We start from the raw sequence: 57,671 nt of genomic DNA, 5'->3' as shown, positions 1-57,671 counted from the left end.
ATATATAGACACTCCTGCCTAATTTATATTTTTATATTGATACTTATTTTAATAACTTCGCTATATGCAACGTACAATGGAAAAGTTTAAAAAATACTTTCCATTTATAATCATATAGATAGAAACACTGAAATTACTGCCTTATTAAATATTTGTTGGCTTGAAACTTGTACATTTTTTCAATGATGAACAAAACAATGCATGTCCATAAGTATTTTTAACTGAGTGAGGCAAGATATGAAGTGTTTGAAACACTCCCTGCTAGTTAGTTCGCTGGCTTTGTTCGCAAGTCCAGCTTACAGCATCATTCCCCACCCTTTTACAGATGATGGGGGGTGTCCACAAGAAGCCATCTTATTCCAAGGCGATCCAAGTGTCGTTCACAAACTTGATTTGTCGACAGGCTTCTATCAAAACTCTGATCCAATGACAGCGACTATCACTGCATCTGGTTATAACGAATCCGATGACTATGTTTACGGTCATGATAAAACTTCACAGACAGTAGTTAGAATTAATCAACTTTATCAACATGAAAGTTTAGCTGTAACAGGCTTACCAGCGACAACTTACATTACAGGTGATGTGATTAACAACAAATTGTACTTGTACAAAAATGGGGCTGGATTATATGAAATTGATTTAGTCACTTTAGCAGCGACAAATATCATGGCCTCATCGACGGCAACGCTTGGTTTGACTGACATGGCTTTCCACCCAGGTGGGCGTCTGTTTGCTGTGAATAATAGTAACCAACATTTATATGAAATTGTTGACCTCAACACAGGCAACGCAACCTTCAATGATCTCGGTGATATAGGCTTACCATCTGGTACTTATGGAGCTCAATATTTTGATTCAGCTGGCTTTCTCTATCTAAGCACCAACGGAAACGGACATGTTTATCAAATTGATTTGACTGATTTATCCTCTATCAGCCCAACAGCAGTGTTCTACTCTAACGGTCCTTCTACTAATATAAACGATGGTGCACGATGTGTTAGTGCAGCTATTACCTCGGAAAATACAGACTTTGGTGATGCACCGGACACCTATAAAACCTTACTCACTAGTAATGGTGCTCGACACTATAATGTATCAAGTGTTAATTACTTCTTTGGCCCTACTGTAGATACAGAGCCAGATGCCATTCTTTCCCCTAACTCTGATGATGCCGATAACATTGCGGATGAAGACGGTATCTCATTCCCTGCGAACTTTAAGCAAGGATCTGATGGTTTAGTCAATGTAACTATCGGTGGTTCTGCTTCAGGTTTCGTAAATGCATGGTTTGACTGGAATAATAATGGTGTGTTTGACGAAGCAACTGAGCATGCTGTTACTGATGAGGTGCTTATCGGTGGTGATGGTACAACACCTGCCAGCCATGTTCTTAAAGTGAGAGTTCCTGATGATGCTGCGACTGGTCAGATATGGGCTCGTTTCCGTATTTCACGAGATTCGGGAGTTCTCTCATACGGCGGTGCTTCCTATGGTGAAGTAGAGGATCATCAAGTTACTGTCGATTCACAAACTGTTACTCACAATTGGTACCCTTCAGCAGGTTCATGGGTAACACTGGCATTTGAGGATGATTGGCCGCAAGAAGGTGACTTTGACTTCAACGATATAGTAATGTATTACCGTGTAGACAAAGTGACTAATTCGTCTGGCGACATTCTTCGCTATGATATCTACGGAAACCTACGTTCTTACGGTGCAGACTTTGCTAATGGCTTCGCTGTTAAGCTTGATGGTATTGCAGCCACAGCAGTCGATTCAGACAGAACCAAACTTGTCATTAATGGCGCTACTCAACATGCGACACAAGTTCTAGAGTCTGGTACAACAGATGCTGTCGCTATTGCTACGAATAATCTTAAAACGGAAATTCCAGGTCCTACTTGTTCTGGTCCATTAGGGACTTATTATCGAGTATGGGCAGGTTGTACGGATGACGCTGCAGATTTATTCGAATTTGAAATGAGTATTCCGTTCTCGTCACCTATTGCAGCCTCTAGTGCCCCTAGCATGCCACTAAATCCATTCTTATTCGGTACCCCTGGTATTGATCATGGTGACGGTACTCGTGCAACCGACGGTCGTGCAATCGAAATTCATTTGAAAAATGCTGATGTAACAAGTAAGGCAAGTACTGCTTACTTTGCTACAGAACAAGATGCATCGGTTTATGTTGATGCAGATTGCCCTGGACCTAGCTGTAACACTTACCAAACTTCAAACGGTATACCTTGGGCTATTTTAGTTGATGGCACTTGGGATCACCCAAGTGAAGGTATTAATGTACTAACCGCATATCCAGATCTACAAGCATTTTCAACATCAGGTGGTGCAACTAATACAGATTGGTACCTTCGTGCTAACGCTGATGTAACTCAGCTCTTTGAATAATGGTAGGGAGTATTTAACGATGAAAAATTTATATGTGACTCTTTTTACTGCTGCTCTACTATTTGGTTGTGGTGGCGGTGGTGGTGATGATGGCGGCTCAACAAGTGCTGCATCACCAGAAGCATCACCAGAAGCATCTCCAGCAGCACCTGAAGTAAGCGATTCTGTTAGTGGTGCAGCACCAGTAACTGTTTCGAAGTTTGAGGATCTTGTTATTCCAGATAATTATGATTTGATTACTACCTATGATATGCCAATTAAGATAGACCTAAACACTTCTGAACCAATGAGTTTGAGTGTTTACTGTGATTATAATGTTGCTGACGATGGAACACTGACTCCAATTGCAAGTAGTCGCATTATTTCAGGTCAAATCGAAAATGGTGATTTTAATGGCGTTATTGCTGCAACGAGTTCAGTAAAATCTCTACTTATTGAGGCTTGGTATCAAGATACGACTAAAGCACCATTCCAAACTGTAGTTAATGCAGATGTTAACGGAGTTACCATCTCTAATTAATTCAAATAAGGCCAACTTTTACAACGGAGGAAAGTTGGCCATTTTTTTCAAAATGAACGTAAGAAAAACAGCTTTATTATTATTCCTATTTATATTTCTCGCTTGTAAAGGTGATAATGACCAACAAGCTACCACATCGTCATCTGAAAATACTTCAAATCTAATTGAAAGTTCATCAATTCAAGATGAAGTCGTAAATGATATTTATCTTGAAGGCGTCGTAACCGATAATTTTCTCCCTCAAAACACCTCACCATTAAACGATGACGAGATTTTTGAATCTATCGATAATAGTCAAGAAAATGAGATGAATTCGCAAGAAATAGTAAATAATCAAAACACTGAAACATCAACAAATAGTTCAGAAGAAATCCATTCTGTAAATAATATCGTTACATTCAGTACCCATTTTAAACAAGGTTCTGATGCTCTCATTGAAATTCAAACTCAAAAAGATATTAACTTTTTTCTTAATGCTTGGTTTGACTGGAATAACAATGGAATTTATGAAAATAATAATGAATATGTCTTAGTGAATGAACAATTAATATATGAAAAAGATAAGCCTTTTCATAAATTAAAAATTAGAGTACCAGAAAAATCATCTACAGGTCAGATATGGACAAAATTTCAATTATCTGAGCTTCAAAATAACAGCACTATAGATAAAAACACCCCCTCTATAACGGACATAGAAGAAGAGCATAACGTTACTATTGAAGCTCAAAACTTAATACATAATGTTTATCCATCTGAAAATAAATGGGTTACTTTAGCCTTTGAAGATAGTTGGCCATTTATTGGTGATTTCGACTTTAATGATGTCGCTTTACTTTACCGTGTAGACAAAATCACTAATAATCAAGGTGATATTGTACGCTATGATATTTACGGCAGCCTTAAAGCTTATGGCGCTAACTTAGCCAATGGCTTTGCAGTAAAACTTGACGGCATTCCTTCAGAAAAAGTAGATGGCTTGTTAACAAAACTTGTTGTTAATAATACAACCTTACATAATGTCCAAACGTTAGAACAAGGAACCATTGATGCGGTTATTATTATCAGCAATAACCTTAAAGATGAGATAGAACAGCCTACCTGTACAGGAGAACTTGGTGCTTTTTATCGAGTCTGGAAAGGATGTTTTGATGACGCTCCTAACCAATATATTTTCATTGCCAGCATTCCATTTATCACGCCTATTCCCCCTTCTGATGTTCCAAAAATGCCACTTAATCCATTTATTTTCGGTACTCCTGATATAAATCATGGCTCAAATATAAGAGGTATAAACGGTAGAGAAATTGAAATTCATTTAAAAAATCATGATGTCTCATCAAAAGCAAATATATCTTATTTTTCAACGCAAGATGACACATCTATTTTTATTAAAAATAGATGTCCAGGTATTGGTTGCGATACCTATCACAATTCAAGTGGATTACCTTGGGCAATACTCGTTGAATCGATTTGGAATCATCCTAGTGAAGGTTCCAATATATTACAGGCATATCCAGAGCTTACAAACTTCGCAATTTCGGGAGGCGGTGAAAATACTGACTGGTATATAAGAAGTAACGCTAACTTAGAGAAGATTTATGAATAATTCAATATTTTTTGGCACCTAACTTGCGTTAACAAATAACTGAACATATCTCTCTATAATTTTTTGATAATTATTTAAGTCTAATAAATGAAATTATTAATTCTATTAGTTGTAACTTTTCTTTTTGGTTGTAGAAGTGACACTTCTCCTGAAGCTGAGGAAAATATTAGTTACAATGAAGCTTCAGATTTGAGTGTTCAACAAAATATCGATGAACCCAGTGCCCCTCAGAATAATTCATCTATAGACACACAAGTAATTGATAATAGTCCCCCCCAAGATATTCTAAATGACTCTTCAACAACTGGGGCAACTGAGCAAAGTAATCATCAATTGTTAACTCCTTCTTTACCTGATGAAATAAAAGTTGAAAGTGAGCAGCACAGCGAAGAAGCGCCTTCATCGCAAAATGATAGCGGTAATAGTTCAGAGCCTATCTTATTAGGAGAGAATATTTCAGATTTAGAACCAGCAGAACCAGCAGAACCAGCAGAACCAGCAGAACCAGCAGAACCAGCAGAACCAGCAGAACCAGCATCAAATAATGAAAATGATGTAACAGCAAGTGACTTTAGCGAACTTTTCTTTCCTAATGATTTCAATTTAAACAGATCTTATGATATGACAATAAAACTCGATTTCAATACGGTAAAAACGTTAAGAATTAGCATTTACCAAGACTTTAATGTTATGACGAGTGGATCAGTATTGCCAATCTCATCGAGTCTGCTTACTTCCGGTACAATTGTGAATGGTGATTTTAATGGCACAATCCGTGTTACTCATTCTATGGAATTTATACTCATTCAACTTTACGACAGTAATGCCAACCAGCTCTTCTATCAGGCAGTAAAAGAAACATCACCAAGCGGCATTACTATTGTTGAATAGCCATGTATATAAACCAATGTATATAGATACTATGAGTCACCCTCTATTACTTAATATCAATTGTTCGACTGGCTTTTTTATATTGCACTCGCCACCCTTGCCATCGTGGTAATTCCCATCGTTTTGGATCTGGTTTACGGTTGCCAGACTGATAATTTGCAACAACAAGTTTACGATGAATATCATATTCTATAGCCATCACAAGATCAGTGAGTTTAACTTCACGCGGGTAACGCTCATCAAACTCTTGCCGTTCCCATTCAGGGATCCCCTCAAAGGTGAAGTCTGAAGGTTCAAAGAGTTCAAGATCATCAATATGTTCAATCCCTAAATCTTCAATTTGTTGCGATAGCCATTCAATAGCATCAACCTGCTCAGGTGCACGTTTAACAAAATCTGCATTATATAAACCCAATGCGAGATATAAATTCCACTGCGAGATATCTGAGATAATTCGAGGTGCAAGATCTGGCATTACTTCACCTGCAAGTAGCATATCGACAATAGCAGAGCGTGCTGATTGCCCTTCAGGTTCAATCCATTGAGTATCAATAACCCGTCCAGCATAAATCCGCTGGACAGCCGTTTTAAAACTGCCATCCTGTTGCTCGATGGTATCACCTTGAACCAACTCACCTAACTCAGCATTATTTATTTGTGACAAGGTAACGGGAGAGCTACACGTTGCCAAAATGCGGTTTTGTTTAACCCCTCTTCCTGGTAAGGCAAATTGATCAAATACGATCACTGCTTGAGATAATGATCCATCTATCGGCGGGTTATCAATTAATGAATCTTTCGCACTACTGACTTCAATAATACCGTTACTCATTGCCTGCTGACGTTTTTCTCGACGAAGAAAAACCAATTCAGGTACCGCCTTGATTACAGCATCTTGCCATAACTCTCGTTTAAATCGGCTAGCAACAGACAGCTCTGGAAGTTCAAGTAACTCTCGTATTTGAACTGACAACAAACGCGCTTCTGCTAGCATATTGTCATCTACCACAAGCCATTCTGGACACTCATCCATACGCACCATTTTTATTAATGCCGTCGCATCACAAAATACGTTACCCAGCCATCGATACAATTGTTCAATATTTTCTTCTGATCGCGGTGGCTGCCATAACCGTTGCGGAATAGACAATGCAGCAGCAAGATCGACCATTGCTTCTTTATTTGCTCGGGTATCCATCGCTGTTATTAAGTGGGCAAATAAAGTATCGATAGGTAGTTGATATAAACAACGGCCATAATCAGTAATAACTTCATTTTCAGTCATAGCTCCCATCGACAACAAAGCCTGCTGCGCTGCAACAAAGGTTTTTTCAGGTAGAGGATCAATAAACGAAAGTTGGCTGAGTTTTGCGTTACAACATAAAGCAGCCAAATAGGCTTCTACCAATTCTTCGCGTTGCAACTCTGGCGGTGTTAATAACTCTAGCGCTGCGGCTTTACCATACAAGCGAATACAAACACCATCTGTTACGCGCCCTGCACGCCCTTTCCGCTGCTCTGAGCTTGCTTTGGAAATAGCGTGTAATGATAATACTGTTCGACCGTTTCGCTGGTGGGTACGACGTTCTAAACCAGAATCAATGATCAACGTAATCCCTGGGATAGTTACCGAGGTTTCAGCCACATTTGTCGCAACAATAATGCGTTGCTTATCACTTTGTGTTAGAGCCCGCTTTCTTTCATCATCGGTAACTGAAGCGTGTAATGGAATAATATCCATTAATCCTGCTTGTATTTGCTCACTAAACTGTTGCGTTAGTGCATTTTGCGTTGACGCTATCTCTTTTCTTCCGGGTAAAAAGATCAAAATGTCTTGGTGGCTATCAATATGCGTTTGAACCAAGCTAGTTATCCGCTTATCGATATTCATCACATCGGGCATATCTCGACTATCAGAGGTATGATGCAACACATTCACCGCAAAATTACGCCCTTTAGCTTGTAAGTGCTGTGCGGATAAATAGTTAACTAATCGTTGGCTATCAATCGTTGCAGAAGTAATAACTAAACGATGAGATTGTTGCTGTTTGAGTAACGCAAGTAGAAGATCAGTATCCCAACGTCTTTCATGAAATTCATCAATAATAATTGTTGAGAACTGATCTAAATTACCTTCACTTAACCAACGTAATGCAACACCGGGAGTCGCATAAATAATATCCGTATTTTCATCAAAGTGATGCTCAAAACGGATCGCATAACCAACGGATAACTGATCTGGGTTTGCGTCTTCTGTTAATAAATATTCAGCTAGCGATGTACAAGCAACCCGTCGAGGCTCAACCACCAGCACTTTCCCATAAATAGCAGCCCATAGTGGTAGACGGGTTGATTTACCCGACCCCGTTTCTGCTTCAACAACAATATGTTCATCACGTAACAAGGCTTTAAATTGTTGCTCAATGCTATCTATAGGTAAATTGTTCTGCATATCCAATATATCTTTAATGAATTCAAAGCTATTTTCGCAATTATTACCTACATTGTCAGTGAGAATCATAATATTCATTAAACTTGCTATTCGTATCAACCTAATTGTTTATTCCATCATCAATTACGTTTCATTATTTTATGTAAGTACTACTAATTTCATCGAAAAATTGACTTTTTTTTGTAACTCCCTAGCCTTACAGCATCAACTTATGGAGGCAACGCCACATGACAACGAAAACCATATTTAATCCTGAGCTTTGGAACAAAGTTGAAGGCTTTGATTTTGAAGATATTACTTATCATCGCGCCAAAGATCAGGGTACTGTTCGTATCGCAATTAATCGTCCTGATTGCCTGAATGCATTTCGTCCCAAAACAGTTGATGAGCTTTTCACCGCACTCGATCACGCTCGTCAATGGTCTGATGTAGGCTGTGTATTACTAACGGGTAATGGCCCATCTCATAAAGGCCAGTGGTCATTCTCATCGGGTGGCGATCAACGTATTCGTGGTAAAGATGGCTATAAATATGAAGGCGAAGAAGCGGGTACTGCTGACGTTGCGCGTATGGGTCGACTTCATATTCTAGAAGTACAACGCATGATCCGCTTTATGCCAAAAGTCGTTATCGCGGTTGTTCCCGGTTGGGCTGTTGGCGGCGGTCATAGCTTACACGTTGTTTGTGATTTAACGCTGGCATCTAAAGAACATGCCATATTCAAGCAAACCGATCCTGATGTTGCGTCGTTCGATTCTGGTTACGGCTCTGCGTATCTGGCTAAAATGATCGGTCAAAAACGTGCCCGTGAAATCTTCTTCTGTGGTTTTAATTACAGCGCACAAGAAGCCTATGAAATGGGCATGGTGAACAAGGTTGTTGATCACTTTGAACTAGAAGAAGAAGCGCTTCGTTGGGGTAAAGAAATCACAAGTAAATCACCAACAGCAATGCGTATGCTAAAATACGGTTTCAACCTTCCAGATGATGGTTTAGTCGGTCAGCAACTGTTTGCTGGTGAAGCAACGCGTCTTGCTTACGGTACAGAAGAAGCACAAGAAGGTCGTGATGCGTTCCTAGAAAAACGCGATCAAGATTTTAGCCGCTTCCCTTGGCATTACTGATCGACTCAATTTCTAGATAAATAAAAGCCACTTACTGATTATCAATAAGTGGCTATACTGCTTTACTCATTTATTTTGCTATGAATCCTAACGTAGAATAATCAATCGAAACAACACTGAAGCCTTCGCTAAATAGTGATTTATGACACATCTCCTTGCGTAAATGTCTTGTTAATCTCCCCCCATCGTTGGTCAATATTTTAAAATTGAGTATACCGTTGTGACGAGACGATATTGTTCAAAAAAATGATTTATAAAATATGGCACGCGTTCACGCATATAAACTAATTACATCATTAACTCGCCAAAAAACGTCACTAAAACAAAGTATCAATTTAAAAAACAGCATTTTCACAAATAATATGGCTCAACTTTCAAAATAAGTGATCATACCCTTTGTATTCTTATCTTTGACGTTCTAGCATTAGTGACCAACTGAAAACTTGCACTTGTTTTCAATTTTAATCTTCTAGCTACAGAGTCTATTTGCATGAACAACGATAAAAGACCTTTATATATCCCCTATGCAGGTCCTGCACTACTTGAAACACCTCTTCTTAACAAAGGTAGTGCATTCTCTGTCGAAGAACGTATGTTCTTTAACCTTGAAGGGCTTCTTCCTGAAGCTATTGAATCTATTGAAGAACAAACAGAACGTGCTTATCAGCAATACCTAAAGTTTGATAACGATATGGATAAGCACATTTATCTGCGAAATATCCAAGACACCAATGAAACCTTGTTTTACCGTTTGGTAGAAAATCACGTAACAGAAATGATGCCAATCATCTATACCCCTACAGTGGGATCTGCGTGTGAGGATTTCTCAAATATTTACCGTCGTGGTCGTGGTCTATTCATTTCATACCCAAACCGTGATCGTATTGAAGACATGCTGAACAACGCGTCTCGTCAGAACGTTAAAGTGATTGTTGTAACCGATGGTGAGCGTATCCTTGGTTTAGGTGATCAAGGTATCGGTGGTATGGGCATTCCAATTGGTAAGCTTTCTTTATATACCGCATGTGGTGGTATCAGCCCAGCTTATACTTTACCTGTTGTTCTTGATGTTGGTACCAATAACCCACAACGTTTATCTGATCCCATGTACATGGGTTGGCGCCATACCCGCATTACCGGAAAAGAGTACGATGCGTTTGTTGATGAATTTATCCAAGCCGTAAAACAACGTTGGCCTGAAGCATTAATTCAATTTGAAGATTTCGCACAAAAAAATGCAATGCCTTTACTTGAGCGTTACAAAGATAAAGTTTGTTGCTTTAACGATGATATTCAAGGCACAGCAGCGGTAACTGTTGGCTCTCTACTTGCGGCATGTAAAGCAGCAGGCAATAAACTGTCTGAGCAGCGTGTAACCTTCCTTGGTGCGGGCTCGGCAGGTTGTGGGATTGCAGAAGCGATTATTGCACAAATGGTGTCTGAAGGTATTTCTGATGCACAAGCGCGCAGTCAAGTATTCATGGTTGACCGTTGGGGCCTACTCATTGATGGCATGCCAAATCTACTCAACTTCCAACAAGCTCTTGTTCAGAAAAATGCACAATTAGCAGATTGGGATGTGGCAGATAATAACATCTCACTCCTTGATGTTATGCGTAATGCAAAACCAACGATTTTAATCGGTGTATCTGGTGTTCCGGGACTGTTTAGTGAAGACGTGATCCGTGAAATGTACGCGCACTGCGAACGCCCTATCATTTTCCCACTTTCCAACCCAACCAGCCGCGTTGAAGCAACACCGTTTGATTTGATCCGTTGGACGGATGGTAATGCACTTGTTGCAACAGGTTCACCATTTGAGCCTGTGATTTATGAAGGTAAAACTTATCCAATCGCACAATGTAATAACAGTTACATTTTCCCAGGTATTGGTTTAGGGGTATTAGCCATTAATGCTCGCCGTGTTACCAATGAAATGCTAATGGAAAGTAGTCAGGCCTTAGCGGAGTGTTCTCCACTTGCTATTCATGGACATGGCCCACTATTACCGCCATTAGAAGATATTCAGAAAGTCTCACGTAAAATTGCTTTTGCCGTTGCGAAGAAAGCGGTAGAACAACATAAAGCACCGAAAAACTCCGATGAACGTATCCGTGAAAAAATCGATGCTAACTTCTGGAAATCAGAATATCGTCGTTACAAACGAACTTCGTTCTAAACCTCAGTTTAAAAAAGGTGCCAATCTGGCACCTTTTTTTGATGTAAGTAATACTGCGCCTTTACTTGTTATTGAATATTATTTCAGCAGTCATAAGCTAAAATGACAATACGCAGACATTTACCTCTTAATTAATAAACATTTTATTAAATGATTAGGGTAAGATATAAGATAAGAACTTTGTACTTTCGTGGATAATTATGAAACTGCTCAACTTCATCCGTATTTCTGCAGTTATCTGTATCTTATTTGTTTCAACATTATTGTTATTTGATCGTTGGGTTTCAGCTCGTACATCTGATCGCATTTATCATGATATCTCTACAGTACCCAAACATTCTGTGGGATTAGTTCTTGGAACAAGTAAATATATAGCTAAGACACTAAACCCATATTATGAATATCGTATTACAGCAGCATTAGATTTATTTAAACAAGGTAAAATAGATTATTTTTTACTCAGTGGTGACAATGCACACCGCTCATATAATGAACCTTGGACGATGAAACGAGATTTATTAAAAGCAGGTGTTCCTGATGACAAAATTGTTTTAGATTATGCTGGGTTTCGAACGCTTGATTCTATCGTCCGCGCAAAAGAAGTGTTTGAAACGGATAACTTTACAATTATTACCCAACAATTCCACTGCGAGCGCGCCCTATTTATTGCTGACAGTTATAACATAAAAGCTACATGTTTGGCGGTACATGAGCCAAATGGTACGGCACAACTTAAAATCCGTATTCGAGAAGTACTTGCTCGTGTTAAAGCATTGAGTGATCTGTTTATACTGAATGTTCAGCCTAAGTTTCTAGGCCCTAAAGAACCTATTATAAAACCCGCACCTTCCACTGTTATCAGTGATGATACAGCACCATCTTCAGCTATTAATAGTCAAAAGCAGTTAGATAATTTAGCAGTGACAAAAAGTAACACTTCAAAGTAAAACATAAAGCCAGTGATTTCACTGGCTTATATTTTTAACCTGTCTTTAGCTTTTATCTCTCATCATCTTCATAAACCTATGCTTTACATCTTTCATATGATGAAAAACGTCGGTTTTCATCTTCTTTTTTAACTCTGTACGTTTAGTCTGTCTCTGCATCCCTGCCATTTTACTGCCCATCTTTGCGTCAATAATTTGTCGGAAAACATATTAGCACAGGCTACAAAAGTTATAGCGGCGATTCTTTGTGATCAACACCTAAATTATTAGTCATTGATAGAATGATATTGCTCTATTTTCTTAACCTTCGAATAAACAATAAAATATCTTTTTATTTCAATCGTCTAGAAATAACAAAATCACTTAATTATCACCAAAAATTAACCGATTATATACATAAGTCTCAAATTCTTTCGTTAACAAGCCTTATATTAGCAGCGCAACTAGATGCATTAACTACTGGCCTTGCTATTGGAGAAACGCTATGACAGCGCTCACACTCACGATTAAACAATGGATATTGAATCGTAATAGTCTAATTATCATTGCAGATATACTTTTGTTTTTAACGCTACTAAACACGCTACCATTTGAAGCTAATATCACATTAGGGCTTAGTATATTAAGCTTTATCGCTGTGCTCTGGTTAACTGAAGCATTACATGTCAGTGTCACTGCCATTCTCGTTCCCTTACTCGCCGTATTCTTTGGTGTTTTTCAAACTCAGCAAGCATTAGCAAACTTCTCTAATCCAATTATATTTCTCTTTCTTGGAGGCTTCGCGTTAGCTGCAGCATTGCATAAACAGCAACTCGATCAAGTCATTGCAGATAAAGTGCTAGTAGCTGCAAAAGGTAAGATGTCCGTCGCGGTATTGATGCTATTTGGTGTAACAGCAGGGCTATCAATGTGGATAAGTAACACAGCCACTACCGCAATGATGCTGCCATTAGTACTAGGGGTATTAAATAAGGTTAATAGTAAAACAGGTCATAACACTTATGTATTTACCCTACTTGGTATTGCTTATTGTGCCAGTATTGGCGGCATTGCCACGATTGTCGGCAGCCCTCCTAATGCCATTGCAGCCGCAGAAGCCGGATTAAACTTTACCGAGTGGATGTACTTTGGCATACCTGTGAGTCTTTTTTTGTTACCGCTAACCGTTGGTCTGTTATATATTCTTCTAAAACCAAATTTAAATCACACCTTTGAGATTGACCACACTCCTGTCACTTGGACAAAAGGAAAGTTTCTTACTCTAGCTATTTTCCTTCTCACTGTTAGCTGTTGGATTTTCAGCAAACCCATTAACGCATTTTTAGGTGGGTTCGCTAAATTTGATACGCTGGTTGCCTTAAGCGCCATCGTATTATTATGTGTGTCACGCGTGGTTAGCTGGAAAGATATTCAAAAATCAACAGACTGGGGTGTACTTATTCTATTTGGTGGCGGTATCTGTTTGAGCAATATATTAAAAGCCACGGGAACAAGTGTCTTCTTAGCACAAGAGTTAAGTACGTTTTTAAACCAAGCGGGTTTATTCCTTACTATTTTAGTTGTTGCTATCTTTGTTGTTTTTCTCACCGAGTTTGCAAGTAATACTGCTAGCGCAGCGCTGTTAATCCCTGTATTTGCAACCGTTGCAGAAGCATTAGGTGTATCGCCTGTTGTGTTATCAGCTCTTATTGCTATCGCGGCTTCTTGTGCCTTTATGCTGCCTGTTGCGACACCACCTAATGCGATCGTATTTAGTACAGGCTATATAAAACAACAAGAAATGATGCGTGTTGGTATTTATCTCAATATCTTATGTATTGCATTTCTAACAATATTTACTTGGCTATTCTGGTAATTTTAATAAAAAATACATATAAAGAAGGTGCCTGCCAACACCTTCTTTATCTATTATTTCATAATAAGGTTATGAGTAACCTTTCATTGTTTCCATTTTCTTTTTCTAATTTACACTTTCCTTTTTTTTCTATTTTTTTTAATTGCTCTTCTTCTAAAGCAAAAGGTAATAATAATAAAATACTTTTTATACCTTCATTTCGTGATAATAATAATAATCGAATAATATTCTGCGTATCACTGGCACTGCTTGATAATACTTTTAACGCCTGTTGATGTAACTTTTCTGCGGGGCTTATTTGTGAATATGTGCCTGTTTTAATATTTAATTCAAAAGATGAAATGATGTTTTTTACAACATCAATAAATGTCCATTTTTGATTACAAAGAAGCGAGAGGAAATGCGTGTAATCAAATATGATTTGCTCTTTTTCTGATGTGTTCAACATTGTTTCCATAACTATCCTTAGGTAGAAACATAACATCTTCTAGCATTAACTTAATGTCCTTATCACTATACGACTAGTAGAATAACAAACTAAATCACCCAACCTTGATTTGTGATTATCGTCACATAAAACATTTGATTTAACATTACAAAAAACACTTTTAAAACAAAGATTTAACAACAAGAAACCTTTTATTATCACTACTCATTTATGATTAAGCATGTTACGTGACCATATATTCTGTGGTAGCAATACCCCAAGATCTCCTTTAATACACAAAAAAAAATGCTTAACCATTCGATCAGGTTATTGAGAATAACAATCAATCGATATATTTAAGCGCGTAATTTTACCTTTAAAAACGCTGTGCCATTATATAACTGCTTTATATGGTAATCATTTTGAAAAACGACTGGAAAATTTGTCAATACAAGACTAAAATCGCCTTGTTTTGGGGAGTAGTCACAATTGTTCGTCTGTCGTCATCTCGAAGTTTACACTTCCGGCAGCCGTGAATGGATTTGCATTATTATTCATGCACCATTTTGACGAGACCAATGCCATTATCGCTTGCACATTGGTGCAGTCATACTCAAACACTCAGAGGTTTGAGTTTTTAATGCGCGTAAGGTTGATTGTGAAACACCCTTTTACCCTGCCTTCCGCGTTTTTAATCTTTATGCGATAACATATTGTTGCCAAACTATATTGCCTTTTTATAGGCATATAACTTTATACTTATAAAAAACTAATATTTATTATTTAGTTTATAAAATAACAATACGTTATCGCTTTAAGGTCGATTTTTAGGAGAGACTCTATGAGCCTTTTTAGCTATGAAGGGTTCGCTGTATTAACAGTGTTAATGTTTGCGTTGGATTTGTATCAAACACGTGGTGGTAAGATTTCCATCAAGAAAGCAGCTATCTGGAGTGTATTCTGGGTTTTTCTCGCTTTCTTATTTGCGGTGTTTATCTACTTCAATTGGCAGTTGATGGCACCAGAAAGTACCTACAGTAATTCAAAAGCAGCAACTGCTTTTGTCACGGGCTACTTATTAGAAAAATCATTAAGTGTTGATAACTTATTTGTTTTCGCCCTAATTTTTGGCCAATTTATGGTACCTGAGCGTTTACGCCCGCGCGTATTAATGCTCGGCATTGTCGGTGCGCTTTTTTTACGTGGTGGTATGATCGCAGTCGGTGCTCAACTCTTGGATGACTTCCATTGGGTTATGTACATCTTTGCCGTTTTCCTTCTTTACACTGGCTTCAAACTCTGGAAAGAAGATGAAGAAGAACAAGAAGACTTCTCAGATGCGTTACCGGTACGTATTGTAAAACGCTTCTTTAAAGTTACAGATGATTATCACGACCATAAAATGTTCGTTAAAGGAGAGCATGGTTGGTTAGCGACACCATTACTTGTTGTGGTTGCAGTGATCGCGCTTACCGATGTCATGTTTGCACTCGATTCTATTCCTGCGATCTTTGCGGTAACACGTGAACCGTTCTTGGTGCTTACTGCTAACGTATTTGCATTACTAGGCTTACGCTCACTGTATTTCGTACTTGAGGGTATGTTAACGCGTTTCTGCTACCTACGTGTCGCACTGGCATTTATTCTAAGCTTCATTGGCTTGAAGATGCTTTTAGTCGGTACCGCTTGGGCTATCCCAACAGCGGTATCACTGTGTGTCATTGTTCTTACTATTTCCATCGCCATTGGCGCATCGCTATGGAAAACACGTAACGACGAACAAACGCCTATCAATCATGAATAAAAAGTAAAAAAAACGCCACAGGTGTCTGTGGCGTTTTTTATCTTTATTGTCTAAGCCAATTTAGCAACAATAGTTTGAATATCAACAGGGTTAGTAACAATATAGTCAGGTTTAATCAGCGCTAATTGCTGATGATCGCTGTCTTTTTGGGTATCAACCCATACGCTCTTAATACCTGCATTTTTAGCACCTATAATATCTGCCGCCAATGAATCCCCCATATGGATGACTTCTTCAGGTTTACAGTTCACCAAGTTTAGTGCTTTTTCAAAAATACTTACTGCCGGTTTTTCCTCAGGCTCTTCCCCACCCACAATAATATGATCAACATATTGCTGCATTTCTGTTGCGGCCAACTTTGGATGTTGTGAAAAAACCGGACCATTGGTAATAACAACCAATTGATATGATTTGCGCAATGCCAACAGCGTTTCTTTCATCTGAGGAAAAAAATCAAAGCTAGCCATACGAGATTGATCAAAGCATGCTTGAATAGCGACTGCAGCATCAAAAGATAACTCAATGCCCTGCTCTTTAAATAAAACTAAAATAAGGTTTTGGCGGAAGAGAAGCTCATCGGATATTAGTGGCACTAGCTCAGGTAATTCATCATTGAGTTTTTTATATACACCTGCAATATAGCGTTCTAAAAACATGTCTACATTTAATTGTGGGTACAAATTACTGACATATAATTTCAGCTCGTTCGCGGCATGTTTGTCAGCTAAAGACGTTGCACACAAGGTTTCGTCCATATCGAGAAAAATAGCTTTTAACACGTTAACCTTCTTTATTAGTGATTACAGGCACACTTATAGTAACGAGTATGGTGCGCTTAACCTAGTATTTATCATGATTTCATTACCCAAACTGATGAGTATCACGTATTTTAAGTATAAAAAAACCAGCAACCTAGTGCTGGTTTTTATCTTTAATTACGACTTAATTTTTAACAAAATCTTTCATCGTAATAAATTTATTTTTAATCTTATTTGCACTTGGCGAGTCATAACCGTAGATATCTTCACGCATTTGTACTTTACCATTATTATCAACCCATGCCGTGAGATAGACAAAATCGACACCAATCCGCTTAGATAAACTCACGGTTTTTTGCTTTTTCGCATCTAACATTTGTTTAAATTCTGGAATGTTGCCACGATTTTGGTACTCAATTACATAATTAGCAAGATCATAAGCACGTTCAACACGTACACAACCAGAGCTTAAATCACGCTTAGTTTTGCTAAACAATCCGCGTGAAGGAGTATCGTGCAAGAAAATAGCGTAATCATTTGGCATAAGGAACTTAACACGACCAAGTGAATTACGAGGACCAGGACCTTGCTGAAACTCATGCGGAAATGTTTTTGGATTCACCGTCGCCCAGTCAATACTCGTTGGTGAAATCACAGTACGATCACGCCAACTATTTAAAATCTGCATATTATGCTGCTTTAAATAATCAATATTGTGCTTCACTTTTGGGATAACATCATGCTGCTTGATTGTAATCGGTACGTTCCAGTATGGGTTTACAACCATAGTCGTAATAGCCGATGAGAATAAGTTTGTAGGACGGCTATCACGACCGACAATGACTTTAGATTCAAATACGATGTTACCTTTATCAAACACTTCTAACTTATAGTTAGGAATGTTAACCCAAATATGAGGACGATTTTCATTATACTTATTTAAGGTAGCCACACGTAGCGTATTCAATGCTAAACGACGCGCAATATCCGCATAAGGCATAACAAGTTGCTGAACAGTTGCCTCACCAATAATACCATCACTTGCTAAACCATGACGTTTTTGGAATGCTTTTAAGCTTTCAAAAACAGCACCAGAATTGGTGATCTGATGTTCAAGTGATAAACGGTCGTAATCTGTCTGATCCATATCACCAAGGGTATACAATACTTTAATCAACTCATGCCCGTTAGGCAGTGTTGCCCCTTTGCGATAAACCTGCTTAAAGTTCGATGATGTTAAAGTATGCGCGGGTAAATTCAGGTATTTGGCAATCGCATCCATTGTTGGTTTAAATGCAATATAACCAGGACGTAATTGCTCAAGTCTCGCAAGTGTCATCGGATAAACATTAACGCCATCGGCATATTTGCTCATCGACTTACTCATGTTAATAGGCTTAGACAAGAACAGTACATCACGGTGAGTTGCAATGTAGTTTTGGAATGCGCGATACACATAATAGGTATCAGTCGCTAATAAGTCATAAGCTTGCTCGTTATTTTCACTCTTAAGCTTATTCAGTTCGGAAAGACGTTGGGATAAACCCGGTAGCATTTTTGTATCTACAACGGCTTTTAACTGTAGTTCAAACTCATCTCGCAGTGCTTTATTTTGCCAAAAAGGATAAAACTTATTCTCAGTATACGCTTGTTCTATTTGAGACTTAAAACAAACCTTATTCACCGAATCAGCACAAAGTGTTTTGGTGCTAAACACTGTTTGATTGTTTAAAGAAGACCAATCCACACTACCTGTACTCGTTGCAGGAGCTTCTCTATCATTTACAGGAGGAAACACAACAGTCTCTTTATCCGGCCCTGTAATGTTCACATAGTTATGTGGTGCAATGTGTGCTAATTCAATAGCAAAAGCACTACTCGGAAGAATCAAAGATAAAACAAGAAGCTTGCTGAAACACTGAGTGACAACACGCTGAGAATTAAACATCTTCAAAGCGATCCTTATCAAATAAAAGAAGAAAGATATCCGTATTAAAATAACTAAACGTTCATTTACAACCATGTAACGCTTATATACGGCACACAAACAAAATAACCTGTATAAAGGCCAATATCAGTATATTTAGACAAATTTTTAATCACGATACAATTCAAATAACGTAACTTTAAACGTTAAATATACCCTAACAGGATTTTTTATACTGAGTATCACACATTTAATACAAATATCACCTTGATTTAAAAGATAAAAAAACACTATTTGAAATGGTGTTCATAAAAACACCATTTATCTAAAATATCTATTAGCGCAAGTTAATCGGCATTTTATAGTGAGTTCGTCTCAATTATGCTCAAAAATAAAGCTACTTATTGTTTTCGCGATAGAAAGTCCACTCTTCTACAACTTTACCATCCGCTAAGTGACAATATCCCACTTCACCTTTTTCTTCTTTTTTAATTTCAAGTTTCCCACCCTGCTCCTCACAGTAAACAGAAGCTGGATTCGCCATACCAACCGCTTCTTTTTTGGGTTGTTCTGGTTGTTTTTGCTCTTCTTTATTACACCCAACTAATGCGATACCCAAACCGATAACAGCGAATAAAACTGTCCACTTTTTCATATTCATCCCTTATGTCATTCGCTTTTCCATTTTGGAAAACATACGTTAATTCTTTTTCACTTCTGGAAATTGTTAATCTCATCTAAAGTGCCACTAAATTATAACAATACACGGTACTTGCAATGTCATTACATTCCAAAATAAAACAGATTATTTCTTCTTCTACATTAAGCCCGAAACAAAAAACATTGTTTCTCTCTCTCGAAGCTGAAGCAATTGTAGACTATATGCCAGTAAGTGACGAAATTTTAGAAGCAAAAAATGAAGGAATTATCTGTGATATGTTCGAAGGTAATGCGCCTTTTAAGCCTCGCTACATACTGCCCGACTATGCTAAATACTTACAGAATGGTTCAAGCTATTTAGAGCTAGAGCCCGCAAAAAATCTGGATGACGCGCTCAATGCGCTCACCATTATTTATCATCACGTACCATCTGTAACTAACTACCCTGTTTATATCGGTCAACTTGATGATTTATTGTTACCGTTTGTAAATAGTGAATCTGAAACTGATATTTACAACAAGCTAAAGCGTTTTTGGATTATGCTCGACCGCACCCTACCCGATGCGTTTATGCATGCCAATATTGGTCCAACTGATAACATTATTTGCCGTACTATTTTAAAAATTGATGCAGAGCTTAAGCAAGTCGCGCCTAATCTCACTTTTATGTACGACGCTGAAGTATCACCAATATCTTTACTCGAACAAGCTTGCCAAAATATTTGTGAATGCAGTAAACCCCATATTGCCAACTACCCAATGTTTAAAGATACATTTGGTAAACAAGGCTTTGGTATTGTTAGTTGCTACAACTCACTACCGTTAGCAGGCGGCGCAAATACACTTGTACGCTTAAACTTAAAAGCGGCGGCAGAAAAAGCAACAGATGTAGATAACTTCATCAACCAAGTGCTACCGCATTATTGCCAAATGACTTTCGGACTTATTGAAGCGCGTTCAGCATTTCTTCATGAAGAATCAAACTTCTTTACTAGCTTTTTAGTACAAGAACAATTGATTGATGAAAACCGTTTTGCCCCAATGTTTGGTATCTACGGTATGGCAGAAGCAGTCAATTTATTATTGGAGAAATCAGGCTCAACAGAAAAATATGGCCACAGTGATTCAGCCAATGCATTAGCATTATCTATCACTCAACTATTAAGTGACATTGTCACGAATACACCAGTGAAATATGGTTATAACCAGCGAGCACTATTGCACTCGCAAGGTGGTATTAGCAGCGATCAAAACGTAACACCAGGGATCCGTATTCCTTATGGTACAGAGCCTGATCCTGTTTTGCACATTAAAGCGCTGGCTGCACATCATCAGTATTACCTATCAGGTATCAGCGATATTTTAACCATTGATGAAACAATCAAACAAAATCCACTCGCCATGGTTACCTTATGTAAAGGCGCATTAAATATGGGGTTTCGTGAGTTTACCGTAAACGTTCACTCAAACGATCTTGTTCGAGTAACGGGCTATATGATTAAGCTATCTGATGTTGCTAAATTCAAAGAGGCCGGTTCACGTACCAATACAACGTGGTTAGGCTCAGAAGCCAGCGAACAAACCGACATTTTAAAACGTATACCTCGTGTGTTAAGTCACGAGCAAACACCTCATTATTCACATCTCTCTATTGAGAATTAAGAGTTAACAAGTAAATGATTTCAGCCACTATTAGTAAGATACTTAATTTTTCGTGCGTTGATGGACCCGGCAACCGAATGGTGATTTTTTTTCAAGGATGTAACTACAACTGCAAAAATTGCCATAACCCACAAACCATCGGTTTTTGTAACCATTGTGCAGACTGTGTTAAGCAATGCCCAACACAAGCATTACAAGCTATTCATACGGAAAATGAAAAAACTAAAGTGGCATGGAATCAAGCATTATGCACTGAATGTGATAAGTGTATTGAGGCTTGCCCTCGACAAGCGAGCCCTAAAACCATAACGATGTCTGTTTCTGAATTAATTGAAAAAATTCATGAAAATAGGTTATTTATTAATGGTATTACCGTTTCTGGTGGCGAGGCATCACTTAATTTACCTTTTATTATTTCGCTATTTCGTTTAATAAAAACGACGGCTTCACTGAAACATTTAACATGCATGATAGACAGTAATGGCAGTTTAAGCGTAACGGGTTGGAAACACCTTACCCCCTACCTTGATGGTGCGATGATTGACTTAAAAGCATGGCACGATGAAACGCATAAATGGTTAACCAACAGAAGTAACCACCGCGTTTTTGAAACGATGAACTTTCTTCATGCTCAAAACAAATTACACGAAATAAGACTTCTGCATATTCCTAATAATACCGATTTTATGGAGCAGATAGAAAAAGTAGCGTATTACTTACGTCCCTTTTCAAGCAGTGTGAAAATAAAGCTCAATGCTTTCAGGCATCATGGTGTGGTAGGTGATGCACTCAACTGGGATGAGTGTAACCAAGAAGAGATTAATCAATTAGCTAACGAACTATCAGAGCGTGGCGTGAAAAACTTACTGACTCCTGCTATTTATTAAATCAAAAATTTAGATATTCCGTCTGCTGATCATAGCGACATAATTAATTAAGTCGCTCAGCAGTCGGAGTTACGTTTTCTTTAGAACCTCACTTCCTAACGTATCTTTTGAAGTGAGACTTTATAAATCAATCTCTGCTGTCTTATCTTCAACGCCACAAAGAATTAAAATTTGCTGATGTAACCAACGAAGAGCAGGATCATTCATGCTCGGTTGATGCCACACCAAACTATAAGCAACCTTGCCATAATTAAACGGTAACGGCTTTTCAACAAGTGCTTTAGACTGTAATGCAGTACTTGCCCAACGTTTAGAGCAGGTAAATAACAAATTACTGTTATGACACATCGTCGCTGCACCACCAAAGTCTGCGACATTCACCACCACTTTTCTTTTATGATGCTGTTGCGTTAATTGCATCTCAAAAAATGGCACACTTAAATCACTATCCAAAATACCAATATGACCACAATTTAAATAATTTTCTATTGTCAGCTCTTTATCGGCAAGAGGATGATCATGCGCCATTAAGCAAACCATCTCATCGGTAAACAAGGTCTGCCATACTAAGTTATTTTGCATCAATGGTGGCTGGCTAAGATCGTGTGGCAAAATCACAAAATCCAATATGCCTTTGGTTAAACCATCAAAACCAATGCTGTCTTTCGACCAAATATCAAAACGGACATTCGGCGCTTTTTTTAGAACATGGGCATAAAGACCACCGGCGATTAATTCAAAAGTACTTTCCCGCATCGCAAGTGAAAAACTCCCTTCATACTCTTCTGGCTGAAACGCTTCTTTGGTCATGATCTGATTCATATCACTGATCATTTGGTGAACCGTAGGGCCTAGCCTACGAGCTAAAGGAGTAGAAATTAGCTTATTACCATGACGATAAAAGAGTTCGTCATTGAGATTGTCACGTAATTGGCTGAGTGTTTTACTAACGGAAGAAGGGCTTACACATAATCGCTCTGCACATGCCGTAACACTTAGCGTATCTAGCATTACGTGCAAGGTAATTAAGTGTTTCATACTTATACGAGAAAGTTTAATTAAATCCATCTGCGACCTTTAATATATAAGCCAGAAAATCGATAATTCAGCAGTATGAGATAAAAAAAATGCTAGTCAATAAAGGACTAGCATTTCTGTTCATTTATTAATAGCGCACGTTGTTTTTGTTTTAAATTTCAACAATAGCGTAAACTATTATTTATCGAATACCGTTTAAGAACTCTGCACGTGTCGCTGAATTTTTCTTAAAAATACCACCAAGCGCTGTGGTTGTGGTTACACTGGTTGCATCCATAACACCACGCGCTTTTACGCAATAATGCGTTGCATCAATCGTAACTGCGACATCATCACTTTCTAATAATGTTTGAAGTGCGACTAACACTTGTTGTGTTAAACGCTCTTGAACTTGTGGGCGCTGAGCAAAGAAACGAACAATACGGTTAATTTTGGATAAACCAATAATTTTTCCACGAGGAATATAAGCAACCGTCGCTTTACCATCAATCGTTACTAAATGGTGCTCACATGTACTGGTTAACGTGATGTCTTTAACTCGCACCATTTCATCACACTTCATTTTATTTTCAATGACGGTGATTTTAGGGAAATTGGCATAGTCTAAACCTGAAAACACTTCATCAACGTACATTTTCGCAATGCGGTGTGGGGTTTCAACCAAGCTATCATCAGTCAGATCTAGCGCGAGTAACGATAAGATCTCACGCATGTGGTATTCAATCTTTTCTTTTTTCTCTTCGCGGCTAACATCTTGTTCAACCATTGGGGTTTCAAGACCACGGGCTGCTAATGCATCACGAACTAGTACTGCAGATTCACTTAATGCTGTCATTCTTTTCCTCCAACTGGCACAGACTGAAATGCAATAAAACGAGCCTGTTTTTGCTTGCCAGCGCTAAAAACATACGAAGAATACCTCCAAATGAAAATAATTACACCTCCCATTTATTAGGGATTAGTCCAATTGGCCTAATTTTGGCATAATCAATCCCTTACAGCCCTTAATAATAAAGGGTAAAATCAAAATTAAGCGATTTACTACGTGGTTTTAAGGGCTATTGATATTTATCATTGTTACTAATGCTCTTGCTTCAAAGCCACTATGATTCAAATTAAACAATTACGAGATGGATACCATTATGGGATGCTGCGACGTACCAGGCCTTATGCCCGTTGAAACTGCAATTGAAAATATTCTTGAGCAAGTTTCCTCTACAACTACAACATCAACGGTAGCATTAGCCGATGCAATGGGATTAGTGCTAGCGCAAGATATTCTTTCGCCTATCAACGTACCACCATTTGCGAACTCGGCAATGGATGGTTACGCGCTTCGTGCTGAAGACTTAGCAAATACAGATACATTGATTTTAGCGGGTAAATCTTTCGCTGGCGTTCCATTTGAAGGTGAATGTCAACAAGGTCAATGTATCCGTATTATGACAGGCGCTGAAATGCCTGCTGGTACTGATACCGTGATTATGCAAGAAGAAACGTCTGTTGATGGTGAGAACATCACTTTTAATATCAAGCCAAAAGCGAACGATAACGTGCGCCCAATTGGTGATGACGTAAGCCTTGGTGAAACTGTGCTAGTAACAGGTACACGTTTAACTGCGCGTGAAATGCCTTTACTTGCATCACTTGGTATTGCAGAGCTTGAAACGTACCACCGCCCGAAAGTGGCTTTCTTTTCTACTGGTGACGAATTACGTCCAGTAGGCGAAACACTAGAAGCGGGTCAAATCTACGACAGCAATCGCTACGGTATTCGCGCTCTACTAGAAAAATTTGGTTGTGAAGTGTTAGATTTAGGCATTATTCCGGACTGCCCTGAAAAACTGCGTGACGCATTTTTAAAAGGCTCAACAGAAGCCGACGTATTAATCACATCAGGTGGCGTTAGTGTCGGTGAAGCGGATTACACCAAAGATATTTTGGATCAAGAAGGCCAAATCGGTTTTTGGAAAATCGCCATGAAACCGGGTAAACCTTTCGCGTTTGGTAAAATCAATAATGCTTGGTTCTGTGGCCTACCGGGCAACCCAGTATCAGCAATGCTGACTTTATACCAACTAGTACAACCTATGCTGGCGAAACTAGCAGGTAACAGCCAATACCAACCGCCTGTTCGTGTAAAAGCAAAAGCGACAACAATGTTTAAAAAACGCCCTGGTCGTACCGATTTCCAACGTGGTATTTACAGCATTAACGTTGAAGGTCAATTAGAAGTAGCAACAACAGGCAATCAAGGCTCTGGTGCCTTTAGTTCAATGCACCTTGCTAACTGCTTTGTGGTACTAGAGCAAGATCGTGGTCGTGTTCAAGCGGGTGAAGATGTGACTATCGAAATCTTCAACCACACCTTGTACTAAGCAAACGGTATTTCTAATGACAACAGAAAACACAAATAACGTTGAACTGACAGATGATGAAATGCTGCGGTATAACCGCCAAATCATTTTGCGTCAGTTTGATTTTGAAGGGCAAGAAGCATTAAAGTCTTCTTCTATGCTTATCCTTGGTGCTGGAGGCTTAGGCTGTGCTTCTACGCAATATTTAGCCGCTGCTGGTGTGGGTAAACTAACCCTGATTGATGATGATAAGGTTGAAGTTTCTAACCTTCAGCGTCAAGTGTTACACCATGATGCTACGGTTGGCCTATTAAAGGTCGATTCTGCAAAAGAAGCGTTATGTCGTATTAACCCATATCTTACGGTAGAGACCATAGCCAAACGCTTAACCGATGAAGCGTTACTACCACTCATAGAAAGCCACGACATTGTTTTAGATTGTAGCGATAACGTTGATACTCGTAATCAACTTAACCGCCTATGCTTTAGAACCAAAACGCCGCTTATCTCCGGCGCAGCAATTCGTATGGAAGGTCAGCTCAGTGTTTACACGTACCAAGATAACGAGCCGTGTTATCAGTGTTTAAGCGCCCTATTTGGTCAACAAACATTAAGCTGTGTTGAAGCAGGCATTATGTCGCCCGTTGTCGGCATCGTTGGTGCAGTTCAAGCGATGGAAGCAATCAAAGTGGTTGCCAACATGGGGACACCATTAACAGGTAAACTGCTCATGCTAGATGCGCTCACAATGAGCTGGCGAGAAATGAAGTTAATGAAACAACCCACTTGCTCAGTTTGCGCTAATTGATCATATCCGCTGTATATGCCATCCATGAAATATACAGCGGTAATTCCTTTCACCCATCACTGCTTTACTAACGACTACCTCTAAATCCCCTAGCCGATCGGTTTCACACAACTCAAGCTCAAATTTATATATCGAGCATTTTTTTGCTAAAACACCTTAATACAAAAAATAAATTACGGGATAAACATGTTTAGTAAAAAGATCTTAGCAGCAGCCTTGCTTGCGTTGTCATTTAATGTCTCTGCAGCCACTGGTGACATTCCAGTCTCAAAAAAACTACTGATAGATAAACTATTAGCGCAAACGGGGCAATCTGCCGTTGCTGTCGGTAGGCAATATTCAGATTTATTCACCCAGCAAATGACATTGATCTTAAAGCAATCTAAGCCCGATATTAATCCCAAAGCGTTTGACATTGTAGAAGAAGAGATCAGTGCCATCATGGATGAAGAGTTTGTGATCAACGACAGCTTCAAAACCATGATGTACCCAATCTACAATAAGCATTTCACTGAAGATGAACTGCGTAAAATGATTGAAATTAACGATACCGAATTTGGCAAAAAGTTAATTCGAGTAATGCCGCTTATCAATCAAGAAGGCATGTTAGTTGGACAAGAATTTGGACAGAAATTAGGTCCGAAAATTCAAAAACGTATAACCAAGCGTTTTAAAGAAGAAGGGATAAAGTAAACCGTTTACTCTTCAGGTATTAAAAAGCCGACTGTGACTATTTTTCTAATACTCAGTCGGCTCTCTTATCCAATACTATTTTTCACTCTGCTACTAGAGCAATAAAATAATACTCACAATCGCTGCACTCATTAAGTTTGCCAGTACACCAGCTGCAACTGCGCGGATACCGTATTTCGCAATAAATGGACGGCGCTCAGGAATTAAGCTTCCCATACCACCAATCAAAATAGCCAGCGTTGTAATATTGGCAAAACCACATAATGCAAAAGTAACAACAGCAAGGCTGTGTGGCGATAAGGTATCCTGCACTTTAATCATATCAATGAAAGCAACAAACTCGTTCATCACTACTTTTTGACCAATTAACGAACCCGCAGTTACCGCCTCGCTCATTGGAATACCCAGTAAAAGTGCAACTGGCGCAAACAGGTAACCAATCAACATTTGGAACGTTAAGCCATGAATACCAAAGAACTCACCAATATCGCCTAACAGGCCATTAAATAATGCGATTACACTGATAAAAGCAATCAATGTTGCACCAATAGTCACCGCCATACGCAAGCCAGACATTGCACCATCAGCCAACGCTTCAACTACATTGGTTGCTTTAGGAATTTCAACACTGGTAATTTCATTCGCTGATAGCTTATTCTCGCTTGGCGGCATAATGATTTTTGACATTAATAAACCAGCAGGCGCAGACATAAACGCAGCGGCAATCAAGTAATTTAAATCAACACCAACAGCGGCATAACCCACCATCGTAGAACCTGCAACAGAAGCCAAACCACATGTCATCACCGCAAAAAGTTGTGAATCATCCATAGATTTTAAGTACGGTTTAATAACCAGTGGGACTTCAGACATGCCGACAAAAATGTTGGCACCAGCAGATAATGATTCAGCACGACCCGTACCTAAAATACGTTGCAGTGCGCCACCAAAAATATTAACGACTTTCTGCATAATGCCTACGTGATACAGCATAGAAATCAGTGCAGAAAAGAAAATAATAATACCAAGTACATTAACGGCAAATACAAAACCGATACTACCTGTTGCCAAACCACCAAATAAAAATGACAAACCATCTTTACCATAATCGGTGACGTACGTTACGCCATTGCTGACAGCTTGTAGTGCTGTTTTACCTGCTGGGATATATAAAACAATTAAAGCAAACAGTACTTGTAACGCAAACGCGATAGACACCATTTTTACAGGAATACGCTTTTTATCCGTTGAGATAAGAAACGCGAGTAAAAGTAGAACGAATATACCTAATAAAGCAATCATGAGATCTTTGTTGTTACCCAAAAGAGGGTTGCATTGTATTTACACTAAAAATACAAGCAACATCACATTGTTATTTGGTTGTTACACCAAGAGTGATACACCTAAACTTATTGAGCCAAAAACAAAAGCTAACCCATAAAAATCAAAACATTAGCTGTAAATGCTGCTTTATTATTTCCATATAAAAAAAATAATTTGCTTTAACGCAATAAAATCGAAAATATCAGCGTATTTAACAAGCATGTATGTGCTGATATTTTCAACAAAATAAAATACGTATTTGCAAAGCAATCTATAAGTTACAGCGTTATCACCTATGCCTTTACCGTATCACTTCTTTATTACTGATAGGAAAAAGTAAACAGGCTTAAAAACTTGTTTGATTTAGACCACTTGTAACTACTGTTCTGTCATTACTATCTTTCATTTCATTTATGTTAGAGTTACAGCAAATATTAAAATAAAAGAAACATCCCAATGAAACGTATTGTCTTATTTAGCCAGAAAAACTGCTCAAACTGTAAAGATGCACAACAATACATGACGAGCAAAAAATACAGTTATCGTTTGGTTGATATCAGCTCACCAAAAGGAAGAAAGGAATTTAATAGTACTGGCGCTAGATCTGTCCCTGTTTTAAAAGTGGGTGATCAGGTGTTAATTGGCTGGAATATTACCAAGTTTGAAAAAGCATTAAAGTCAAAAGACTAAGAAAGCATTTCATACTACTTTTCAGTGAGTTATTATTTTTTAGATATAAAAAAACCGACAGCATGTGTCGGTTTTCTTTTACTCGATTTATCGAGCAAGTTGTTAGTTGTTGTCGTTTAAGCGGATACCTTCACGCTCAATAACAATTAACCCTTTCTTGTATAAGCCACCAATCGTTTTCTTAAAGGTCGCTTTACTTGTACGGAAAACTTGGAAGATTTCATCAGGAGTTGATTTATCACTTACTGGGATAAAGCCACCTTTACGCTCTAACGAGGTTAAGATTTTATCCGCTAGATCGTCAACACGATCTTTACCCATTTTCTGTAGTGATAGGTTTAACTTACCATCTGGACGAATTTCTTTAATGTAGGCTTTTAATGCTTTACCAATAAATAGCTTACCAAATGATTCTGTTTTAAAGAAAAGTCCCCAATGTTTACCTTCAACCACGGCTTTAAAACCAAGATCTGTTACTTCAGCAATAATTACCTGCACTTCTTGACCGATCTGGTAAGTTGCTGGTGTCTTATCTAAGTAACGGTTAAATTTAGTAGTACCCACAATACGACCAGACGCTTTGTCTGTGTATACGTGAATAACCACTTCTTGACCTTCTTCTAAACGACGGCGTTGCTCACTAAATGGAATAAGCAAATCTTTCGTTAAACCCCAATCAACAAACGCACCAATGTTGGTTACACCCACTACACGTAGTTTTGCGAAATCGCCAACTTGTGCATAAGGTTCCGTTGTTGTAGCAATGACTTCGTCATTCGAGTCGAAGTAAATAAATACTTTTAACTTATCGCCTAGCTCGGTACCTGCTGGAACTGAGTTCTTAGGTAACAGGATATTACCGAAGTCTTCACCACCATCAAGAAATACGCCAAAATCTACTAGTTTGACGACTTCTAGTGTGTTGTATTTTCCAATTCTAATCATGTATCAGGTACTCTCTGCGTAGGCAACGACACGCGTTTGGTGATGTTGCTTCAATATCTTTATCAATCAATTTATTAGCTGCATGATGAATTAGCTATATCTCGCTAATCAATCGGCTATAATGCACGTGTTGTGCTTAGATTGCTGCATTATACGTGATGTTGGTTCGCAACGCCTGACCTATCTGCATTTATTTGATGATTTTTCATGCTATCAGCGCAAACTTATATAGTTAACAGTAATATTTAAAACCAACTTATTCTAAAATTAATAGAGTAAGTTATTGTTGTAGATCTTGGAGGATATCAATAAGTGATCACTGTCGATAAAAAAGATGGGCATAAATTAAAAATATCCCATGTTATTCAAGAAACAACCAATCGGCAGCTCGATATGTACATCTTCATTCCCGGTGAGCTTGGTTTAAATGCCAATATCATTTCTGAAGAAGAGTTCTATCATAACGCTATCCACGGTAAACGTACTTATTTCAGTGATATTAATCACCTTCCTCTTGTTCATAGTCGCCTTGCCAGCCGTGGAAAATTATCTATCGAACAATACCGTTTAAGCTTAAGCCTTTACGCTTATCAGTATGCACTCGCGCTAGAAAAAGCCACCAATGATTTATTAAATCAAAATGATAACCCGACATTTGAAGATGTTGAGGAATCTGCCAATATCTCGGTGCGTATTTTAAAGCGCTTACGTCGAAATATTCCAACCGACAAAAAGCTGCTTAAGTATTACGAGAATATTGATAACTATCTGTCTTGGTTTACTGAGCAGCGCTTCCTTCAGTTAATTTCTCATCTTCCGCGTGGCAACGATTACAACGCCATCAAAACAACGTTACTTGAAATCTGTGAATCTGAAACACAACACCGAATAAAGCATAATTATAACTCGGCTAAAGCGATGGAAGATCCAACCCGTATGTCGAATAAAATGCGGCTATTACGACGTTTGATTGAATACCCTGTTACGATGAGTGAGAAAACCATTGAGCTGGGTGCAAGCACAAAAAAAGTGGTGACAGGCGCAGCTGCCGGCATTGTGATGATTTTTGTCACCATGATGCTGATAAAAGCACGCGGTATGCTCGGTGATATTACCGCGTCATTCATTTTGGTGTTATCGCTAATTTATGCCGCACGTGAAGTGTTTAAAGATGACTTAAAAACCATGCTTTGGCGTTGGTTACGGAAAGGTAAAGCTCGTTGGCGGAAGCAGTTCTTTGATGCTAATACCACTCATTTAATTGGTCGACAGCTCGAATGGCTTGAATATATTAGCTATGACAGTTTACCAACCGATATTCGTAAAACGCGTAAACATAAAGTGTCTCACCGGGAAGAAACCATTCTTCACTATAAAAGTACCACCCGTATGTCACCAACAAAGTTTTTAAGTGGTTATGAGCAAACGCGAGAATCGATCATTTTAGATTTACGTACTGTTGCAGCATTAATGGAAAAAGGCTCTCAGCGTTTATACCAACTGAATGATGGCCAGGTAACAAAAGAGTCTGTGGAAAAACGTCACCTGATTAACTTAATAACCAAAGAAACAGACGAAGATAAAACAGTGCGTATTCAGCGTTGGAAAATTATTATGAGTCGTTCCAAAATTGTGGATATTGAGCCTATTCTCCCTCCAGAGAAAAAGCCAGTTGCGGAAGCTCAAGCTGCGAAGGAAAGCGAAAAAGCGCAAACGGCCTAACACTCAAAAAGCTCACTGTTGACGATAACAATCGTGCAATAGTGAGCTTTTTACTGTGGCATTGAAAATTATGCTGCACGAACAGAAACTGGTAATTCTGCACCTTTTTTGGTTAAACCAAATTGCCACACATTTAAATCACGACAACGGAATGCCCCAGCGCAAGACAGCAAGTAATAACGCCACATACGGTAGAAACGCTCACCATACTTCTCTGCTAATGTCGGCCAAGCGGCTTCAAAGTTATCATTCCAAGCGACGAGTGTTGTATCGTAATCAGGACCAATGTTCTGTACATCTTCAATATTGAAATAATCTTCAGCTGACGCACCAATTTGCATCATTGATGGGATCACACCGTTAGGGAAAATGTACTTATTGATCCATGGGTCAACTGACGTTTTCGATTTCGGACTACCAATGGTGTGAAGTAAGAAAATACCGTCTTCAGCAAGAAAACTGTACGCAGATTTAAAGTAGTCTTCATAGTTTTCATAGTTTTCAGGGCCAACGTGCTCCATCATGCCAATAGAGACAACGCGATCATAAGGCTGCTCTGGTTGATATAAGCGGTAATCTTGAAGAATAAAGTTAACGGGTAAGCCTTTCTCGTCTGCTCTCGCCTGACCAAGTGCTGCTTGTTCTTTTGATAAGGTTAAACCATCACAAATAACACCATACTTTTCAGCAGCAAAGATCATAAAGCTGCCCCATCCACAACCAATATCAAGTAAACGCATGCCCGGTTGTAAACCCATTTTGCGGCAGACTAAATCTAGCTTTGCTTCTTGCGCTGCTTTCAGGTTGTCGCTGTCTTTCCAATAAGCACACGTATAAGTCATACGAGGATCGAGCATAGCTTCAAATAAATCATTGCCTAAGTCATAATGAAAAGGCACATCCTGAGTTACACGCTCAACACTTTGAGGGTTAAATAATTGCTTAAGTTTAGACGCGCCAGCTTTTAACCCTAATTGTATTTTTGTTGTGGTGGTTAGCCTATCTTCGATACCAGCATGTAATACACGAGAAATCATTTCATCAATAGCATCACAGTCCCACATGCCATCCATATAGCTTTCACCAAAGCCTAAAGAACCATCTTTTAATACGCGATCAAAAACACCTTCATCATGAATTTTAATATCCCAAGGACGATTACCATTAATTTTCACATCAGCAAAATCTAAAATGTCTTGAAAAAATTGATTATTTGTCATTCTGTATACCACTACTTTTTATTTGTATGACAAATTGCCTTTTTGTATTTATATTCACAATATAAAAATTCAAAAACTAATTTTTAGTTAATAATATCAATAAGTAAAATAATAATATTGCAGAAAAACAGTTTAACAATTTTCTAATTAAGAATTGAATGATATTTCTTTTCAATTAACGCTCATCAACGTATATTTAGCTCAAATTTTTTCCATTATTTCGACATAATCATGTCAAGCTAACAAAGCATAAAGGAGCATGCAATGCGTCTACCAATGACGTCTTTACTTATCATTGATCCTCAATATGACTTTTATGATGTTCCCGTTAATGAACAATTCACATTAGGTTCAGCATCTCAGAAGATTACTATTTCGCCAGCACTTCCCGTTCCTGGTGCATGGGAAGACGCTAACAAACTTGCTGCATTTATTACAAAGCAACAAAAGAATATTAATCAGATTATTGTGACACTTGATAGCCATCATGAATACGATATTGCTCATGCGCCCTATTGGAAAAATGAAGCAGGCGAACACCCTGCCCCATTTACTCTAATTAGCCATCAAGACATTGTGGATGGTATCTGGCTGACTACTGATCCAACACTTTTAAATCATGTCCTTAATTACACCCAGTCATTAGAAAAAGAGGGAAAATATAGCCTTCTTATCTGGCCGACCCATTGTGTGATTGGCTCTGTTGGACACAATATCGTTAAGCCTATTCATACAGCAATTCATGCTTGGGAGCAGCAAGCGAATACACAACATATCAGTATTGCTAAAGGCGAGAACCCACATACAGAGCATTACGGTGGTTGCGAAGCTGAATATCCGTTAGAAGATGATAAAAAGACCCAATTTGATCCTCAACTAGTCGAGCTCGTTAAGCAAAATGATCAGGTTTATATTTCAGGCCAAGCTCTTTCCCACTGTGTTGCCAGTACGGTTGAACAAATAGTCGAAAAGCTCACAAACGAAGAGATCAAAAAGCTAACAATTTTAATCGATACCACCAGCCCTGTTGCTGGATTTGAACAACAAGCAAAAGATTTTATGAATAGAATGTCATCTATTGGTGTGAATTTTGTAACCTCATCGAATTTATAAGACTATTATTGGTCTGATAAGTATATGAGTTCTAATTATTTAGGGTGCAAAATGAATAATTTACTGTGTTTATCTCTTATGATTGGCTGTATCTCCCCTGCGTTTGCGGCTAAACATAACAATGATGACATTTATGTCTGCACCCTTTCTCCGTTTACCGACACGTTTGCAGATGCCGCTAGAACTGAAGATGCAGCCCGCTATAAAGTTGCACAGCGCTGCTTAAAGTCACAAAGTGATATGTTTTGCCGAGCACAAGAAGCTAATTGCTTTACAACTTCGCTATCAGCTCAATGAAGATTTTGAAAAAGTAATATTAATAAAAATATAAGCCCTATAATCATTGGTTTATTACTAGTGACTATTATGGGGCTTTATTCACATAATTGACGAAACACCTCCGGATATTTAAATACGTTAACGGTGTCATTAACATTAACGAAAATCCAGTCACTGCCTTTTATTAATGGGATATACCATTTTGCATCATTTTTAATAATGACTAATGCAGGCAATGTTTTTATCTTCATAATAAAAGCATCACTTTCTTGATACATAGCCTTTAATGGCAGCAACTCTCTTCTTTCAATTTGTAGATAGAATTGAGCAATCTTTTTATCTACTGCTTCTAAATCACAACCATTATTATCTTTATGTTGATATAAGACTTTACCTAAATCTTTTGATTGATAAACCACATCGGATTTAACATTACAACCATAAGTCAGCATCAATAAAAATAATAATGGTGCGCACGAAGAAAACATTTTCAGCATATGCGCACCTCTCTAATTATTTAACTTCTATGTTATCAATCAATATCGCACTATCGTATTCTGTATCACCTTTATCGATAGCCTCTATTGTTAGCTTCACGCGTTTGTTGGCCAAAGCAGAGACATCTAACTGCTCTTTTATCCAAGGGGTGTTATACACACCTCCTTGATCAAACGATACATCAGACTCCACCAGTACTTCTTGATTCTCGCAAAGTTTATTAACACTGGTTTCAAACGATGCGCAATTTGTTGTGCCTTCCTCGCACACGTTTAAAGTAAATGAATCATCAAAACCGGTACCACAATATTCTAAAAATTCCTCTGAATAGAACTTCCAGTCAAAATTTAATGTTGTTACGTTTTTATCTAAACAAGCAGATTGTTCGATACTACCTAGCTCATTGGTATAGCCTAATCCCGTTGATACAACACCAACAAATTGACCATCTAACGGTTTAGTTCCACCAAGATTTGTAATGATGCGACCATCACCCTTTTTCGCCCAAGCATTCAATTCGCCTTGTTCAAAACTGAGATTATCAAATGAGCCACTAGATAGTTTTAAATCTTCTTCGCCTCTCATACGTATAAATGCTTCATCACTGCTGTTATCACTGATACCATGTTTATTAACAGCAACATCAAAGGCTTCCTTCAATGTCGAATCATTTTCAAGCATGTCACTAATAATGGCATTCGTCGTATCTTGAGCATAAGAAGAAAGGACATAGTCATCATAACCAATCACCGCCCCTGCACCTTTTGATAAAAAGACATTGGCAAGTGAATTATTGTAAACAGACCGACACGCTGACAGTACGACTAAGCTCTTAGGCATAGTGGAAAGATAATGATCAAAGAACGAAGGAAGAATAATCAACGCGCCACCAGCACCAATGGCTAGGCGCTTCATATAAAGATCGCTTTCATAACCTTCAAGGTTATAAGTGCCATCCTCATTTTTAGGTAAAACTATGCCTGTATATAAACCAGAAACCGATAAATACCCTTTTAAGAAGTCACTTGGCCCCCACTTCTCATCCCAGATTTTAAATAATCCATTGAAATAGTTATTACCGTGGGTAGAAAAATGAATATATCCAAAAGTAGTAAAGTCTTTAAAGCTATCAAGCGAAACACCCACAGTTTCGTTATTCACAAACTCACTATCAGGGAATAATTTACATGATTGACTATCTTTAATCGTTTTCCAAACACCATAGTAATCATCCGCTTTGAAGAAGTTACTAAACTCAGACACATCAGGATTATTAATATACGGGCTGATCATCACAGCTTTAGAGCTTTGAATCCGGTTTGCCGGCGCTACTGATGAATAGGTTGTGGCCTGTTTTTTAAATACATCATCATAATAACGCGTTTCACGTGCCGCTTTCACAACAGGTGTTGGCGCAACAGTCCCACTACGAGCCGCTGACTTTGAATTTTCAACGAGAGGGTTATGAAGCCCTAAAATACCATCTTCATTTACCCACCAAATACCACCTTCATAGGTATACCCAGCAGCACCTACATCCTTATGGGTGTTAAGTTGATCAACCACCGCCTTGGCTGAAGCATGAACATCTTTTCCTTTATCTAATTCTGAGGTTAACCATGTTTCAACACTGTCAGCAATATCAACAGACTTAGTGACTTGATCTGAGGTGTATTTTTCAGCTACCCAAATACAGGCAGGCTCTGATTGGTATACATTCTTTTCGCTATCAGATACTTGTGCTTGATAACAAAATTTACCTTTCTTAGTTGGATTAAAAGAGAAAGAGGTCGCATAAATACCATCATCATCGATTCCATCAGCACCTTCATCAAAACTAATGCTACCGCCAGAGCCGATCAAGTTAACTTCAGGATTCTTATTATTTGATGTACCAATATTAGCGTAAATCGTTACTGCATCTTCATTTAACACAAAAGAGCGCTGGCTTAATGTTAACGGGGTAGTGAAATCCATCGCTGGGTGATAGTTAATCGTAGAAACAATCTCAACCTGCGCTTCATCAGCGGTTAACGCCATTACGGTGATTTGATTTTTACCTTTTACCAAATCAATTGTTGCTGACCACATTTCATCGACTTCAGCATTCACAGAAAGCTTGGTGGTACTGTTAGTCACTAAGATCTGTTTAATATCATGATCAGAAACAACATATCCTTTTAAAGTCACCTTTGCTTCATTGGTTACTTTCTTGATATCACCTAAGCCAACAAAAGAAAGAGATAAGGATTTTTCCGCTGGTTTTGCATATACACTGATGTCATCAGTTGCTGTGTCACCGTCGTTATCAGTGACCGTAACGGTAAAATTAAACACTTCATTGTCTTGAATATCAGGAACAGTAAACGTAGCGCTATTGTTTACTTTTATCAGTTCGACTTTTGTAGCATCTGCGTCTGATTGCGTCCAAGAAACATCCACAATTGTCCCGTTTGGATCAATATTGTTAGATGAAATCACCACACTTTTATTAGCATAGGTATAAATATCATCACCAGCTTTAGCTTGTGGTGTTGACTCACCACTTCCACCGCCACCACAACCCAATAGCGCTAAGGCGGTGCTGGCAAAAAGTATGTTCCTTGTTAAGTTCATTGTATTCCCTTCAATAACAAACCAATAGAAATGAACAAAGGATCATATTGCTAAGCTAAATACTATTCTATTAAGCGATACCCCTACTCGATACACTTCATGATTAGAAATGTAATGGATGTAAGTACTTAACTATAATATATGGTTAGATCTATAATCCTTGTTAAACCCACCGAATACCTTTGTTATGAAATCATTACAACAGCTTGTTTTTAATAATACTTACAGCCAACTCCCTTCACTTTTCGGCACTTTCGTTAGTCCGCAACCGCTGAGTAACCCTTACTTAATCAGTGTGAATCCACACATTGCGAAATTATTAGAACTCGATATAAACGCCATTCAATCTGATGATTTTATTAATATATTCAGTGGTAACGACACCTTAGCTGGATTTGATTCCATAGCAATGAAATACACTGGCCACCAATTCGGGCAATACAACCCCGATCTGGGTGATGGTCGGGGTTTATTATTGGGGGAAGTACAAACAAGTCATGGTAAAAAGTGGGATATTCACTTAAAAGGCTCCGGACTTACACCTTATTCGCGTATGGGCGATGGCCGTGCCGTTATTCGTTCAAGCATTCGAGAATATTTAGCCAGCGCCGCGATGGCAGGCCTTGGTATTCCGACCTCACATGCACTCGCGGTTATTGGTAGTGATACCCATGTGTACCGTGAAAAACAAGAATTTGGCGCAACCCTGATCCGAATCTCAGAAAGCCACATCCGATTTGGCCATTTTGAATATCTGTTTTATACCCAACAACACGATCAATTACGTTTATTAGCAGATTACGTTATTCAGCATCATTTCCCTGAGTGCCAACAAGTCGAAAAACCATACGCCGCCCTGTTTGAGCAAGTTTGTGAAAATACAGCTAAAATGATCGCCCATTGGCAAGCAGTAGGCTTTGCTCATGGCGTTATGAATACCGACAACATGTCGATTTTAGGCTTAACGTTTGATTATGGACCTTATGGTTTTCTGGACGATTATAATCCGGGTTATATTTGTAATCATTCTGATTATTCTGGTCGTTATGCCTTCAATCAACAGCCATCCATTGGGTTATGGAACTTATCAGCACTCGGTTATGCCTTAGCACCTATCATTGATAAATCAGACATAGAACATGCATTAGAAATTTATCAGCACCAACTACAAATGCATTACAGCAAACTGATGCGTCAAAAATTAGGCTTATTCGATAACCAAGAACAAGACACTGAGTTATTTCAGCAGTTATTTAATTTACTCAAACAACAATCGATCGATTACACCCAGTTCTTCCACACGCTTTCGACGCTTTCCCAAGACGAACTCGATAACACCAGTTCTCATTTTTCATCTCTCACTGAAAATACAACCGCAATCGATGAATGGTTAGCTGATTACAAAAAACGTATTTCAAATATCGATGATCAACAACGTTTAGCATTAATGCTTAACAGCAACCCGAAATATATTCTTCGTAACTATTTGGCACAGCTTGCTATCGATGCTGCCGAGCAAGGAAATTTCACATTTATAGAGAATCTATTAACCGTTTTACATGATCCTTTTGATGAGCATCCTAACTTTGAAGATCTTGCCGATCTTCCTCCTAAATGGGGTAAAGAGTTAGAAATTAGTTGCTCTTCTTAAGTTATTCTCTCGTTTTATTAATAAAAAAATGCCCTATTCAATAGGGCATGTTTCTCAATATTTCATTTAATACGCATTACAAATAATAGCTCTGTACAGGTTTCATTTGCTCGTTAAATTCATAAACTAATGGTGCACCTGTTGGTATTTCTAATTCTGTAATTTTGTCATCAGGGATATTATCTAAATATTTAATCAAAGCACGTAAGCTGTTACCGTGAGCGGCAATTAAAATATCAGAGCCAGGTTTAACATTAGGGACAATATTTTCATTCCAGAATGGTATTACCCTATCATAAGTATCTTTCAACGATTCACCATGTGGAAGTTGGCTATGTTGTAGTTCTTGGTAACGTCTATCATTACCTGGATAAAAAGAGCTATCTTCACTTACTTGTGGTGGTTCAATATCATAACTACGACGCCAAATGTGTACTTGTTCGTCGCCAAACTCCTCTGCGGTTTCTGCTTTATTCAATCCTTGAAGATCACCATAATGACGTTCATTCAATTGCCAGTCGTGCTCAACAGGGATCCATAAAGAATCAAGCTGTTCTAATGCTAAGTTAGATGTTTTGATCGCACGATCAAGCATTGAGGTATAGCAAAAATTAAAGTTGAAACCATTCTCTTTCAATTTAATACCTGCGTTACGCGCTTCGTTTTCGCCTAATTCAGAAAGAGAGACATTCGCCCAGCCAGTAAAACGGTTTTCTTTGTTCCAAACACTTTGACCATGACGAAGTAAAACAATACGTGTATTTTTCATAACAGCCCCTTGAAACTCAACATCATGAGTTAAGTAGATTCGTCTTTTTAATCGCTGTCATTTCCATATGGCATTTAACAATTACTTTCTAATTGATAATCATTATCATCTTTAGTTGTAGATTAAATCCATTCCTCATCGATTACAATACTGACTATAAAGAAAAGTTATTAAATAAAAGTGCTACATACCGTCATTATGTGTATCTATCGCGTCATTATAGAGTTTGAGCAGAGTAACAATAGACATTAACCAGTTGATAAAATTAATTATTTTAACTTTATGGGGATGATTGAAAAACTCATTCGTAAAGTATTATTTACATGAATAATAAAAAATCGCTTCTTCAAATGCCATAACAGATGAAAAAAGCGATTTAGTTTGTAGGATATATTTAAGGTTAATTAAGCGATGCGGCTAAAGCCATTGGCTAAATCTTCAATGAGATCGTCGCAATCTTCTAAACCAATATGAACACGAATTAGCGTGCCCTCAAAATCTACTTTGCCCACAGGACGAATACGATTTAACTCTTCAGGTTGGCTTGCCAAAATAAGAGATTCATAACCACCCCAAGAGTACGCCATACTAAAATGCTCAAAGTTATCTAAGAAATCAGCTACTTCTTCACTCGATAACCGTTTATTAAGGACAAATGAAAACAAACCACAGCTTCCAGAAAAATCACGCACAAAGAATTCATGGCCTTTACAGCTTGGTAGTGCTGGATGATTAACGGTTGCAACTTCTGGACGCTTTGCCAGCCATTCTGCTACTTTGATACTGCTTTCATGATGTTGTTTTAAACGAACGCCCATAGTGCGCAATCCGCGAGCAGCCACATACGCGGTATCAGCATCAACCATTTGCCCCATTAAATAAGAACGTTCACGTAGTTGATCCCAGCAACGTTCATTACTAACTGCCGTCCCTATCATCGCATCAGAGTGGCCAACAATGTATTTCGTACCGGCTTGAACAGAGATATCAACACCGTGCTCGAGCGCTTTAAATAGCACCCCTGCCGCCCATGTGTTATCCATAATAATCACAGCATCAGGGTTAACAGCACGCACTGCTTTCACAATTGCTGGAATATCTTGCACTTCCATTGTGATAGAGCTTGGTGATTCTAAGAAAACAACCTTGGTATTTGGCTGTACAAGTTCAGCAATCCCCTCACCAATCAAGGGATCGTAATAAGTAGTACTAACCCCTAATCCTTTAAGGACAATATTACAAAACTCTTGGGTAGGCTCATAGGCGGCACCTGTCATCAATACATGATCGCCAGAAGCAACAAACGCTAAAATACTGTTAGATACCGCAGCCGCACCGCATGGATATAAATAACAACCAGCACCGCCTTCTAATTCCACCATCGCATCTTGAAGTGCAAAGTGGGTTAACGTGCCACGACGTCCGTAAAACAACTCACCTTTCGCACGGTTCTTAATAGCATGTTTTTTATCTGCAACCGTATCGAAAACTAATGATGAAGCACGTTGAATAACACTGTTCACCGCACCGTGAGTGTATTTTTTCTTTCTTCCTGCACTCACTAATGCAGTATCAATTTTCTTACTAGACATAACTTCGTGATTCCCTTACTCGTCTATCTATTCTGTTTCTTGTATAACATGAATAAACACAACAAACTAGCAAGTTATCATAAGTATCAAGCACTAAACTGATGAACAATTCACCCTAAAGTTTGGTGTTTACTTTACGGTATTGTTGCGTTTTTCCCTCAAACAACAACTGCTGTGAAATAGCATTAAAATAACTTCCCTCGGCAAAAAGAGATTCGCTCCAAGCTTGCTCAGAACACTCTAATCGTCTTTTAGTCACAACATCATTATCAATATCAAAACAAGAATGTAGCTCACCAGTCGCACTATCTATCGCAACACCATGATTTTTGGTTAGCCAAAAGAAATTCGTGCCATACGAAAAGCTTGAGCGACCATCATAGCTATCATCAAATAGCGAGTTGCCAGTAAACCATGGAACATAACCACCAAGCCAATCAATAATCGTGGGTGCAATATCTCTCTGAGATGAGGTGATCGACCTCTTTTCATTAGGGATAGATTGATCACTCGCATAGATGAGAAGTGGAATAGAATTTTTAACTAATCCTCCAGTTATCGTTTTTGCCGTGTGATCTGAGAGCAAAATAACGATGGTCGGCTTATCGAGTTGAGCAAGCTTCGAATCCAATTTAGGAATAAAACGTTTCAGTGCATCATCAGCGTACTTCATCACACTTCTACGCTCGTTAATGATGTTTTCGCGACCAAAAACATATTCAACATTATCCGGTAAAAAAGAACCGTGGGTGGTCCCTGTATTGATGGTCATAAGAAAGGGTTTACCCGTTTGGCTGAATTTATCGATTTGGTTTAAAGAAAAACGATAGATATCATCATCCATAAATCCCCATTCATTGTGCACCGCTTTGAATGGGTAATCATACTTACCGTACGACTCCTCAAACCCTAACGTTTGTGCAAAAGCCCCAACCGCCCCTCTTCCACTTCCCTGAATAAAGGCTGTTTGCCAACCTCGCTCAGCTAAAATATGTGGTAAACATGAATAAGAAGCATTTTGTAATTGGCTATTTGCCATAAAGCCGTTTATAGGATTTGGGTAAGAACAAAATGTAGAAAACGTCCCTTGTACTGTTCGATAAGCATCGGCATAGGTTGAATACGTCGAAAAAGAACGTGCTCTAAGTTGATCAAAAAATGGCGTGGCATTCACAACACCCGAGTAACTTTGCATATCAAAAGCCAACCAACTCTCAAGCAGAACAACAATGACATTGGCCGATTTAAGTGATTGAAGCTGGGCAGGAGAAGCTGTTTCTTGTGTATGTTCAAAAAACTTAACTTGCTGTGACGTTGGATTTTTAGTGATTTTTTCTATGGGCGCAAGATCGCCTTTAGAGAGATAGTAACCAATGCTATAGGGAGCATTCCAAGCAATGAAGGCTTTATCTAAGTCACCAATAGTATAAACACTCATCGGACTCTGAGGTGAGTCTTTCCAGCCTCCGCGAACAATGATTAGTGTAGTAACTAACCACAAAAATATAAACAGACTATTAAAATACCAGTTTGCTTGCTTTCTATTGGATAATGGCAAATATTTCCAAATGAAAAACAGTGATACTAATAAACATGCAATACCAAGCGCGACAGTTCCAAAGTAACCTTTAAACGCAGTCTGAATAAGTGACACTTCCATCCCTTGCGTATTAAACAGTTCAAATGTGACATGTTTACTGGCTTCTTTGGCATAAATGGCATCAGAAAAGGTAGTAATAACAACCCAACAAATCGCAATGCAGAGTAAGAATCGAGTTAATTGATTGGTTGCTCGTTTAAATAAACTAGCAATGATTAAGCTAAGGAAAATGGGGATAGTCAGTAAAACAGCAGCGCTAGCATCAAAGTAAATACCAAAAAGTAAAGCATCGATGCCATCTTGCGAACTAAGTTCGATGGGAAGTTCAACAAAACTTAATAAAGCGAGCAACTTAGTAATAAAGATCGCTGCGATTAAAAAGGCAAAAGATATAATGGTATTTATTGCAAGCACAGCTATTCCTTGCTAATGAATGATTCCTTTTAGAGAAGCAAGAAAATGCATCTATGTCCAATTTATTCGCAGTATTGATTTAGATTAACCATATCATTTTCTTCATTTCTAACATCTGTTGAAAGTTAATTCAGTATTGATAGTCAATTTTGTTGAATAAGGGGTGAGCATGTTTGAAAATAATAGTGATTTTAATCCAAATATTAAGTAAGCCTTAAGTTATAAAATGGATGATATGGCTATTCGCTAATTCATAAGAGCTCGTAATGCGTCAAATTTTCCAAATTAAGATGACAAGCTTCATCGTGGTGATGTCAGCATACTTCACCCTATGCTTTAACTATCCGATCCTCGCTAAGATTTTCGATTTAAGCCATTCAGTGTCTAATGTCTTTTTTCCATATACTGCACCGATTGTATTGATGGCGGCATTTCTGATTATCTTCACAGTGTTATGTTGGCCATACCTGTTTAAGCCAGTAATGATTTTCTTAACCATTACTTCATCGATGGCACTCTATGCAGAAGTGAATTACCACACCTTATTTAATAATGCCGTAATTGAAAGTATTTTCGAAACACGTTCAGATGAAGCGCTGTCTTATGTCAATGCCCATTCTATTATCTACGTCATCGTATTTGGTATTGTGCCAAGTATTTGGATTGCAATGGTAAAAATCACCAAGCGAGAGTCTTTTATTAAAGATATCGTTGCTCGTGTCGCGTTAATCGGTATCGCTTGTACAGCGATTTTGCTCGTCGGATTAACGACATTTAAAAGCTATGCTTCTGTGGGTCGAAATAACCATTTTTTAAACCGTATGATCATTCCAGGTCATGTATATGCGGGTGGTAAGTACCTCTATAAAAAGTTTATTTACAAACCACTACCATTTAAACAACAAGGGTTAGACGCAAAACTAAGCCCAAGTAAAAACCATAAACCTACTTTATTTGTGATGATCTTAGGTGAAACCGCACGTACCTATAACTATGCTTATAACGGTTATAAACGTGACACCAATCCATACACCAAAAATGAAGGCATAATATCGTTCAAAAACGTTGAATCTTGCGGTACCTATACTGCCCTTTCCGTGCCTTGTATGTTCTCGAATTTAACACGAGCACATTACAACCAAGATCGTGCATATTCTCAAGATAATGCCGTTGATATTATCCATCGCGCAGGGGCGAAAGTACTGTGGCTTGATAACGATGGCGGATCAAAAGGCGTAGCAGATCGCGTTAACTATCAAGCAATCGATCCTTCACAGCATAATCAATTCTGTAATGGTACCAGTTGCTACGACAGTGTAATGCTAGATAAAGCACAAAGCTTTATTGATAAAGGCGATACAAATAAATTTTTGGTACTGCACTTAATCGGTAGTCACGGACCTACTTATTTCAAACGCTACCCTAAAGCGTTCGATAAATTTAAGCCATCATGTAATCGCAGCGACATTGAAAATTGTACTGACGAAGAAATTAGGAACGTGTACGACAATACTATTCTGTACACCGACTATGTGACAGAACAAGTGATCAAAATGCTAAAAGCCAAAGAAGATAAATATAATGTTGCTTTGTTATATATGTCAGATCATGGTGAATCTTTAGGTGAGAACGGTTTCTATCTTCATGGTGCGCCCTTCTCTATTGCGCCTAAAGAGCAAAAACACGTGCCTTGGTTACTATGGTTGCCAAAGCAATACGCACAAGCGAAAGGGTTAAATAAAGCGTGTTTAGAGAAAAAAGAAAACCAAGCAGGACTATCACAGGATAATTTATTCCCTAGCCTATTGAGCTTATACGGTGTGAAATCAAAAGTGATAAATCCTAAGCTAGACATTACTGCAAGCTGTCGAGTAAAAGCATAACTATTCAATGATCCCATTGACTTAATGTATACTTGTAAGATATTACAGGTATACATTTTTATTTGAGCTCTCATTCCATGAAAATACTGATTATCGAAGATTCCTCGGCATTACGTCGTAGTTTAGCTGTGGGATTTAATAATTTAGGCTTTTCCACTGATGAAGCAGAAAATGGTAATGAAGGGCTCACTTTAGCCTTAGACAATGATTACGATATTATTATTTTAGATCTCATGCTTCCTGGCATTGACGGCATGACAATTTTAAATAAGCTGCGTCAAACAGGCATTGAAACTCGTATTATTATTCTTTCAGCCAAAACACAAAGCCAAGATCGTATTGATGGCTTAATGCAAGGTGCTGATGATTATGTCACTAAACCTTTTTCATTTGATGAGCTCCATGCTCGTGTGGTTGCAATCTCCCGTCGTTGCCAAGCAGTAAGCATTACCAATACCATTGAAATTGATGGCTTTCTGTTAGATCTTAATAAAAGAACGTTATTCTATGGTAACAACGATTTAGAACTCACACCGAATGAATTTAAGATCATCGATTATCTCTTCACTCACCGCGGTCAAATCCTTACCGCTAGTATGATCAGTGATAACATTACTAATAACTTCGACTATATTTCGAAAAATACCATTGAAGTACATATCTCTACGATGCGAAAAAAAGCGAAAAATATTGAGGCTGTATTACCAATAAAAAATAAACGCGGTTTTGGCTATTACGTAGAGAGTTAAACATGACGAATCCTCGCTCAATTAAAAAGAATTTAATTAACGCGATCAGCGCCGTATTTGGCTTCTTTATTATTATTGTTTTTACCTTCGTCGATTTTAGTGTGGATAATTGGGTTCAAGAACAGTTTGAATTAGAGATCCAACAAAAAGCCGGACAGTTTAAAACCATCACCAATATCCAAGATTTTGCACAAACGATTAAAAGCGATAAAGATTATGCCTATTATCAGATCTGGAAAAATGATGATGTCATTTATCGTTCTACATCGCTCAATGATTACCCCAACATCAATTTACTGCACAAGAAGTTACCACTAAATAGCTATCAAATTGTCGATGTCACTTTACCAAACCATGAGATAGGTAAGGCATTTCTATACTCTTATCTCGCAAAACCTAAAGATAAAAAGCCAACCCCTATCTATTTAACCATTTATGCTTCAACGACAGGACTTGATAAGGTTACGGGGATTCTCGATATTTTACTGGTTGGTAGCTTTTTACTCTCGATGATCATTATGCGTGTCGTCGCTAAAGTCATTGTGACTAAAGGGCTTGATCCTCTCGTAAACTTAAACGATCAAATAAAACTGTTTAACGAAAATAAACAGCAACGACACAATCACACCTTTGCGTTTAAAGAAAATGCATCCTCTTATATTGAGATTGATTTGATCCGTAAAGAGCTTAATAACTTCCTCGAAACTAACCGCAAAATGGTCGATAACGAAAAACGGATCACCTCTGATATCGCCCACGAAATCAAAACCCCTATTGCAGAACTCATCACCCTAACCGAAGTGCATCAACGCTTTCCCGATGATGAACGTTTAGCGAAAACTTTTACCTCGGACATTCTCCAAATATCGAACCGAATGAAAGTGATAGTAGAAAACCTATTATTACTACAACGCACGTCTCATTCGCTTTCTATTTATAAACAGCCGATTGAAATCACAACCTTATCAAATACCGTGATTCACGATTTAAACTTTAAATATGACGATATTAAACAACGTGTCGTTTTAAATAACACACTTCAGTACCCAGTTCTCGCTGATGAGTTTTGTTTAAAAACCATCATCACCAACTTATTAGATAATGCACTGTTTTACAGCGAGCCTAATACCGCTATTAATATTACGATTAATAATGATGATCAGGATGTGGTATTCACTATCACCAACTCATCCTCTATTAATTACTCGCAGCAGGAAGTCGATAAACTGGTGCAACCGTTATTTCAACATGACGATTCACGTTCTAATAACAATCGCTATGGTTTGGGGTTATCTATCGTTGATAACATCTGCAAAATTAACGATTACGAGTTATCAATAAACCAGTTAGCCAATGGGGAGTTTCAGGTATTAGTAAGGATACCGAAAAAGAATTGCAGCGAATAAAGCTAACCAATGGGATAAAAAAAGCAGCAATTAGGATTCTTTATTGCTGCCTTATTAAAGATAATCTAATTATAAATCATAGCGTTAAAACTATTTAGTCACACCAAGGATAATGCTCGACTTTTTTTGCTATCCCCCTTCATGATATTTCCAATATTTACATATATAAGGTAGCTTGGGCTTGTCCAACCATTCGGATAGGTGTTGACTGCGCGACACATATCCTTATTTGTTATATAAAAATTCCTCTATCATGAGATTATTGGTAATAAGAACATCAAGCTGACAAATGCAAGGGCCTTTGAAATAAGAACCATAATTATCAATTCTCCTACTTCTGCTTCGGTTTCTTTCTTTAAAAAATAAAATAGAACTACCCAAGACAAAATAAAACCAACATATGGAATTAAGTCTGCCAATGTGGAAAAGGTACAAACCTTGACTATTGAAAAGTAGCTACAATAGGCACTACTTAGTGGCATTCCCGCATAGATAGAAGAGCACTTCATACCTACCCAAAGGAATACAGAGCTAAGCGCGATTCCAAGCAACACAATGATAATATTTATCCCTAAATCCATAAATTTCTCCTTTTATATAACGCTTCGATAAGCGGTGAGTAACAGTTTGCTAAAACTGGGAACGCAGTGACACTGAGCAAACTGTTACGAATCCGACTTTATTAACTTGTTATATCACGTTGCTCTTTGATGCTTGACAATATATGCGCTAATTTTTCTTTCGTTTTTTTAATAGGTAATTGTTGAGATAAATCTACCTCACCATTACTTACTGCTGCTTCAATAGATTTTTCCATTTTTTGGCAGGCACGTTGAAATGCCACTTGATTGCCCTTGGATAGTTTTTCATAACAAGAGCTGTAGAAGTCATTGTAAATATCTACTTGTCTATATTTATAAACATCGTTATCTAATCTATCTAATAAAGCGTGCGCTTTTGAAAATCCTTCAAATATTTTATGAGGCTCATTTTCCTTCATTGTAACCAATAAGTGTAACCTAGCCTGTTGAGTATCTATATTGCTTGTATGATATCTATCTTTCTTCATTGCAAGGGCATACGCCGAGTCTAGAAATTGCTGGGCTTTTGAATATTCTTTAAAAGTTATATTAGCCATTCCGTACTGTAGCCAAAAGTGAGGATCACTTTTAAGCCAATTAACTGAAACCTTTAAATTCTCATAGTATCGTTTTAAGTTACCTTTCTTATTTGTATCCGACAATAACCTTTCAACAAAGGAGAATCTTAAAGTTGCAAGAAATATGGCCCGCTGTTCGTAATCTTTTACTTTGTATTCATTAAATCGTTTAGCAATCTTCTGTAAAGTAGATGTTACATACGAAGCAGAAAAATGATGTCTAATAAGAGATAAACAGAACAAACTAGATTTTGTTTTTATTCCATCCCCATTCATATGGAATAAGTTTTTGAAGTTTTTATTATTTTTTAATTCTGAAGAATATATTTTATCATTTCCTGATATATCAGAAATCATGCTGCTTCTACAAGGTATATCAAGTACTTCAGATAATGCTATAGCAAATATAGTATCCTTAATTTCATCATCACCCATTAGAGGCAATAGTTCGTTTGAAACTCGATCTCTAAATTGCGGGGAATTAAACAAATTTAATAATGTTAAAGATAATTGAGAGTTGTTTTTATACCTTATATACCTGACTTTTTGATCCTTTGATAACCCCGCTTTATCACCCCACATACCCAAATTATCAATAATATCTACTAAAGCTAAAATTTCATTCTCAGCTAGTTCATCAAGGCAAATTTCACTATATTCAAATTTTATTTCTTTTAAATGAGGGCGAAGTCGTTCATGCTCTGCTGTACGAGATGTAGCGATAATATTGATGTTATCAGGAAATGAAAATGAATAATGTTTTAGTAGATCAAGATATCGTTCATATCCATCTAATGTCACTATAATTTTTTTACCTAATTTTGAAAGGTGATCAATATCAGAGATATAATCACCCTCGATGTCATCTACGAAATAACATTCAAAAGAACTTGCGGTCAAATAACTATGAAGTTGAGATGCTAAAATACTTTTACCATTACCCATATCACTATATAAAACAACATTTTTACCATTGACTACAAACTCTTTAACCAAATCTAAACTTTCTCTCACGACAAGAGAAGGGATCACTTGCTCACTCAACACTGCGTCATCAATAGAAGCTGAACTTATATGACCGAACATTATCATAGCTTCCACGTCAGCATCTCTGACCTCAATCTTATCGTGAGATAAGTTATATTGAGCTAGGGATTGGAGGTGATACTCAGAATCATACCCAGAAATACTTTCTGAGTTTTCTGTTATTAATTCAGCGAAACCTTCTACTCCAATAGGTATAATATTGCCGAATTTGGATAAAGTAAAAGATGTCTTAGGGTTAGGGTTCTCACGTGTTATAAAATAGGTTTTTTCTTTTAATTCGCTGTTTTCAAACAATATTTTTTGTATTTCAATATCATACATTGAGTAGCCCACAAAAACTATTGCGCTACATCGCTCTAGATCTTTTTTAAAATAATAGTGCCAGTCTGATTTTGTAAAAGAGTCAGGAGAAATGTAAGACGAGGTAGATAATTTAAATGTGGATTCAATACTATCTTCATTTAAACTATCAATTGAACCATTCAAATGTATACACAAACTTTCTTTTTTATAATAAGTATCCGTAGGAAAGCTAACATCAATGCATTCAACTAAGTTTCCTAGGTTGGCTGATGCCATCTCGATACTTTTATCATAATTAGTTGTATAAAAACGACGCCATTTAGCACTGCAAATCTCGTCATGAATTCTATGAGTTTCTGTGAGAGTGTACTTTTTTTTAAGTAACTGAATTAGTTCGGATACATTATGATTTTCAATGTAATAGTCTGTTGCAAAGCGAAGGTCATCGTCTGTCGGGAAGCCTCCCAGTTTACATATTTCATGAGCTAAATCCTTAGCAGCAGACGGCTCTTGGTCATTAACATTTTTTGTCAGGCTAGAGAAGCCAGCCCCTGTAAATAATATTGCTTGACCTGTTGAAATACGTTCAATTAACTCACTTGTATCAACATCTTGTTTTTTTAATTTTGTTCTATCTATGCCAATGTCCAAGATACACCATTCCTTTTAAGTGATATAACAGTATATTAATAAGCATTCTTACTTTTACGCTTTATTAATACAGCAAATATTCAACATTCTAATAAATAAAAACATTTATTTTCATTGCCTTAGTCGCAAAAATTAGCATTTACCCGATATATTTACGTTGGTAAAAGTAAGAACGGTATTTTGTCCATCTGATTAAATACACAAACAGCAAAGCTAGTTATTTAATATCAATAAGTTAAAAGCACCTACTGAGATAATTAAGAAAATTTTCTGATTAAAAACGAGACTTAATCGGCAAAATTTGCGCTTTTCATTATAACTGGGTAAAAACACAGATAGTCTCATTACCAGCAAACAAAAGCATTTCGCCTCATTGAAATAGGATTATCTGAAACTCGCAAAGAAAGGAAATAGAGATAAGAGAGATGGAGACAAAGCAGGGTTCATATCCATGTTTAGGCATTATTGTGGCTTGTGGTCATAATAAGAAACAGCTTAAAGCGCTCCAATTTATGTTCATGTTAGCAGGACAACTGACGTTGCCCTCACCGAATAAAACGGTACGTCTAAACCCCCCCCCTTTTGCCCCTGCTGCCAACATGTCATGCAATTAACGGGAATATTTCGACCCAGATAACCGACGTTCAATAATAAGGATAATGACTTTCAAGCTTCAGAATTAAAGAGGATTTTATTATAAATCAGAGTGTTAAAGTTATTGGTTTACACCAAGGATAACGCTCGACTGCTTTTTGTCATCACCCTTCATGATATTTCCAATATTTACTTATATAAGGTGGCTTGGGCTTGTCCAACACTTCGGATAGGTGTCGGCTACGCGACACATATCCTTATTTGTTATACGAATTTTCCCGATTAGATCAATGGATTAAATTAAAGTTTAAGAATCGGGCTACTTCATTTGAAGACAATGATTTACCCCCAACCCAATGCATGCCCTTTTCTCACCATTAACCATGTGAAAAACATCGATACCAGCAAAGTTGACACAAAAGTAAATTTAACTCCCCCAACTAGCGCTGCCACCATAAGACCTGCTGCCGTAGCAATAACCCGCACTTCATACCCTAACATATTGCGAGATTTACAGGACACACAAGCCACAATGTAGGAAGCTATCATTGACACTCCAAAGATCAAACACTCAATATGATTTGGCGTGTCCACATAATCTTTAAACAGATACCACATAATTATTGTCACCTATCTTTTTGCACCAAATGCTCCAGAACCTAAAAATATTTATCTTGGATTGAGGATCAGATACTTATTTAAGTGAGCATACTTGGAGCTCTGCCTGACACTTGCGTCCGCACGCATTCGTATAACGCTCGCTTAAGTGGTGAGCAACGCAATACGGTGTTTCCGCATATCACCTAAAACACCAAAATCAACGCATAGTAAAAATGCCACCCGTCTTTAAGCGTTTGTTGAACGAAGCCGCTACGCGGCAGAGTGAAGCCCATAAGCTCGACTACGGTAAATACACCTTTAAAAAAGGAATATTTATCATGAACAAAGCACAGCAACATCGTTCATATTATCTTTATGAACAACACCTTACCCATCTCACCTTGCAAGGTAAACGCCCCGCTACGATTGATGCCTATAGTCGTGCTCTATGTCGCATTATCCATCAACTGGATAAATCACCAGACAATTTAACTACCGAAAGGATTTCGTCGGTACGTAATTATGATTTGTTGCGGGGTCATAATAAGAAACAGCTTCAAGCCATCCAATTTATGTTCATGTTAGCAGGACAACTGACGTTGCCCTCACCGAATAAAACGGTACGTATAAAAGCCCAACCCTTTTGCCCCTGCTGCCAACATGTCATGCAATTAACGGGAATATTCCGACCCAGATAACCGACGTTCAATAATAAGGATAATGGCTTTCACACTACAGAATTAAAGAGGATTTTATTATACATCAGGGTATTAATATTATTGGTTCACACCAAGGATAACGTTCGACTTCTTTTTAGCATCACCCTTCATGATATTTCCAATATTTACTTATATAAGGTAGCTTGGGCTTGTCCAACACTTTGGATAGGTACCGGCTACGCGACACATATCCTTATTTGTTATAAAGCAGTTTCCATCTGGATCAAAGGCCATTTCTGCCCATTGAACTCTCTAAATTTTGGCTCTTTGTCTACAGTTGCAAAACCATAGGATTTGTAGCAATTATAAGCGGTTACATTCTCTGCAAAAACAGCCAAAGTCACAACATTGAACTGTTCGCGCTTCCTGACTTCTTCGATAGAAAGTGTGATTAAAGCCCTGCCAAATCCACACCCTCGATATTCAGGGTTAATGGCGACTCTACACAAACGTATTTCAGTTTCACTGATGTGCTGAAGTTCGATGAAACCAAGCCTGTCATTTTCATCGAATAAAACGAGGAACTCAATTTCAGGAAGTTCACTACGGATTACCATTTCAGCTTCAGAAAGTGGCCAACCGAACATCCAACCACCCCAATAAAGGGATTCCTTTTCAGTTGAAAACCATGAAATGACTTCAAGTGCATCTTGAGCTACGAATTTTCTTAAATTCACGAAACTTCCTTATTCCGTTGATTTTCAATCAATTAGATTAAAGCTAAGCCACGCTAAATGCTCTTGCTTTCTAATTTCTAGTGCAAGTGTTGGTTCTGCTTTATAACGCCCACTTAAGCGGACAAAAATTGTTGGCTATACTTGTTGAGGTACGAAACAAAGCCAACTGTTTTTGTTCCGTTTAAAGTGCTTGTTAGCATTTTACTTTTTCCCATGCACCGAGTTCTGCAACATGTATTTCTTGAACAAACTCATACATTTGATGCGCACCTTCGTTATTTGTAAGGTAAGGCTTAAATTGTAATACTCCCTTTTCAAAACCTAAGACATTTACAAATCCAGTTACGTCTCGCTTTTCCATGTTATTTAAATCAAATACAGTCGTTAATATACCACGTAAATTTCTCGTGATTGATAAGAACCCACCATTTTCGGATATTGCGATTGAGCGCCCCCAATATTGGTGATCACTCTCTTTAATGCCGTTTATATACAATTCAAATAGTGGATCACCAAAAGGAGGTTCAAATGAATATTTAAGAACAATAGAATGCTTCAATTTAGGATGCGATAAAGTTATTTCATCCCCCCAAGCTGAGGTAGTGTTGCCATCTTCAGGCAATTGAAGAGTTTCCATACGGTCTCCGAATGAATGCTAACAGTATATTAATAAGCATTCTTACTTTTACGCTTTATTAATACAGCAAATATTCAACATTCTAATAAATAAAAACATTTATTTTCATTACCTTAGTCGCAAAAATTAGCATCTAGCCGATATGTTTACGTTGGTAAAAGTAAGAACGGTATTTTGTCCGTCGGATTAAAACACAGCTATGAATATTACATCATATATATCAATGCCTTATAAATAGAAGCTGAGATAATTAAGAAAATTTTCTGATTAAAAACGAGACTTAATCGGCAAAATTTACGATTTGCATTATAACTGGACAAATAAACAGATTATTTCATGGCCAGTAAAAAAGCATTTCGCTTCATTGAAATAGGATTATCTGAAACTCGCAAAGAAAGGAAATGGAGATAAGAGAGGTGGCGACAAAGAAGGGTTCATCTCCATGTTTAGGCATTATTGCGGCTTGTGGTGATGATAAGACACAGCTTCAAGCCATCCAATTTATGTTCATGTTAGCCGGGCAACTAACGTTGCCCTCACCGAATAAAACGGTACGTACAAAAGCCCAACCCTTTTGCCCCTGCTGCCAACATGTCATGCAATTAACGGGGATATTTCGACCCAGATAACCGACGTTAAATAATAAGGATAATGGCTTTAACGCTTCATAATTAAAGAGAATTTTATTATAAATCAGGGTATTAATATTATTGGTTCACACCAAGGATAACGCTCGACTTCTTTTTGGCATTTCCCTTCATGCTATTTCCAATATTTACTTATATAAGGTGGCTTGGGCTTGTCCAACACTTCGGATAGGTGCCGGCTTCGCGACACATATCCTTATCTGTTATAGGAGGTTACATCAAACCAAGTTTTGGTAATGACGTTATAAAACCATTCAGAGCTATAAATATAAGAACATTTCCAATACTTGTTCCACCGTCACTACGTAATGCTTCTCCAAAGTGCATTTCAGGTATTCGAGAGTTTACATAACTTTCTACCTGCTTTCGTGCATGATTAAAATAAGCTCTATTAGCGTAGAATCCTGTAAAAATCATCATAGTGAAAATTCCCGCTGTAACCGGGTATATAGCGAAAATCGGGTCGAACTGATATTTTTTGACAGATACCAAACCAGCAGCAAGAATCAGACTTTCAGCAATAAAGAGGATTAACCCAAGCTTGTTCAATTTTCTAAAGAAACACCACCTGTACGTCAGTAAAAAAGCTGAAAAATTAAACCCTGTAGAACCTTTCCCTTCTTCGATTTTACTCTTCCACTGCTGAGGGTAATAATCACTCCAGGTAAAAGCCTTATAAGCTTCAATTGATGCCTCTTTAGAAATAACGAGTCTTTCTCTTTCTTTTACAACTTCCATTCCTGTTGGAATCATCTTTCCTCCTAAAACGTCAGCTTAATGGGCTAAAAACGCACTACTCGTGCGAAACAACCACCTTAAACACCAAAATTTAAAAAGACTAAAAATTGATCCAGTACTATCAGTCCTATTCAGCCCTTGTTGAACGAAGCAGCTGCGCGGCAAAGTGAAAAACCATAAGCTCAACTACGGTAAATACACCTTTCCAAAATGAGTATTTATCATGAATAAAGCACAGCAACATCGTTAATTTTATCTTTATGAACATAACCTTACCCATCTCACCTTGCAAGGTAAACGTCCCGCTACGATTGATGCTTATAGTCGTGCACTACGTCACATCACACATCAACTGGATAAATCGGCAACAATTTAACTACCGACGATTTGAAGCGGTATTTTACACAACTGATCAAAACACATTCATGGAGTACCGTGAAAATTGATCGCAATGACTTACAGCTTTTCTTTAGGCATGTGCTTCAACGTTATTAGAGATGGATATTGCAGTATATATTACCGAAAGGATTTCGTCGGGTACGTGATTATGCTTTACTGCGGGGTCATAATAAGAAACAGCTTAAAGCTATCCAATTTATGTTCATGTTAGCAGAACAACTTACGTGGCCCACTCCGAATAAAACGGCACGTATAAAAGCCCAATCCTTTTGCCCCAGCTGCCAACATGTCATGCAATTAACGGGAATATTTCGACACAAATAACCGACGTTCAATAATAAGGATAATGGCTTTCACGCTTCAGAAATAAAGAGGATTTTATTATAAATCATGGCATTAATATTATTGGTTCACACCAAGGATAACGCTCGACTTCTTTTTGGCATTCCCCTTCATGATATTTCCAATATTTACTTATATAAGGTGACTTGGGCTTGTCCAACACTTCGGATAGGTGTCGGCTTCGCGACACATATCCTTATTTGTTATATTTTTACAAAGCCCCTCCGTAAAGGTTTTTGTATTTCTCACTTAGTAATTCGGCTTTGGATAACTCAAACCCCTTACCAATTTTAGGTAAACTCTTTAAGAATTTTTCTACATTTACTCCATTGCTTTTAGCGGTCATGTACCAAGCATACGCTTCGTTATAGTCTAACTTGGTTCCATATCCATAATGATAGCTTGATGCTAACATTCTTTGTGCTTTTCCTTCTTTTAATTTTGCGGAACGCAAGAGTAGCTCATACCCCTTTTTTTGATCTTTGTTAACCCCTTGCCCCTTCATATACAACGTACCTAAATTGATCATTGCAACTTTATTATTATTTGAAACAGCTTTCTTATACCAATATACGGCTTCTTCCAAATTTTTTGATTTTTCAAAAATTACAGCTAGGTTATTTTGTGACCTTGAGTTTCCGCCAGTTGCTGATTTTTGATACCAATAAATTGCTTTATTTTTGTCTTTAGGGAGGCCACGCTTACCGTCAGCATAATAAGAAGCCAAAAAATACTGAGCGGCATGGTCTCCGTTTTCAGCTTTTTCTATGGCTATTTGAGCAAATTTGTCAGGTTCTTTTCCAGTCGAATTGCCAGTTGAGTTACAACTGACGATCAAACAACAATTTATTATTATCAATAGGAACTTTTTCACTATGCCCTCATAGAATATAACGCCCGCTTAACCGGCGCAAAATAGCAGGCTAAAATTAGCGACGAAGGAGCGCAAGCCTGCTGTTTTGCGTCCTTTAGTTCAAGCGCTTGTTATAAACCACTTGCAACTTTATAGTCTGCAACTAAGCCTACATTCTTTATTGGTGAAGGCAAAATATCATCAGAGGTGTTTAGTACGCCATCACGACCATAAGAGCGAATATGGTATGAGCTTTCATTAATTAGCATGTAATAGTAAAGCTTCCCTTCTGTGTTTACTTGCGCTGCATCATGAAGAAAAACCATAGAGTTCTCTGGTAAGGACTTTTGCAACACTTCTAATGACTCAGGGTACTGTCCATTTTGCACTTTATAAAACTCTATTGCTTGTACAGCACTTGTTAATTGTGTTTTAGTCAGTTCACTGCGTAAATCATCATAAACGCCTCCCTCTTGTACAAAGCCAAAGTAACCCAACGAACTATAAAGAATTACAGTAAATGCAATACCGCATGCACCAACAACTTTTAGCTTTGTATGCTTTATTGCAAAGCCCCATATAATGGCAACTATTCCGAATAAAACACCAATTAATGGAATAAATGACATCCCACCAATAACATAGCCTAGACACCCAGCTTCTTTCTTATTTTCTTGTTTATTTTCCATACTACATTGATACTTCTTGTGGTTTATAACAGTATATTAATAAGCATTCTTACTTTTACGCTTTATTAATACAGCAAATATTCAACATTCTAATAAATAAAAACATTTATTTTCATTACCTTAGTCGCAAAAATTAGCA

At 37.9% G+C, this 57,671-nt stretch carries 48 protein-coding genes and 1 pseudogene; 26 read left to right on the top strand and 23 right to left on the bottom strand.

Annotation, left to right across the window (positions count from 1 at the left end; all coding sequences use genetic code 11):
- Positions 1–237 precede the first annotated feature (237 nt).
- The 4 genes from C9J45_RS06210 to C9J45_RS21630 all read left to right on the top strand — a co-directional run bounded on the left by C9J45_RS06210 (position 238) and on the right by C9J45_RS21630 (position 5,429).
- Positions 238–2,412, top strand: a complete 2,175-nt coding sequence (locus tag C9J45_RS06210) for an LruC domain-containing protein (RefSeq protein ID WP_107208452.1) — start codon at positions 238–240, stop codon at positions 2,410–2,412.
- 19 nt (positions 2,413–2,431) lie between these two features.
- A complete protein-coding gene (locus C9J45_RS06205; protein ID WP_107208453.1) occupies positions 2,432–2,932 on the top strand; it encodes a hypothetical protein in 501 nt (166 codons plus the stop codon).
- Between the two features lie 34 nt (positions 2,933–2,966).
- Entirely contained in the window at positions 2,967–4,538 is a 1,572-nt protein-coding gene (locus tag C9J45_RS06200) for an LruC domain-containing protein (protein WP_158259526.1), read from the top strand.
- 87 nt (positions 4,539–4,625) lie between these two features.
- On the top strand, positions 4,626–5,429 hold the full coding sequence (locus tag C9J45_RS21630) for a hypothetical protein (protein WP_199187060.1): 804 nt from the start codon (positions 4,626–4,628) through the stop codon (positions 5,427–5,429).
- A gap of 46 nt (positions 5,430–5,475) precedes the next feature.
- Here the strand turns inward: C9J45_RS21630 and C9J45_RS06185 are convergent, their stop codons facing one another.
- On the bottom strand, positions 5,476–7,959 hold the full coding sequence (locus C9J45_RS06185; RefSeq protein WP_107292306.1) for a helicase-related protein: 2,484 nt from the start codon (positions 7,957–7,959) through the stop codon (positions 5,476–5,478).
- 149 nt (positions 7,960–8,108) lie between these two features.
- Here C9J45_RS06185 and C9J45_RS06180 point away from each other — a divergent pair, with 149 nt between their 5' ends.
- From C9J45_RS06180 to C9J45_RS06165, 4 genes are all read left to right on the top strand, one after another.
- Positions 8,109–9,005, top strand: a complete 897-nt coding sequence (locus tag C9J45_RS06180) for a 1,4-dihydroxy-2-naphthoyl-CoA synthase (protein ID WP_107292305.1) — start codon at positions 8,109–8,111, stop codon at positions 9,003–9,005.
- A gap of 490 nt (positions 9,006–9,495) precedes the next feature.
- Positions 9,496–11,184 carry an NAD-dependent malic enzyme gene (locus tag C9J45_RS06175; protein ID WP_107246592.1) on the top strand — a complete coding sequence of 563 codons (1,689 nt, stop codon included), beginning with the start codon at positions 9,496–9,498 and terminating at the stop codon, positions 11,182–11,184.
- A gap of 200 nt (positions 11,185–11,384) precedes the next feature.
- The gene (locus C9J45_RS06170; RefSeq protein ID WP_107208459.1) at positions 11,385–12,131 is read left to right on the top strand and encodes a vancomycin high temperature exclusion protein; all 747 of its coding nucleotides are present in this window, start codon (positions 11,385–11,387) and stop codon (positions 12,129–12,131) included.
- Positions 12,132–12,615: 484 nt separating this feature from the next.
- Positions 12,616–13,986: a DASS family sodium-coupled anion symporter gene (locus C9J45_RS06165; RefSeq protein ID WP_107208460.1), complete on the top strand. Its 1,371-nt coding sequence runs from the start codon at positions 12,616–12,618 to the stop codon at positions 13,984–13,986.
- A 58-nt stretch (positions 13,987–14,044) separates the two neighbouring features.
- On the opposite strand, the gene C9J45_RS06160 is transcribed toward C9J45_RS06165, so the two are convergent.
- Positions 14,045–14,443 (bottom strand): hypothetical protein, encoded by a 399-nt coding sequence (locus tag C9J45_RS06160; protein ID WP_107208461.1) that lies wholly within the window; start codon positions 14,441–14,443, stop codon positions 14,045–14,047.
- 811 nt (positions 14,444–15,254) lie between these two features.
- Here C9J45_RS06160 and C9J45_RS06155 point away from each other — a divergent pair.
- A complete protein-coding gene (locus C9J45_RS06155) occupies positions 15,255–16,217 on the top strand; it encodes a TerC family protein (protein WP_107208462.1) in 963 nt (320 codons plus the stop codon).
- Positions 16,218–16,267: 50 nt separating this feature from the next.
- Here the strand turns inward: C9J45_RS06155 and C9J45_RS06150 are convergent, their stop codons facing one another.
- The 3 genes from C9J45_RS06150 to C9J45_RS06140 all read right to left on the bottom strand — a co-directional run bounded on the left by C9J45_RS06150 (position 16,268) and on the right by C9J45_RS06140 (position 19,557).
- A complete protein-coding gene (locus C9J45_RS06150; RefSeq protein WP_107208463.1) occupies positions 16,268–16,996 on the bottom strand; it encodes an HAD family hydrolase in 729 nt (242 codons plus the stop codon).
- Positions 16,997–17,159: 163 nt separating this feature from the next.
- The gene (locus tag C9J45_RS06145; RefSeq protein WP_107261783.1) at positions 17,160–18,923 is read right to left on the bottom strand and encodes a murein L,D-transpeptidase; all 1,764 of its coding nucleotides are present in this window, start codon (positions 18,921–18,923) and stop codon (positions 17,160–17,162) included.
- A 376-nt stretch (positions 18,924–19,299) separates the two neighbouring features.
- Positions 19,300–19,557, bottom strand: coding sequence for a DUF333 domain-containing protein (locus tag C9J45_RS06140; RefSeq protein WP_107261781.1), 258 nt, complete (start codon positions 19,555–19,557; stop codon positions 19,300–19,302).
- Between the two features lie 122 nt (positions 19,558–19,679).
- On the opposite strand from C9J45_RS06140, the gene C9J45_RS06135 reads away from it, so the two are divergent.
- A complete protein-coding gene (locus C9J45_RS06135) occupies positions 19,680–21,224 on the top strand; it encodes a YjjI family glycine radical enzyme (protein ID WP_107261779.1) in 1,545 nt (514 codons plus the stop codon).
- Between the two features lie 14 nt (positions 21,225–21,238).
- Positions 21,239–22,111, top strand: a complete 873-nt coding sequence (locus C9J45_RS06130; protein ID WP_255418447.1) for a YjjW family glycine radical enzyme activase — start codon at positions 21,239–21,241, stop codon at positions 22,109–22,111.
- A 120-nt stretch (positions 22,112–22,231) separates the two neighbouring features.
- Here C9J45_RS06130 and C9J45_RS06125 read toward each other — a convergent pair whose 3' ends face one another.
- Positions 22,232–23,179, bottom strand: a complete 948-nt coding sequence (locus C9J45_RS06125; RefSeq protein ID WP_107208467.1) for a LysR family transcriptional regulator — start codon at positions 23,177–23,179, stop codon at positions 22,232–22,234.
- A gap of 151 nt (positions 23,180–23,330) precedes the next feature.
- Positions 23,331–23,984 (bottom strand): GTP cyclohydrolase I FolE, encoded by a 654-nt coding sequence (gene folE, locus C9J45_RS06120; RefSeq protein WP_107208468.1) that lies wholly within the window; start codon positions 23,982–23,984, stop codon positions 23,331–23,333.
- Between the two features lie 307 nt (positions 23,985–24,291).
- Here folE and moeA point away from each other — a divergent pair, with 307 nt between their 5' ends.
- The 3 genes from moeA (at position 24,292) to C9J45_RS06100 (ending at position 27,007) form a co-directional block, all read left to right on the top strand.
- Complete coding sequence (moeA, locus tag C9J45_RS06110) at positions 24,292–25,527, top strand: molybdopterin molybdotransferase MoeA (RefSeq protein ID WP_107292304.1); 1,236 nt, start codon at positions 24,292–24,294, stop codon at positions 25,525–25,527.
- A gap of 16 nt (positions 25,528–25,543) precedes the next feature.
- Positions 25,544–26,314: a molybdopterin-synthase adenylyltransferase MoeB gene (gene moeB, locus C9J45_RS06105; protein WP_107246584.1), complete on the top strand. Its 771-nt coding sequence runs from the start codon at positions 25,544–25,546 to the stop codon at positions 26,312–26,314.
- A 186-nt stretch (positions 26,315–26,500) separates the two neighbouring features.
- Complete coding sequence (locus C9J45_RS06100; RefSeq protein ID WP_105060312.1) at positions 26,501–27,007, top strand: DUF2059 domain-containing protein; 507 nt, start codon at positions 26,501–26,503, stop codon at positions 27,005–27,007.
- Positions 27,008–27,100: 93 nt separating this feature from the next.
- Here C9J45_RS06100 and C9J45_RS06095 read toward each other — a convergent pair whose 3' ends face one another.
- Positions 27,101–28,309 (bottom strand): NupC/NupG family nucleoside CNT transporter, encoded by a 1,209-nt coding sequence (locus C9J45_RS06095; protein ID WP_105060313.1) that lies wholly within the window; start codon positions 28,307–28,309, stop codon positions 27,101–27,103.
- A 477-nt stretch (positions 28,310–28,786) separates the two neighbouring features.
- On the opposite strand from C9J45_RS06095, the gene C9J45_RS06090 reads away from it, so the two are divergent.
- Positions 28,787–29,020, top strand: coding sequence for a glutaredoxin family protein (locus C9J45_RS06090; protein ID WP_107287427.1), 234 nt, complete (start codon positions 28,787–28,789; stop codon positions 29,018–29,020).
- 102 nt (positions 29,021–29,122) lie between these two features.
- Here the strand turns inward: C9J45_RS06090 and C9J45_RS06085 are convergent, their stop codons facing one another.
- Complete coding sequence (locus C9J45_RS06085) at positions 29,123–29,965, bottom strand: S1 RNA-binding domain-containing protein (protein ID WP_107292303.1); 843 nt, start codon at positions 29,963–29,965, stop codon at positions 29,123–29,125.
- Between the two features lie 312 nt (positions 29,966–30,277).
- Between C9J45_RS06085 and C9J45_RS06080 the strand changes: the two genes are divergently transcribed.
- Complete coding sequence (locus C9J45_RS06080; protein WP_107208475.1) at positions 30,278–31,687, top strand: hypothetical protein; 1,410 nt, start codon at positions 30,278–30,280, stop codon at positions 31,685–31,687.
- A gap of 68 nt (positions 31,688–31,755) precedes the next feature.
- On the opposite strand, the gene cfa is transcribed toward C9J45_RS06080, so the two are convergent.
- Positions 31,756–32,907 (bottom strand): cyclopropane fatty acyl phospholipid synthase, encoded by a 1,152-nt coding sequence (cfa, locus tag C9J45_RS06075; RefSeq protein WP_107292302.1) that lies wholly within the window; start codon positions 32,905–32,907, stop codon positions 31,756–31,758.
- A 264-nt stretch (positions 32,908–33,171) separates the two neighbouring features.
- Between cfa and C9J45_RS06070 the strand changes: the two genes are divergently transcribed.
- Complete coding sequence (locus C9J45_RS06070; RefSeq protein WP_107292301.1) at positions 33,172–34,020, top strand: hypothetical protein; 849 nt, start codon at positions 33,172–33,174, stop codon at positions 34,018–34,020.
- Positions 34,021–34,071: 51 nt separating this feature from the next.
- Entirely contained in the window at positions 34,072–34,317 is a 246-nt protein-coding gene (locus tag C9J45_RS06065; RefSeq protein ID WP_233217646.1) for a hypothetical protein, read from the top strand.
- A 77-nt stretch (positions 34,318–34,394) separates the two neighbouring features.
- Here C9J45_RS06065 and C9J45_RS06060 read toward each other — a convergent pair whose 3' ends face one another.
- On the bottom strand, positions 34,395–34,796 hold the full coding sequence (locus tag C9J45_RS06060) for a hypothetical protein (protein ID WP_107208478.1): 402 nt from the start codon (positions 34,794–34,796) through the stop codon (positions 34,395–34,397).
- A 16-nt stretch (positions 34,797–34,812) separates the two neighbouring features.
- The gene (locus tag C9J45_RS06055; protein ID WP_107292300.1) at positions 34,813–37,413 is read right to left on the bottom strand and encodes a choice-of-anchor L domain-containing protein; all 2,601 of its coding nucleotides are present in this window, start codon (positions 37,411–37,413) and stop codon (positions 34,813–34,815) included.
- Positions 37,414–37,600: 187 nt separating this feature from the next.
- Between C9J45_RS06055 and C9J45_RS06050 the strand changes: the two genes are divergently transcribed.
- Positions 37,601–39,064, top strand: coding sequence for a YdiU family protein (locus tag C9J45_RS06050; protein ID WP_107292299.1), 1,464 nt, complete (start codon positions 37,601–37,603; stop codon positions 39,062–39,064).
- Between the two features lie 76 nt (positions 39,065–39,140).
- Here the strand turns inward: C9J45_RS06050 and gpmA are convergent, their stop codons facing one another.
- The 3 genes from gpmA to C9J45_RS06035 all read right to left on the bottom strand — a co-directional run bounded on the left by gpmA (position 39,141) and on the right by C9J45_RS06035 (position 43,439).
- Complete coding sequence (gpmA, locus tag C9J45_RS06045; protein ID WP_107246573.1) at positions 39,141–39,833, bottom strand: 2,3-diphosphoglycerate-dependent phosphoglycerate mutase; 693 nt, start codon at positions 39,831–39,833, stop codon at positions 39,141–39,143.
- Between the two features lie 404 nt (positions 39,834–40,237).
- Positions 40,238–41,425, bottom strand: a complete 1,188-nt coding sequence (gene metC / locus C9J45_RS06040) for a cystathionine beta-lyase (RefSeq protein ID WP_107292298.1) — start codon at positions 41,423–41,425, stop codon at positions 40,238–40,240.
- 115 nt (positions 41,426–41,540) lie between these two features.
- The gene (locus tag C9J45_RS06035) at positions 41,541–43,439 is read right to left on the bottom strand and encodes an LTA synthase family protein (protein WP_107292297.1); all 1,899 of its coding nucleotides are present in this window, start codon (positions 43,437–43,439) and stop codon (positions 41,541–41,543) included.
- A gap of 266 nt (positions 43,440–43,705) precedes the next feature.
- Between C9J45_RS06035 and C9J45_RS06030 the strand changes: the two genes are divergently transcribed.
- The 3 genes from C9J45_RS06030 to C9J45_RS06020 all read left to right on the top strand — a co-directional run bounded on the left by C9J45_RS06030 (position 43,706) and on the right by C9J45_RS06020 (position 47,477).
- Entirely contained in the window at positions 43,706–45,322 is a 1,617-nt protein-coding gene (locus tag C9J45_RS06030) for a phosphoethanolamine transferase (RefSeq protein WP_107208484.1), read from the top strand.
- A 77-nt stretch (positions 45,323–45,399) separates the two neighbouring features.
- A complete protein-coding gene (locus tag C9J45_RS06025; protein ID WP_005367570.1) occupies positions 45,400–46,071 on the top strand; it encodes a response regulator transcription factor in 672 nt (223 codons plus the stop codon).
- Positions 46,072–46,073: 2 nt separating this feature from the next.
- Positions 46,074–47,477, top strand: a complete 1,404-nt coding sequence (locus C9J45_RS06020; RefSeq protein ID WP_107292296.1) for a HAMP domain-containing sensor histidine kinase — start codon at positions 46,074–46,076, stop codon at positions 47,475–47,477.
- 251 nt (positions 47,478–47,728) lie between these two features.
- On the opposite strand, the gene C9J45_RS06015 is transcribed toward C9J45_RS06020, so the two are convergent.
- Positions 47,729–48,058 carry a hypothetical protein gene (locus C9J45_RS06015; RefSeq protein WP_107246567.1) on the bottom strand — a complete coding sequence of 110 codons (330 nt, stop codon included), beginning with the start codon at positions 48,056–48,058 and terminating at the stop codon, positions 47,729–47,731.
- Between the two features lie 101 nt (positions 48,059–48,159).
- Positions 48,160–50,637, bottom strand: a complete 2,478-nt coding sequence (locus tag C9J45_RS06010; RefSeq protein WP_107292295.1) for an SIR2 family protein — start codon at positions 50,635–50,637, stop codon at positions 48,160–48,162.
- Positions 50,638–51,062: 425 nt separating this feature from the next.
- On the opposite strand from C9J45_RS06010, the gene C9J45_RS06005 reads away from it, so the two are divergent.
- Complete coding sequence (locus tag C9J45_RS06005; RefSeq protein ID WP_233217645.1) at positions 51,063–51,251, top strand: hypothetical protein; 189 nt, start codon at positions 51,063–51,065, stop codon at positions 51,249–51,251.
- Positions 51,252–51,573: 322 nt separating this feature from the next.
- Here the strand turns inward: C9J45_RS06005 and C9J45_RS06000 are convergent, their stop codons facing one another.
- Positions 51,574–51,780, bottom strand: a complete 207-nt coding sequence (locus tag C9J45_RS06000) for a hypothetical protein (RefSeq protein WP_233217644.1) — start codon at positions 51,778–51,780, stop codon at positions 51,574–51,576.
- Between the two features lie 389 nt (positions 51,781–52,169).
- Between C9J45_RS06000 and C9J45_RS21895 the strand changes: the two genes are divergently transcribed.
- The gene (locus C9J45_RS21895; RefSeq protein WP_370445779.1) at positions 52,170–52,529 is read left to right on the top strand and encodes a phage integrase N-terminal SAM-like domain-containing protein; all 360 of its coding nucleotides are present in this window, start codon (positions 52,170–52,172) and stop codon (positions 52,527–52,529) included.
- Between the two features lie 221 nt (positions 52,530–52,750).
- Here the strand turns inward: C9J45_RS21895 and C9J45_RS05980 are convergent, their stop codons facing one another.
- Both C9J45_RS05980 and C9J45_RS05975 read right to left on the bottom strand, forming a co-directional pair.
- A complete protein-coding gene (locus C9J45_RS05980) occupies positions 52,751–53,227 on the bottom strand; it encodes a GNAT family N-acetyltransferase (protein ID WP_107292293.1) in 477 nt (158 codons plus the stop codon).
- Positions 53,228–53,420: 193 nt separating this feature from the next.
- On the bottom strand, positions 53,421–53,864 hold the full coding sequence (locus tag C9J45_RS05975; RefSeq protein ID WP_107245284.1) for a hypothetical protein: 444 nt from the start codon (positions 53,862–53,864) through the stop codon (positions 53,421–53,423).
- 416 nt (positions 53,865–54,280) lie between these two features.
- Here C9J45_RS05975 and C9J45_RS05970 point away from each other — a divergent pair, with 416 nt between their 5' ends.
- Positions 54,281–54,493, top strand: coding sequence for a hypothetical protein (locus C9J45_RS05970; protein WP_233217643.1), 213 nt, complete (start codon positions 54,281–54,283; stop codon positions 54,491–54,493).
- A 231-nt stretch (positions 54,494–54,724) separates the two neighbouring features.
- Here the strand turns inward: C9J45_RS05970 and C9J45_RS05965 are convergent, their stop codons facing one another.
- Positions 54,725–55,264, bottom strand: a complete 540-nt coding sequence (locus tag C9J45_RS05965; RefSeq protein WP_107245286.1) for a DUF2628 domain-containing protein — start codon at positions 55,262–55,264, stop codon at positions 54,725–54,727.
- Between the two features lie 241 nt (positions 55,265–55,505).
- Between C9J45_RS05965 and C9J45_RS05960 the strand changes: the two are divergent.
- A pseudogene (locus C9J45_RS05960) lies at positions 55,506–55,738 on the top strand (phage integrase N-terminal SAM-like domain-containing protein); the annotation flags it as partial.
- 463 nt (positions 55,739–56,201) lie between these two features.
- On the opposite strand, the gene C9J45_RS05950 reads toward C9J45_RS05960, so the two are convergent.
- Together C9J45_RS05950 and C9J45_RS05945 are read right to left on the bottom strand one after the other, a co-directional pair.
- Complete coding sequence (locus tag C9J45_RS05950) at positions 56,202–56,864, bottom strand: tetratricopeptide repeat protein (protein WP_107208490.1); 663 nt, start codon at positions 56,862–56,864, stop codon at positions 56,202–56,204.
- A gap of 110 nt (positions 56,865–56,974) precedes the next feature.
- Positions 56,975–57,532 (bottom strand): type II secretion system protein GspG, encoded by a 558-nt coding sequence (locus tag C9J45_RS05945; protein WP_107208491.1) that lies wholly within the window; start codon positions 57,530–57,532, stop codon positions 56,975–56,977.
- Positions 57,533–57,671: the final 139 nt, after the last annotated feature.

The sequence above is a fragment of the Photobacterium sp. GB-1 genome, assembly GCF_003026165.1.
In the GTDB taxonomy this organism is placed as follows: Bacteria; Pseudomonadota; Gammaproteobacteria; order Enterobacterales; family Vibrionaceae; genus Photobacterium.
The sequence above is the reverse complement of the archived record's forward strand: the minus strand, read 5'-3'. Positions and strand labels throughout refer to the sequence as shown.

Bases quoted from the DNA above. Each gene is read 5' to 3' on its own strand.
- C9J45_RS06210 (WP_107208452.1), top strand. From the start codon at position 238: ATGAAGTGTTTGAAACACTCCCTGCTAGTTAGTTCGCTGGCTTTGTTC.
- C9J45_RS06205 (WP_107208453.1), top strand. From the start codon at position 2,432: ATGAAAAATTTATATGTGACTCTTTTTACTGCTGCTCTACTATTTGGT.
- C9J45_RS21630 (WP_199187060.1), top strand. From the start codon at position 4,626: ATGAAATTATTAATTCTATTAGTTGTAACTTTTCTTTTTGGTTGTAGA.
- C9J45_RS06185 (WP_107292306.1), bottom strand. From the start codon at position 7,959: ATGAATATTATGATTCTCACTGACAATGTAGGTAATAATTGCGAAAAT.
- C9J45_RS06180 (WP_107292305.1), top strand. From the start codon at position 8,109: ATGACAACGAAAACCATATTTAATCCTGAGCTTTGGAACAAAGTTGAA.
- C9J45_RS06175 (WP_107246592.1), top strand. From the start codon at position 9,496: ATGAACAACGATAAAAGACCTTTATATATCCCCTATGCAGGTCCTGCA.
- C9J45_RS06170 (WP_107208459.1), top strand. From the start codon at position 11,385: ATGAAACTGCTCAACTTCATCCGTATTTCTGCAGTTATCTGTATCTTA.
- C9J45_RS06165 (WP_107208460.1), top strand. From the start codon at position 12,616: ATGACAGCGCTCACACTCACGATTAAACAATGGATATTGAATCGTAAT.
- C9J45_RS06160 (WP_107208461.1), bottom strand. From the start codon at position 14,443: ATGGAAACAATGTTGAACACATCAGAAAAAGAGCAAATCATATTTGAT.
- C9J45_RS06155 (WP_107208462.1), top strand. From the start codon at position 15,255: ATGAGCCTTTTTAGCTATGAAGGGTTCGCTGTATTAACAGTGTTAATG.
- C9J45_RS06145 (WP_107261783.1), bottom strand. From the start codon at position 18,923: ATGTTTAATTCTCAGCGTGTTGTCACTCAGTGTTTCAGCAAGCTTCTT.
- C9J45_RS06140 (WP_107261781.1), bottom strand. From the start codon at position 19,557: ATGAAAAAGTGGACAGTTTTATTCGCTGTTATCGGTTTGGGTATCGCA.
- C9J45_RS06135 (WP_107261779.1), top strand. From the start codon at position 19,680: ATGTCATTACATTCCAAAATAAAACAGATTATTTCTTCTTCTACATTA.
- C9J45_RS06130 (WP_255418447.1), top strand. From the start codon at position 21,239: ATGATTTCAGCCACTATTAGTAAGATACTTAATTTTTCGTGCGTTGAT.
- C9J45_RS06125 (WP_107208467.1), bottom strand. From the start codon at position 23,179: ATGGATTTAATTAAACTTTCTCGTATAAGTATGAAACACTTAATTACC.
- folE (WP_107208468.1), bottom strand. From the start codon at position 23,984: ATGACAGCATTAAGTGAATCTGCAGTACTAGTTCGTGATGCATTAGCA.
- moeA (WP_107292304.1), top strand. From the start codon at position 24,292: ATGGGATGCTGCGACGTACCAGGCCTTATGCCCGTTGAAACTGCAATT.
- moeB (WP_107246584.1), top strand. From the start codon at position 25,544: ATGACAACAGAAAACACAAATAACGTTGAACTGACAGATGATGAAATG.
- C9J45_RS06100 (WP_105060312.1), top strand. From the start codon at position 26,501: ATGTTTAGTAAAAAGATCTTAGCAGCAGCCTTGCTTGCGTTGTCATTT.
- C9J45_RS06095 (WP_105060313.1), bottom strand. From the start codon at position 28,309: ATGATTGCTTTATTAGGTATATTCGTTCTACTTTTACTCGCGTTTCTT.
- C9J45_RS06090 (WP_107287427.1), top strand. From the start codon at position 28,787: ATGAAACGTATTGTCTTATTTAGCCAGAAAAACTGCTCAAACTGTAAA.
- C9J45_RS06085 (WP_107292303.1), bottom strand. From the start codon at position 29,965: ATGATTAGAATTGGAAAATACAACACACTAGAAGTCGTCAAACTAGTA.
- cfa (WP_107292302.1), bottom strand. From the start codon at position 32,907: ATGACAAATAATCAATTTTTTCAAGACATTTTAGATTTTGCTGATGTG.
- C9J45_RS06070 (WP_107292301.1), top strand. From the start codon at position 33,172: ATGCGTCTACCAATGACGTCTTTACTTATCATTGATCCTCAATATGAC.
- C9J45_RS06065 (WP_233217646.1), top strand. From the start codon at position 34,072: ATGAATAATTTACTGTGTTTATCTCTTATGATTGGCTGTATCTCCCCT.
- C9J45_RS06060 (WP_107208478.1), bottom strand. From the start codon at position 34,796: ATGCTGAAAATGTTTTCTTCGTGCGCACCATTATTATTTTTATTGATG.
- C9J45_RS06055 (WP_107292300.1), bottom strand. From the start codon at position 37,413: ATGAACTTAACAAGGAACATACTTTTTGCCAGCACCGCCTTAGCGCTA.
- C9J45_RS06050 (WP_107292299.1), top strand. From the start codon at position 37,601: ATGAAATCATTACAACAGCTTGTTTTTAATAATACTTACAGCCAACTC.
- gpmA (WP_107246573.1), bottom strand. From the start codon at position 39,833: ATGAAAAATACACGTATTGTTTTACTTCGTCATGGTCAAAGTGTTTGG.
- metC (WP_107292298.1), bottom strand. From the start codon at position 41,425: ATGTCTAGTAAGAAAATTGATACTGCATTAGTGAGTGCAGGAAGAAAG.
- C9J45_RS06030 (WP_107208484.1), top strand. From the start codon at position 43,706: ATGCGTCAAATTTTCCAAATTAAGATGACAAGCTTCATCGTGGTGATG.
- C9J45_RS06025 (WP_005367570.1), top strand. From the start codon at position 45,400: ATGAAAATACTGATTATCGAAGATTCCTCGGCATTACGTCGTAGTTTA.
- C9J45_RS06020 (WP_107292296.1), top strand. From the start codon at position 46,074: ATGACGAATCCTCGCTCAATTAAAAAGAATTTAATTAACGCGATCAGC.
- C9J45_RS06015 (WP_107246567.1), bottom strand. From the start codon at position 48,058: ATGGATTTAGGGATAAATATTATCATTGTGTTGCTTGGAATCGCGCTT.
- C9J45_RS06005 (WP_233217645.1), top strand. From the start codon at position 51,063: ATGGAGACAAAGCAGGGTTCATATCCATGTTTAGGCATTATTGTGGCT.
- C9J45_RS06000 (WP_233217644.1), bottom strand. From the start codon at position 51,780: ATGATAGCTTCCTACATTGTGGCTTGTGTGTCCTGTAAATCTCGCAAT.
- C9J45_RS21895 (WP_370445779.1), top strand. From the start codon at position 52,170: ATGAACAAAGCACAGCAACATCGTTCATATTATCTTTATGAACAACAC.
- C9J45_RS05975 (WP_107245284.1), bottom strand. From the start codon at position 53,864: ATGGAAACTCTTCAATTGCCTGAAGATGGCAACACTACCTCAGCTTGG.
- C9J45_RS05965 (WP_107245286.1), bottom strand. From the start codon at position 55,264: ATGATTCCAACAGGAATGGAAGTTGTAAAAGAAAGAGAAAGACTCGTT.
- C9J45_RS05945 (WP_107208491.1), bottom strand. From the start codon at position 57,532: ATGGAAAATAAACAAGAAAATAAGAAAGAAGCTGGGTGTCTAGGCTAT.